Source organism: Bifidobacteriaceae bacterium (genome assembly GCA_031281585.1).
Classification (GTDB): domain Bacteria; phylum Actinomycetota; class Actinomycetes; order Actinomycetales; family WQXJ01; genus JAIRTF01.
Genome location: JAITFE010000083.1, coordinates 1 through 52,729, shown reverse-complemented (window position 1 = coordinate 52,729; position 52,729 = coordinate 1). Strand labels below are relative to the sequence as shown.

Annotated in this window: 49 protein-coding genes, 2 tRNA genes, 1 rRNA gene and 1 pseudogene; 30 read left to right on the top strand and 23 right to left on the bottom strand. The window is 68.6% G+C overall.

Going from position 1 to position 52,729, the window contains the following annotated elements:
• From LBC97_09800 to LBC97_09785, 4 genes are all read left to right on the top strand, one after another.
• Window positions 1–2,240, top strand: a 2,240-nt coding sequence (locus tag LBC97_09800) for a hypothetical protein (protein MDR2566324.1), incomplete at its 5' end; no start/stop codon positions are given.
• Window positions 2,241–2,259: 19 nt separating this feature from the next.
• Window positions 2,260–2,652 (top strand): ribosome silencing factor, encoded by a 393-nt coding sequence (gene rsfS / locus LBC97_09795; GenBank protein MDR2566323.1) that lies wholly within the window; start codon window positions 2,260–2,262, stop codon window positions 2,650–2,652.
• Window positions 2,649–3,296 (top strand): histidine phosphatase family protein, encoded by a 648-nt coding sequence (locus tag LBC97_09790; GenBank protein ID MDR2566322.1) that lies wholly within the window; start codon window positions 2,649–2,651, stop codon window positions 3,294–3,296. Before rsfS ends, LBC97_09790 begins: the two co-directional genes overlap by 4 nt.
• Window positions 3,297–3,487: 191 nt before the next feature.
• Window positions 3,488–3,563 (top strand) — tRNA-Ala (locus LBC97_09785).
• A gap of 122 nt (window positions 3,564–3,685) precedes the next feature.
• On the opposite strand, the pseudogene LBC97_09780 reads toward LBC97_09785, so the two are convergent.
• From LBC97_09780 to LBC97_09755, 6 genes and pseudogenes are all read right to left on the bottom strand, one after another.
• Window positions 3,686–4,690 (bottom strand): annotated as a pseudogene (locus tag LBC97_09780) (DUF4238 domain-containing protein).
• A gap of 125 nt (window positions 4,691–4,815) precedes the next feature.
• Complete coding sequence (locus LBC97_09775) at window positions 4,816–5,136, bottom strand: XRE family transcriptional regulator (GenBank protein MDR2566321.1); 321 nt, start codon at window positions 5,134–5,136, stop codon at window positions 4,816–4,818.
• A 1-nt stretch (window position 5,137) separates the two neighbouring features.
• Window positions 5,138–5,350 carry a type II toxin-antitoxin system RelE/ParE family toxin gene (locus LBC97_09770; protein MDR2566320.1) on the bottom strand — a complete coding sequence of 71 codons (213 nt, stop codon included), beginning with the start codon at window positions 5,348–5,350 and terminating at the stop codon, window positions 5,138–5,140.
• Entirely contained in the window at window positions 5,323–5,478 is a 156-nt protein-coding gene (locus LBC97_09765; protein MDR2566319.1) for a hypothetical protein, read from the bottom strand. The genes LBC97_09770 and LBC97_09765 overlap by 28 nt, the downstream gene beginning before the upstream one ends.
• 815 nt (window positions 5,479–6,293) lie before the next feature.
• Entirely contained in the window at window positions 6,294–6,605 is a 312-nt protein-coding gene (locus tag LBC97_09760) for a type II toxin-antitoxin system PemK/MazF family toxin (protein MDR2566318.1), read from the bottom strand.
• Window positions 6,605–6,898, bottom strand: a complete 294-nt coding sequence (locus LBC97_09755; GenBank protein ID MDR2566317.1) for a hypothetical protein — start codon at window positions 6,896–6,898, stop codon at window positions 6,605–6,607. Before LBC97_09755 ends, LBC97_09760 begins: the two co-directional genes overlap by 1 nt.
• 547 nt (window positions 6,899–7,445) lie before the next feature.
• Between LBC97_09755 and LBC97_09750 the strand changes: the two genes are divergently transcribed.
• Window positions 7,446–8,087 (top strand): nucleotidyltransferase domain-containing protein, encoded by a 642-nt coding sequence (locus LBC97_09750; GenBank protein MDR2566316.1) that lies wholly within the window; start codon window positions 7,446–7,448, stop codon window positions 8,085–8,087.
• Window positions 8,084–8,485 (top strand): hypothetical protein, encoded by a 402-nt coding sequence (locus LBC97_09745; protein MDR2566315.1) that lies wholly within the window; start codon window positions 8,084–8,086, stop codon window positions 8,483–8,485. Before LBC97_09750 ends, LBC97_09745 begins: the two co-directional genes overlap by 4 nt.
• Before the next feature lie 193 nt (window positions 8,486–8,678).
• On the opposite strand, the gene LBC97_09740 is transcribed toward LBC97_09745, so the two are convergent.
• A complete protein-coding gene (locus LBC97_09740; GenBank protein MDR2566314.1) occupies window positions 8,679–8,822 on the bottom strand; it encodes a hypothetical protein in 144 nt (47 codons plus the stop codon).
• 107 nt (window positions 8,823–8,929) lie between these two features.
• Between LBC97_09740 and LBC97_09735 the strand changes: the two genes are divergently transcribed.
• From LBC97_09735 to LBC97_09725, 3 genes are all read left to right on the top strand, one after another.
• A complete protein-coding gene (locus LBC97_09735; GenBank protein ID MDR2566313.1) occupies window positions 8,930–9,493 on the top strand; it encodes a hypothetical protein in 564 nt (187 codons plus the stop codon).
• Window positions 9,481–10,182, top strand: coding sequence for a hypothetical protein (locus tag LBC97_09730; protein ID MDR2566312.1), 702 nt, complete (start codon window positions 9,481–9,483; stop codon window positions 10,180–10,182). Before LBC97_09735 ends, LBC97_09730 begins: the two co-directional genes overlap by 13 nt.
• Window positions 10,183–10,638: 456 nt before the next feature.
• Window positions 10,639–12,036 carry a WD40 repeat domain-containing protein gene (locus tag LBC97_09725; GenBank protein MDR2566311.1) on the top strand — a complete coding sequence of 466 codons (1,398 nt, stop codon included), beginning with the start codon at window positions 10,639–10,641 and terminating at the stop codon, window positions 12,034–12,036.
• A gap of 88 nt (window positions 12,037–12,124) precedes the next feature.
• Here the strand turns inward: LBC97_09725 and LBC97_09720 are convergent, their stop codons facing one another.
• Window positions 12,125–12,514, bottom strand: a complete 390-nt coding sequence (locus tag LBC97_09720; protein ID MDR2566310.1) for a DUF4177 domain-containing protein — start codon at window positions 12,512–12,514, stop codon at window positions 12,125–12,127.
• A gap of 149 nt (window positions 12,515–12,663) precedes the next feature.
• Here LBC97_09720 and LBC97_09715 point away from each other — a divergent pair, with 149 nt between their 5' ends.
• Entirely contained in the window at window positions 12,664–13,248 is a 585-nt protein-coding gene (locus LBC97_09715; protein ID MDR2566309.1) for a hypothetical protein, read from the top strand.
• A gap of 180 nt (window positions 13,249–13,428) precedes the next feature.
• Window positions 13,429–13,788 carry a DUF1801 domain-containing protein gene (locus LBC97_09710; GenBank protein ID MDR2566308.1) on the top strand — a complete coding sequence of 120 codons (360 nt, stop codon included), beginning with the start codon at window positions 13,429–13,431 and terminating at the stop codon, window positions 13,786–13,788.
• 148 nt (window positions 13,789–13,936) lie between these two features.
• On the opposite strand, the gene LBC97_09705 is transcribed toward LBC97_09710, so the two are convergent.
• From LBC97_09705 to LBC97_09660, 10 genes are all read right to left on the bottom strand, one after another.
• The gene (locus tag LBC97_09705) at window positions 13,937–15,499 is read right to left on the bottom strand and encodes an ABC transporter substrate-binding protein (GenBank protein MDR2566307.1); all 1,563 of its coding nucleotides are present in this window, start codon (window positions 15,497–15,499) and stop codon (window positions 13,937–13,939) included.
• Window positions 15,500–15,543: 44 nt separating this feature from the next.
• Window positions 15,544–16,413 carry an ATP-binding cassette domain-containing protein gene (locus LBC97_09700; protein ID MDR2566306.1) on the bottom strand — a complete coding sequence of 290 codons (870 nt, stop codon included), beginning with the start codon at window positions 16,411–16,413 and terminating at the stop codon, window positions 15,544–15,546.
• Window positions 16,413–17,249 (bottom strand): ABC transporter ATP-binding protein, encoded by an 837-nt coding sequence (locus LBC97_09695; GenBank protein MDR2566305.1) that lies wholly within the window; start codon window positions 17,247–17,249, stop codon window positions 16,413–16,415. The genes LBC97_09700 and LBC97_09695 overlap by 1 nt, the downstream gene beginning before the upstream one ends.
• Entirely contained in the window at window positions 17,246–18,187 is a 942-nt protein-coding gene (locus tag LBC97_09690) for an ABC transporter permease (protein ID MDR2566304.1), read from the bottom strand. The genes LBC97_09695 and LBC97_09690 overlap by 4 nt, the downstream gene beginning before the upstream one ends.
• Window positions 18,184–19,233, bottom strand: coding sequence for an ABC transporter permease (locus LBC97_09685; protein ID MDR2566303.1), 1,050 nt, complete (start codon window positions 19,231–19,233; stop codon window positions 18,184–18,186). The genes LBC97_09690 and LBC97_09685 overlap by 4 nt, the downstream gene beginning before the upstream one ends.
• A 154-nt stretch (window positions 19,234–19,387) precedes the next feature.
• Window positions 19,388–20,542 carry an adenylosuccinate synthetase gene (locus tag LBC97_09680; protein ID MDR2566302.1) on the bottom strand — a complete coding sequence of 385 codons (1,155 nt, stop codon included), beginning with the start codon at window positions 20,540–20,542 and terminating at the stop codon, window positions 19,388–19,390.
• Window positions 20,543–20,589: 47 nt separating this feature from the next.
• A complete protein-coding gene (locus LBC97_09675) occupies window positions 20,590–21,522 on the bottom strand; it encodes a hypothetical protein (protein MDR2566301.1) in 933 nt (310 codons plus the stop codon).
• Between the two features lie 138 nt (window positions 21,523–21,660).
• Complete coding sequence (locus LBC97_09670) at window positions 21,661–22,677, bottom strand: hypothetical protein (GenBank protein ID MDR2566300.1); 1,017 nt, start codon at window positions 22,675–22,677, stop codon at window positions 21,661–21,663.
• On the bottom strand, window positions 22,674–23,402 hold the full coding sequence (locus tag LBC97_09665) for an NUDIX hydrolase (GenBank protein ID MDR2566299.1): 729 nt from the start codon (window positions 23,400–23,402) through the stop codon (window positions 22,674–22,676). The genes LBC97_09670 and LBC97_09665 overlap by 4 nt, the downstream gene beginning before the upstream one ends.
• 36 nt (window positions 23,403–23,438) lie before the next feature.
• Window positions 23,439–24,101 (bottom strand): TetR family transcriptional regulator, encoded by a 663-nt coding sequence (locus tag LBC97_09660; protein MDR2566298.1) that lies wholly within the window; start codon window positions 24,099–24,101, stop codon window positions 23,439–23,441.
• 127 nt (window positions 24,102–24,228) lie between these two features.
• On the opposite strand from LBC97_09660, the gene LBC97_09655 reads away from it, so the two are divergent.
• Together LBC97_09655 and LBC97_09650 are read left to right on the top strand one after the other, a co-directional pair.
• Window positions 24,229–25,428: an ABC transporter permease gene (locus LBC97_09655; GenBank protein MDR2566297.1), complete on the top strand. Its 1,200-nt coding sequence runs from the start codon at window positions 24,229–24,231 to the stop codon at window positions 25,426–25,428.
• Window positions 25,428–27,050 (top strand): ATP-binding cassette domain-containing protein, encoded by a 1,623-nt coding sequence (locus LBC97_09650; protein ID MDR2566296.1) that lies wholly within the window; start codon window positions 25,428–25,430, stop codon window positions 27,048–27,050. The genes LBC97_09655 and LBC97_09650 overlap by 1 nt, the downstream gene beginning before the upstream one ends.
• 610 nt (window positions 27,051–27,660) lie before the next feature.
• Here LBC97_09650 and LBC97_09645 read toward each other — a convergent pair.
• Window positions 27,661–28,197 carry a DUF4352 domain-containing protein gene (locus LBC97_09645; GenBank protein ID MDR2566295.1) on the bottom strand — a complete coding sequence of 179 codons (537 nt, stop codon included), beginning with the start codon at window positions 28,195–28,197 and terminating at the stop codon, window positions 27,661–27,663.
• 378 nt (window positions 28,198–28,575) lie between these two features.
• The gene (locus LBC97_09640) at window positions 28,576–28,989 is read right to left on the bottom strand and encodes a hypothetical protein (protein MDR2566294.1); all 414 of its coding nucleotides are present in this window, start codon (window positions 28,987–28,989) and stop codon (window positions 28,576–28,578) included.
• A 131-nt stretch (window positions 28,990–29,120) separates the two neighbouring features.
• On the opposite strand from LBC97_09640, the gene LBC97_09635 reads away from it, so the two are divergent.
• Complete coding sequence (locus tag LBC97_09635) at window positions 29,121–29,351, top strand: hypothetical protein (protein MDR2566293.1); 231 nt, start codon at window positions 29,121–29,123, stop codon at window positions 29,349–29,351.
• 336 nt (window positions 29,352–29,687) lie between these two features.
• On the opposite strand, the gene LBC97_09630 is transcribed toward LBC97_09635, so the two are convergent.
• Together LBC97_09630 and LBC97_09625 are read right to left on the bottom strand one after the other, a co-directional pair.
• Window positions 29,688–29,763: transfer RNA gene (locus LBC97_09630), tRNA-Arg, on the bottom strand.
• A gap of 621 nt (window positions 29,764–30,384) precedes the next feature.
• Window positions 30,385–31,059, bottom strand: coding sequence for a FadR family transcriptional regulator (locus LBC97_09625; protein ID MDR2566292.1), 675 nt, complete (start codon window positions 31,057–31,059; stop codon window positions 30,385–30,387).
• Between the two features lie 56 nt (window positions 31,060–31,115).
• Between LBC97_09625 and argS the strand changes: the two genes are divergently transcribed.
• From argS to LBC97_09600, 5 genes are all read left to right on the top strand, one after another.
• On the top strand, window positions 31,116–32,777 hold the full coding sequence (argS, locus tag LBC97_09620) for an arginine--tRNA ligase (protein ID MDR2566291.1): 1,662 nt from the start codon (window positions 31,116–31,118) through the stop codon (window positions 32,775–32,777).
• A gap of 2 nt (window positions 32,778–32,779) precedes the next feature.
• Window positions 32,780–34,195: a diaminopimelate decarboxylase gene (gene lysA / locus LBC97_09615; protein ID MDR2566290.1), complete on the top strand. Its 1,416-nt coding sequence runs from the start codon at window positions 32,780–32,782 to the stop codon at window positions 34,193–34,195.
• 99 nt (window positions 34,196–34,294) lie between these two features.
• Window positions 34,295–35,602, top strand: coding sequence for a homoserine dehydrogenase (locus tag LBC97_09610; GenBank protein MDR2566289.1), 1,308 nt, complete (start codon window positions 34,295–34,297; stop codon window positions 35,600–35,602).
• A 5-nt stretch (window positions 35,603–35,607) separates the two neighbouring features.
• A complete protein-coding gene (gene thrB, locus LBC97_09605; protein MDR2566288.1) occupies window positions 35,608–36,498 on the top strand; it encodes a homoserine kinase in 891 nt (296 codons plus the stop codon).
• Between the two features lie 34 nt (window positions 36,499–36,532).
• On the top strand, window positions 36,533–37,264 hold the full coding sequence (locus tag LBC97_09600) for an HAD-IA family hydrolase (protein MDR2566287.1): 732 nt from the start codon (window positions 36,533–36,535) through the stop codon (window positions 37,262–37,264).
• Between the two features lie 9 nt (window positions 37,265–37,273).
• On the opposite strand, the gene LBC97_09595 is transcribed toward LBC97_09600, so the two are convergent.
• Window positions 37,274–39,970, bottom strand: coding sequence for a transglutaminase-like domain-containing protein (locus LBC97_09595; GenBank protein MDR2566286.1), 2,697 nt, complete (start codon window positions 39,968–39,970; stop codon window positions 37,274–37,276).
• 248 nt (window positions 39,971–40,218) lie between these two features.
• Between LBC97_09595 and rho the strand changes: the two genes are divergently transcribed.
• From rho to LBC97_09540, 11 genes are all read left to right on the top strand, one after another.
• Window positions 40,219–42,066, top strand: a complete 1,848-nt coding sequence (gene rho / locus LBC97_09590) for a transcription termination factor Rho (GenBank protein MDR2566285.1) — start codon at window positions 40,219–40,221, stop codon at window positions 42,064–42,066.
• 153 nt (window positions 42,067–42,219) lie between these two features.
• Complete coding sequence (gene rpmE / locus LBC97_09585) at window positions 42,220–42,444, top strand: 50S ribosomal protein L31 (GenBank protein MDR2566284.1); 225 nt, start codon at window positions 42,220–42,222, stop codon at window positions 42,442–42,444.
• Between the two features lie 16 nt (window positions 42,445–42,460).
• Complete coding sequence (gene prfA / locus LBC97_09580) at window positions 42,461–43,552, top strand: peptide chain release factor 1 (protein ID MDR2566283.1); 1,092 nt, start codon at window positions 42,461–42,463, stop codon at window positions 43,550–43,552.
• Window positions 43,553–43,760: 208 nt separating this feature from the next.
• A complete protein-coding gene (gene argH, locus LBC97_09575; GenBank protein ID MDR2566282.1) occupies window positions 43,761–45,179 on the top strand; it encodes an argininosuccinate lyase in 1,419 nt (472 codons plus the stop codon).
• The gene (locus LBC97_09570; protein ID MDR2566281.1) at window positions 45,161–45,670 is read left to right on the top strand and encodes a hypothetical protein; all 510 of its coding nucleotides are present in this window, start codon (window positions 45,161–45,163) and stop codon (window positions 45,668–45,670) included. The genes argH and LBC97_09570 overlap by 19 nt, the downstream gene beginning before the upstream one ends.
• Window positions 45,671–45,722: 52 nt before the next feature.
• A complete protein-coding gene (locus LBC97_09565; protein MDR2566280.1) occupies window positions 45,723–46,523 on the top strand; it encodes a sulfite exporter TauE/SafE family protein in 801 nt (266 codons plus the stop codon).
• A gap of 60 nt (window positions 46,524–46,583) precedes the next feature.
• On the top strand, window positions 46,584–47,858 hold the full coding sequence (tyrS, locus tag LBC97_09560; GenBank protein ID MDR2566279.1) for a tyrosine--tRNA ligase: 1,275 nt from the start codon (window positions 46,584–46,586) through the stop codon (window positions 47,856–47,858).
• 70 nt (window positions 47,859–47,928) lie between these two features.
• Window positions 47,929–49,104, top strand: a complete 1,176-nt coding sequence (gene gcvT / locus LBC97_09555) for a glycine cleavage system aminomethyltransferase GcvT (GenBank protein ID MDR2566278.1) — start codon at window positions 47,929–47,931, stop codon at window positions 49,102–49,104.
• Window positions 49,101–49,484, top strand: coding sequence for a glycine cleavage system protein GcvH (gene gcvH / locus LBC97_09550; GenBank protein ID MDR2566277.1), 384 nt, complete (start codon window positions 49,101–49,103; stop codon window positions 49,482–49,484). The genes gcvT and gcvH overlap by 4 nt, the downstream gene beginning before the upstream one ends.
• On the top strand, window positions 49,484–52,339 hold the full coding sequence (gene gcvP, locus LBC97_09545; protein ID MDR2566276.1) for an aminomethyl-transferring glycine dehydrogenase: 2,856 nt from the start codon (window positions 49,484–49,486) through the stop codon (window positions 52,337–52,339). Before gcvH ends, gcvP begins: the two co-directional genes overlap by 1 nt.
• Window positions 52,340–52,658: 319 nt before the next feature.
• A 16S ribosomal RNA gene (locus tag LBC97_09540) occupies window positions 52,659–52,729 on the top strand; the annotation flags it as partial.

Sequence of the window (52,729 nt, the reverse complement as noted above, 5' to 3'; positions counted from 1 at the left end):
AGGCGGCCCCGCCCGTGCGGCGGTCGATTCAGGGGCAGGGCGCGGCTGGCGCGGCCCCGGCGGCGGACGCGCCCGTGGCAGAGGCGCCACCCGATCCTCGGGCCGCCTTCGCGAGCGGTCCTGACCAGGCGCCGTCCGGTGGTCCGACCGTCGCCACCAGTGGGTCTGTCCAGCCGCCGCCCGGCGCGGCCGCAGGGGTCGTAGGCGCGGCGGGCCTTGGGGCGCCAGGCGTCCAGGCCGGCCCGCCGGTTGGCGTGAGCGGTCCTGACCAGGTGCCGCCCGGTGTTCCGGCCGTTGCCAGCAGTGGTTCTGTCCAGCCGCCGCCCGGCGTGTCGGATGTGGCGAGCGGGGCGGGCCAGGCGGCCACGGGCGTCCAGGGTGTCCCGCCGGTTGGCGTGAGCGGTCCTGACCAGGTGCCGTCCGGTGTTCCGGCCGTTGCCACCAGCGGTTCTGTCCAGCCGCCGCCCGGCGCCCAAGGCGGTCCGCCGAGCGCCGCAGGCGGATCCGTCCAAGCGCCGGAAGGGCTCCCTGCCGCTGCCGCGCCTCGGGTGCCAGCCGCCGAGCCGCCTCCGGCCGTGCACATCGGCCGCGTTCCCGTGTATTCCGACACGCCCGCTGCGACCGCCCCGACCTTCGCAGGCCACGGCGCGGCCCAGGGGGATGAGGACTACTTCTGGGATGAGAACGGGGATTCCTTCCTCGACTTGACTTCCCGGCGCGAGCCGGCCGAAACCGAGGAAGAACTTGACGAGGAGGGCTTCTTCCGGGTCCTTCCGCAAGCGGGGGTTTCGAACGCCTCGTTCGCGGGCCTGGCGCCGTTGGTTCACGGTCGGCTCCAACCGGCCGCAGGCCCACCCGGTACTCAGGCGCCTCCGGCCAGTTCGGCCCCCCCGCCAAAGCCTCCGCCCGCAGAGCCGGCCACGGCTCGGGCGAGGTCTGAGGCCGCGCGGGCCGTTCCCATTGTGTTCGGGACTGGGACCGAGGCCGAGCCCGCCCCGTCTCCATGGGTTCCGGAAGCTGGAGCCCGGCGGGACACTCCCGCACTTGGCGACCCGGCGGCCGCCCAGTTGGCGGATGTCGGCCCTGTGGAGGTTGGCCCGCCAGGGGCGGCGGCCGGACCCGGCGGCGCCACGTTTGTCGAGCCGTACCCGGCTGGCGGCGGGCGGCCGACTGAGCCGGCCGCAGAGCCGGTCCGACAGGAGCCCGCCGACTCGCAGCCCGACCAGGCCCTGCCTCAGGCGCCCGCCGACCATTCAGCGGCGCCGTCTGCAATCGCGCCCTCCGGGCGTTTGCCGGCCGAGGCCCCGTTCGAACCGCCGACAGCGGCGGTGTATCCGCCGGCGGCGTCTCCAATCGCACCGCCCGGGCGCTTGTCGGCCGAGGCCCCAGTCGATCCGCCCGCAGCGGCGGCGTATCCGCCAGCGGCGCCTCCAATCGACGCGCTTGACGTGGCTCCCGCCAGGCCGACTGGGCTGCCCAGGCACGCCGCCGACCCGTCCATGGCGGTGCCGCCGACAGCAGGCGACATGTTCGTTGATCCTGAACTGTCCCCCCCTGTCGCCGGACCAGCGTTTGCGGCCCCGACTGAGGCACCACCGGACGCAGCAGCCTATTCGCCTGCTCCCGCGCAGTGGGACCTGGGCGAATGGCCTCCGCCGGCGGCAGGCTCGCCGGCCGGTGGCGCTCCTGTGCCACAGCCGGAGTCGGCTTCCGGGCGGGAAGCCTCCGCGCCGAGAGGCGCAGCGCCGGACTCGGAACTGGACGACTACTGGAACATGCCCGTTGAAGTGCCCCCGCCCGACGTGTTCGGCGGGGACGACCCGTTCGGGCCGATCGAATTCGGTCCGGTGTCGTTCGGGCCGCCGGCGCCCGAGCCGGGAGTGCCCGACTGGTCTGCAATGCCGTCGGCGGGTGCGCTGGGAGCGGACTGGACGGCATCGTCGGGAGGGCGAATCGGGGACGCTGCGGAGGCGGAGCCACCGGTCGCCGACCTGGCCGCCCCGGTGCCCGCCGAGGCCGCCGCCTACGCGGCCGAGGTGACCGCCGACGAGGACGAGGACATGGGCTGGGAGGGGCCGCCGGAGATCGGCCCCGACGGCCGGGGACCATGGCTCGACGGCCCGGACGCGCCGTGGGGGACGGCGCCCGCGCAATCCGGGCGGCGCGCGCTGGTGGCGGGGGCCTGGGGCGTGGGACTTGGCGTGGTGTTCACACTTGTGAGATTGTTCCTACTGAACTAATCGCGAAGGAGATTATTGAGTGGCTGATGCCCGAGCGCTGCAACTAGCCGAGGAAGCGGCCCGCGCGGCCGATTCGATCAAAGCAACCGACATTGTGGCGCTGGACGTCAGTTCCCGCCTGCCGCTGACGGACGTGTTCGTCATGGCCACCGGCGCCACCGAACGGCAGGTCGACGCGATTGTCGATGCCGTCGAGGAGCGACTGGCGGCTTTGGGCGCGAAACCGAAGCGCCGGGAAGGGCGTTCGGGGGCGCGCTGGGTCCTGCTTGACTTCGAGGACATCGTGGTCCACGTCATGCACGCCGAAGACCGGGAGTTCTACGCGCTCGAAAAGCTTTGGAAGGACTGCCCGGCCGTGGAGTTGGACGGACTGGTCGAGGCGGCGCCGCCTTTGGCGGCGGCGGTGGCGTGACCGCCAAGCGGGTGGTGATCTGGCGGCACGGCCAGACCGCTTACAACCTTGAGGGGCGGATTCAGGGGGCATCGGACATTCCGCTGGACGAGGTGGGGCTGGCGCAGGCGCGGGTCGCCGCCCCGCAGTTGGCTGCGTTGGAGCCGACGGCGATCTGGTCTTCGGACTTGGCGCGGGCCCGCCAGACAGCTGACGCCCTGGCGGCGCTGACGGGCCTGCCGGTGGTCACGGACCAGCGTCTGCGGGAGCGCGAGTTCGGAACCTGGGAGGGCCTGGCCATCAAGGACATCGGAGCGCGCTGGCCTGACCTGTACGAACGCTGGCGGGCGGGGGAGGACCTGCCTCAGATCGGGATGGAGACGCGGGACCACGCGGCCGCGCGGATCGTCGCCTGCGTGCTGGAGGCTGTTGACGGCGCGCCGGACGGCTCCACCATTGTGGTAACCAGCCACGGCGGCGCGTCGGTGTGCGGGATCACCGGGCTCTTGGAACTTGACCCCGCCGACTGGCTGGGGCTGCGGGTGATGCGCAACGCGCACTGGTCGGTGCTGGAGGGCGGCGGGCGGCGGGCGCCCGCCTGGCGGCTGGTCGGCTACGACCTGGGGGACGTGGACGGGCGGCCGGGACTGACGCCCTGGGCCTGACGGTTGTGGGCCGGACGGTTGCGGGCCGGGCCTGCGAGGCGGGTTTGCGGAACCGGGCAGGTTTGGGGGACTTGCGGCGACGGCATCGGCGGTGGGCATGCGCCAGCGGGCCGGTTTGGCGCCTGACCTGCCGGTCCCCTAAAGTAGTCCGAGCCGCCGGGCTGCCTGTTTGGTAAGATGGCGGGGCTCGCGGGGCATTGGCGCAGTTGGTAGCGCGCTTCCATGGCATGGAAGAGGTCAAGGGTTCGAATCCCTTATGCTCCACCAGAGTTCGCTTACTCGAAACACTGACCTGTTCATTGAGTCTGGCTCGGGTGCATCCTCGTCCAGGATCGCTGGGCGGCGTTGCTTGGTGGGCAACCAGCCGTCAGCCTGGAGACCCACTTCGTTTAGATGTGTCGGAGCACTTCTGGCGCCGGTCGATGCAGCCCTTGAGCGCACAGAACGATGTCGGGCACATCAGAGAAACAGTATCCCAGCTCAAAGCAGCACCCCGGCGGTGGGATGCGATCGCCTCGTGGATTGTGGTCCGAGCAACGCAGTCGAATCTGCGTGCGGCGTCTGAACTTCTCGCCGGACGGCAGTCGGTCCTTCTGTTCCTCGCTGGCGAAGATCATGCGCTCGCGGCACTGCTCAACGCCGTGGTTCACGATGCCCACGTGTTTTCCTTTGGCCGCCACAAGAGTCGCCTTCTCGCCGCTCGGCTCGTTGACCAGCGCAATCGTTCGCTGTGGACTGATGGGCCAAACTATGTGGGTGGCATCGTTGAGTGCTGGTCTTACGTTTCTGCGAAGTGGCAGGAAGACGGGGACGTCGCAGGTGAGGAACCGCGATCGGTCGTCGTGCCACACTTCGATGTGTCGCGTCGTCAGAATGTCCGCAGCGTCCCACATTGAGCGGAATACCATCTCGGTGTGGAAGGTCGCCTCCCGGAACGGGCCACTGGCGGTGTTCTGCAGGCTTGCCCAATCGGTCGGATTTTAGGCCGCAGGCCACGCGTTGTACTGCAGCATCAGGCGGCGTTCCTGAAGCGTCCTCATGCGTTGAACCGCCATCGCTAGGCCCAGACCCATGAGGTCGTCGAACTGCAGTGTGCTGGGATCGTCCAAACCATCGAACAACCGCTGGACGCGGATCAGTTCCTCTTCCGCGATGGTGAACATCTCCTCTACGCGATTGTGAGGTTGTCCATCACCTCCAACTACACGGTGAAAGTTCTCGGCCACGCACAAGTCGTTTAGCCCGAGCGGTCTGGCCGCGCCGGTCGCGGTGTCAAGCGCCCAAACGCGACGATTGTCGAATGACCATGCTCGCAGGTACGCCCGGGGCACATAGTGGTGCCGCTTCTTGCTCTTGGGATCCGGCGCAGCCGCAGTTTCCGCAAGCCGCGCCATATAGTCCTTAGCATTCGGGGTGAGGGACAGGCCGCCGCCAGTGAGTGGTACGCGGCCCCATAGGTTCCTTACCCTCTTGACGACCTGCCATTCACCGGAGTTGAAGGGCGGCACCGCAGGGCCGACTAGGCGTGGCGTGACAGCACCAACTTGCGGTCGCCGAAAGTCGCGGTCACCTCGATGGTGCCGCCAAGGGCCTCGACGTATGACTTCAGGGTGGCCAGCCCGGAACGGTCCAGGTCGCCGGCTTCCAAGGCGGAGATGGTCGGCTGGGTGAGGTTCATCCGCTCAGCGAGTTCCTTCTGAGTCATGCCCAACTCCTCGCGGATCTCGCGCAACCGGTACGCGCGCTCCTCTGCCTCCATCCGCGAGACGTGGGAGGCCACAACCGCCTTATCCACGGGGCGCTTGGCGCGCACCTCCTGCCAGGTGACAGTCTTGCTCATCTCACTCCTCCTCGCCTTCCAGCCACTCATCGAACCTGTCGTCCGCCAAAGGGATGCTCCGGTCATACCACTGCTCCCACCGGCCAGCCTTGTCACCTGCGACCAACAGCACCGCCCGCCGCCTGGGATCGAACGCGAACAGGATTCTGACTTTCCCACGTCCCGCCGAACCGGGCCTGAGTTCCTTCATGTTGTGATGACGAGAGCCTCTGATCCGATCTGCTGTTGGCCTGCCGAGCGCGGGTCCCTCGGCCTCGACCGGGTGATCGCGGCGGCGACCACGTTGTAGGTTTCGTCATCCAGCCCCAAGATCCACGACTCCACGTCCTCCCAGAGCCGCACATCCCAACACATCCTCCCAGCATGGTATAGATTCGGATCAATACTGACCCAATCGAACGGCATGCCCTAGCGCTTCAACTTCGAGCTTCTCGGCTTGTATGCGGAGGGATGCGCGTTCTTCTTGGTGACACCATTCCCGGCCCGTCGGGCACGGTGATCGGCGGCTGATCCTGAGCAACCACCCCATGGCGCCGCAGAATGATTCCGACGGTCTGCCGGTCGATGCCAAGAATCGGGGCCAACTCGTACACCGTCTTGCCGTTCCGATACTGCTCGGCCATGTCCTCGACCTGCGACTCCGTGAGCCGCCGAAACTGCCTCCGTCTCACACTTTGAGATTTTCCGGGAGGGGGCAGCCTCCCCGCCTCGTACTCCTTCCGCACTCTGACAAGGGCTTTCAGCGAAGTGGACAGGGTTGGAACTTTGCCTCCTATGCTCCACCAGCGTTCGCTTACCGAACCACTGACCCGTTCATTGGGGGGTCGGGCCTTCCGTTTGGCTCCCCTGACGACTGCGCGGGCCTTGACCAGTGTGCGATCGTTTCCCCCCGGCCCAGCGCCTGCTTGAGGCCGGGTGCATGGATTTGTCCGGCCGGAGTATCCGGGTCTTGACGTGTGATCGAGTCGGCCTAGAGTCGGATCCGGCTGCGAGGCTCCAGGGCTTCCGAGATGATGCGTCATCGCGCAAGCCCACGAGTCGCCGTCCCTCGAATCCGCCGAGCGTCTGCACGTCGACTCGGCGTGACGGGCCAGTTGGGCGCGCGCCTCAAGGCTCGGGTGTGGGCCCGCGTTTCCGGGCGTTGCTGAGCGATCTCGTCAAATCGGCAGCGCGACTCCGAGTGCGGCGTTTACCCGCAGCATCGTTTCCGGGGAGAGCGCCCCGACGGGCTCGACTTGGTCGTCGGCGTAGAGAACCGTGGTGTCGTCGCACAGGACGCTGCCCGCCAAAGGTTCGGATGGGCCGAGGGTCACCATCGTGTCCAGATCGGGCTTCCTCATGGTGGCGACGCGGACCACCAGCGCGGTGCCGAGTTGCCGGTGACGCGCGTTGTTGGAGACGACCAGGTAGGGCTTGCGGCCGGTGCCGATGTCGGCCCAATAGACCTGGCCCCTGGAGAAGAGGTACATCAGTCGTCAAGCCGTCCCCGGCGGGCGCGGATGGCCCGCGCGTGTGCTTCCTCCTCCTTGCCGGAAGCGGAAGCCAGCGCCGCGTAGCCCTGTTCGAGCCGAATCTCCCGCAGGGCGCTTAGGGCCACTTCGATCAGTTCGCTCAATGCCCGAGCCTCGGACAGCGTCCCAACCAGCGGCCCGGCGACGCGCTCAACGGCTACCCGCTCGGGCGTGCCCGGCTCGCGGACGCGCTCGACAAGCGCCACTTGGGCTGGAGTCAGCGGCACGCTTTTGGGGACCGTCCCAATCACGCGCCGAGTGCGTCAAAGCTTGCAGCATTTGATGCTGCAAGTACCTATCGCCCGCTATGAGCGAAGAAGCCATTGACCTCGACCAGCTCGACTGTGTTACACCACCGGCCGGTCTGTCGTGGGCGATCGTCGTCCTGACCATCTCGCGCCGTTCTGGCCCTTTCCCAAACAAGCCGGAGATAGCTGACACCCGCCGCTGACGGGCGGAAATGGTCGTGGGAAGGCGGGTTGCCCAAGATCAGGCCAACGGCGTCGGCTACGAGGGATTCGGCTGGGTCCGCCATTGCTTCCGTGGACTCAGGTGGCCACCCGAACATAAGGGTGATGCCTTCGCCCCGTGTGCTGGGGTGAATCCAGATGTTCGGGTTCGCCACCAACACGTCCGCCATATGTTCGAAGTCATGCGCGTTGTCGGCGCAATCTGGGGGTGGGGCAGTTAGGCCGGACGCGTCGGTCAGTTGGAGTTCGGCGACGCCGCATGGGGGATTACCGGAAGATCGTGGAGTCGACTAATGCAACTCTAATAGCGTTACGCTAGCCTACTAGCATGGACATGGTGAGCCCGCTCGCGACTATCGCGCCGGGACTCGAGAGTGCGGCCCTTACGGTGCTCGCCGACGTCGACACTGCCCTGTCCGCAACTCGGATTCGGAGCGTGGCCGGAAGGGGATCTCGGTACGGCCTGGTGCTCGCGCTTGAGCGTCTTGTCCGGCACGGCATCGTCAATGCCATCCCAGCCGCGCGCGGCAATCTGTACCAACTGAATCGGAGCCATGTGCTCGCCCCGGTTGTCGTCGCCGGCGTCAGGGCCCGCGCTGAAGCCGACAGCAGGATCGCCGATGCCGTCAGCGACCTGGCCCCCCAACCGATCAGCGCCGCACTTTACGGTTCCGTCGCTCGTGGCGAGGCCACAGCCGACAGTGACATCGACCTGCTGATCATCGCCGCTGACGGCCTTGACCCGGACGCCGAAACATGGACCGGGCAGGTCGACGGCCTCGAACGGCGCGTGCGAAGTTGGACGGGCAACCCGCTCCAGGCCGTGACGGTGACTCGGGCGCAGCTCGCCCTCATGGCAGCGGGCGGGGCCGGAATCGTGGATGAATGGGAACGCGATGTCCGCACCATTACCGGCGAAGACGCTCGCAGCTTGATCCGCGCGGCCCGAAAGGACGCCGAAAACTCATGAGCCCCAAAGAATTCCGCACCAGCGCTGGCGGGTCGGCACAAGGGCGTCGCCGTCTCAGCATCGCCGAACAGTATCTGGCCCTCGCGGAGATGCTGGAGGACGACCCGTCGGACGGCGCGGTCAACGCGTGCATCGGCAACTGCGTGCTGGCTGGAATCGCGGCGGCAGACGCGATCTGCTATGCACGCCTCGGCGAACGCTACAGCGGCCCGGACCACGACCAGGCGGCCGATTTCCTTGATCGTGTCGACAAAGAGCTGGGCGGCAAGCTGCGTGTGCTGGGCAGACTCAAGACCAGGTCGCAGTACGGCGACGAGTGGCTCACCGACTCCACCAGGAAGTCGGCTCTTCGGGGTGCCCGCGCGCTCGTGACAGAAGCCAAGACCTCGCTCCGCTGAATCATTTGAATAGGCCGTGGTGACAGCGGCGGAGACCGCCCTGGGTCGCCACCTCTCCTTGGACCCCAAGCACCAGGTACGAGCACGGATCTGCCGGACCCGACAGCGTCAGACGATTCAACACCGGCCGTTGGATCACGCGGCCGTGTTGGCCGGGCGAAACGTTGCTGCCCAGCGACTCCAAAGGCACAGATCAGGTGCCGTGCGGACGCAAGGGCTCGGTGATCGATCCGGCCGCGTGCTGCTGGCCGCGATGGACTTGGATGAACCGGGTGCTGGCGAAGGAGCGAACTAGGGCGGCGAGCGCCATCGCCCTGATCCAGTCCTCGGCAGTCATCAGCGCCTAGACAGCCATCGGCACGCGCTCACACACGGGCTTCCCAGTCCGCCTCGGGTTAAGCTTGGGCTGTGTGTCAGATCACGTTTTGGGAGGAGCGCTGACGAGTGGAAGACGCTGAAATGGCCGAACTGCTGCTGAAGCTTCACGAGGTTCTCAGGGAGGCAGGCCTTGACGCGCTGGTCGAACAAGAACAAGCGACGGCTCGAGTGGGTCAGGTGCAGGAGTTCGCGGCGGATGACCGGACGCACCGAGGCAATGAACCCGCAGCGCGCAAGGGGGAGTTCCGAGTGCAGGCAATAGGTATGAAGCAGCGGTGGGCAAACGTGCTTGATCTCATCGAAGCAGCGGTAGCAGGAGCTCACATCACCGAGCAGGCTGTGCTGGCCGCTCCCAGGCGCCTCACCAATGGCGGATTTCACACCGATGTGACGTTCGCCGACCCGAGCGATGATTTGGGCGGGTACGTGCAACCTGACACGATTGGTGATGCTGCCGAAGGCGAGAGGTCCTGGACCCTTGGGGAAAGGCACGATGACGAGAGATCAAAGGCCATTCGCGAAGTGGTTCACGCAGTGCAGGGGCTTCGCGAGCACTTTGGGGTTGTACGCGGAGCGTGGCTGCGCCCCGTTCAAGAGTTCGATCAGGTGGGCCTTTCATGGCCGGCGTGACACCAACGCCGCAGACACCAAGCGCGCTGCTGGCCAGTTTGCAGCGCAACCTGCCAATCGCGACGCGGACCAGCATGAGCGGCGCAACGCCGGGGAATGACCTTTACGAGGCCTACATCTTCGGCCTTGTGCTGGCCGCCGCCGATAACCAAGGCTATTCAGTCCAGATTCGCGACTATGAAGGACAAGGCGCTTCGGTGCTTCACCTCCGACGGTCGCCGGGAAGACTGTGCAACGGAGTGTCCCAGTTAGGCGCACTGTTCACGCATGCTGTGCTTTCTGTGGCCAACCGCCCCGACCTCGAAGTGCATACCGGAGTGTATGTTGTTGGAAAGTCTAGGGTCACGCATGAAGCAGACGTCTTGGTTCTGCCTGCAACCGTGGCGAGGCGGTGCCGAGAAGCTCGTCTCGATCCGCCGAGCAGCGCCGCATGGCTGCTCGTGGAAGCCAAGTATTACACCGTTCCTGTGACGTTGGGGGTTGGGCGGCAGTTCTTGGGCCTCCGGCATGACACCTCGGCGAAGAACACCGTGTTCGTGTGCACAACGGCCGGTTCGTCGGCATCCGCCCTTCTCGCTGGGAGCCCTAATGTCGAGGCGGACGACGGCGTCCTCCCCAGGTTGTCCGGCGAATCGAGCCTGCGTAGTCTGCTGGTTCGCCTGTTCAGGACGTACAGGCTTCGACGGTGAGTGTGGGCGGACGGGATGCCGCAATCTCCTCGGATCCGGGAGCGAGTTCGCCAGCCGTTTGCGGCCTTGCCCAGACCCAATTGGGGGAACCCTTGCCGACGGGATGCTAATGCGGACCGCTCATTGTTCCGGCCCGGCCGGGTCCGCCGGGCTGGACAGACAACGCGCCAACCACCGCCAAAGCGACGGCGTCCTTCTTCTCGGTCACGGCAGAGTTCGGCTGGCAGCAGCAAACAGACTGTCAGATCGCCTATACGACAATTGAGCTGGGCGCGCATCCTGGCCCTGCTCCCAATCGAGCCCGGAGAAGCCCGACGGCTTTGCGAACGCACGAGTCTGCAACGATGTGATCCGCGCCCGGGGGAGGCGCCATGATGGCCGTACCTGATTGAGCCGGCCGGGGCGGCGGCCACGGCCGGGCTTGGGAAAGCCGCAGCAAGAACAAGGAGGCGGGCAATGGAGTCGACGGAACCGGGACCCTGCGGCGGCGAGTGGGCGTGGAAGGGCGAAGACGGCCAGGGGCTGATCTGTTCTGCGGCCTGGTCGGCGGACGGGACTGTCGTGGCCCAGGGTCTGCGGGACGGGCGGGTGGCGCTGCGGGACGCCCGCAGCGGGAAGGTGCTGGGCCTCGGGGAGGGCCACCGAGGCTGGGTCGAATCGGTCGCCTGGTCGCCCGACGGAATGGCTGTTGCCAGCGCGTCTGCAGATTCCGCCGTCAGGGTGTGGGACGCGGAGAACGGCCGCTGCCGGGCAGTGCTGGAGGGGGCCGGCGGCCCGCTGGCGGCGGTGGCGTGGTCGCCGGACGGGTCGGCCATCGCGAGCGGGTCGGCAGACCGGACCGCCGTCATCTGGGACGCCGCCACCGGCGAGGCGCTGCGGCGGCTGGAGGGCCATCAGGGGCCGGTGACCGCGTTGGAATGGGCGCCGGATGGGCGCTCCTTGGCGACTGGATCGAGCGACCAGACGGTCCGGCTGTGGGATCCGCTCACCGGCCAATGCCGTCATGTCCTGCCCACGAGCGGCGGCCCGGGTATGAACGAACGGGAAGGCCCGGTGCGGGCGCTGGCGTGGACGCCGGACGGGCGGGTGCTGAGCGCTGGTTCGGAAACCCGGGAGATCCGGTTTTGGGACCTGGCCGGGGGCGCCCTCGAGCTGAACACGCGACCCGACCCGGACACAGGCGTCGCCTGGAAGGTGCTGTACCTGCCCGGAGACGCCCTCTGGCCGTTGGCGTGGTCGCCGGACGGGCGCTGGCTGGCCTCGGGCGGCATGGTCTGGCTGCGCGAGCACAGGCCCGAAGCCCAGGTGTGGACGCTGATAGACGGCCACCCGGAGGCCGTCGGGCTGCGCTGGCTGAGCTACCGCAGGCTGGCCGTCGCGCTGGCGAACGGGCGGGTCCGGCACTGGATCGCCCCGCCGCTGGACAAAGCCAGTTCCCCATGGTGGAAGCGCGCGGAGTCCAACTGGGCGGCCCCCGACTCGCGCGACGCCATCGAGGAGACCCTAATGGACATGCTCGGGGCGATCGCCGACGTGCGGACCAAGACCATCAAGCTGGAAACCGCCAGCCCCACCTCGGCCGCATCCGCTACGCCTGCCCAGCGGGCCGAGTCCCGCCGGTTGTCCAGGTTGTACGACTCGGTTGACCGCACCTTGGCCACGGCCGCCAAACTGGAGGACGCCGCCGCGCGATCCGCTTTCACCGCCCAGGCCCGCGCCGTTTTCGAGGTCGGGGAGCTGGCGGCGGCCGAGTCCCGCAGCGAGCAGTTGGCGATCAACGTGACGCACGCTGCCTACCTCGAAGCCGAAGCCCGCCGATGCCGCCGGGCCGCCCAGGAGCACCCCAACCGATAGCGCACATCGCGTCGCCCGCCGCTGCCTGATTGACCTCAAACGGGGTTCGGGGGCGGTTTCAGGCCAATCCGGCACCCTCCCTCCGGCGTCAGGTGAGGCGTTCGAAGACCATGGTCGCCTGGATGCGGTCGCCTCCGCCTATGCCTTTGCTGCCGGAGGCCGCCGTGGTGATGGTGTGCAGCCGGTAGCCGAGCGAGGCCTGGGCGTTGATCACCTTCTCCAACTCGGTTAGGTTCCCAGAGCCGGTGCCCCAGAACTTCTCTTTCAGTATGACCTGGAGGACCACGTAGCTCGCCCCGGCAGGGGCCGGCCGGGGCGCGGCTCCGGCGGTGGCGTCCGCCCTGATTTGGTCGACCAGCCCCTGAGGGCCGCCGGCCGAGGCGGGTGGCGGCTGGACCTGGTCGGTCCAGCTTCGGCCGTCCCACCACCGGTTGGTTCCTGTTCCGTCGTTGTACCAGCCTGCCGTGCTGTCAGTCATCGGGGGTCTCGCTTCCTGTCGCAATGGAATAGGCAGTGCTCAGGTCACGTTAGCAAGCTGGGGGTGTCCAGGCACGAAGGCGCGCGCCGAACGCGCCGCCGCCGGCCAGCGGGCAGTCGACGGCGTTGAAGCTGCCAGACTTGAGCCTTGTGGACAGAGCCCAGTTCCTCCAACGCTTCTGGCGCCCGCCCCGCTTGGACCGGGTGACGGTGACGCGGCGCCAGGTGCGGCCAGACGCCTACTGCGATCTGGAACTGGAGGCCCAGCCCTGCCGGTTCCTGACCGGGGACGAGGTCTGGGTCGAGGACACGCGGGAACGAACCTCATTGGCGCTGGTGCGGGAGTGGTCGCCAACTGCCGCCGCAGTGTTTGTCGGCAGAGAGTATCGGGACTCGTTGGTCGGCTCGATTGGCGTCGGGTTGCGCTTTTCGCCCGCCACTCACATCGAAGGGGTGGGGCCGCTGCTGGAACGGGACGGCGGCCTGCCCAACGTGGCCGATTCCCCGGTGGAGCGGTTCGCCTGTTCTAAGGACCAACTGGCGCTGGGCGTGGACGGCCTCGAGTTCTCCATCCAAGGCCCGGACGTGGTCTTCGGGGCGGGACTGGCCAGCGCGGACACTTTGCTCGCCCTGGACTTCGCCATGTTCGGCGAGCGGATCGCGGTCCTGGTCGAGGCGTGCGACCACCCTGGCCTGGGCGTGCTGTGCAGGCGGGTCAAGGCTCGAATCGTCTGAGCCGGGGCGGTTCCTCGATTCCGTGGACCGTGCGCCGGCGGAGCGGCAAGTCGTCGGTGTCCCGGTTGCAGAAAAACCGAAGGAAGCCTCCATTCAGCACGCCGGCCTCCAGCCTCCAAAGCGCTGCGAGTTCCTGCACTTCCGCTCAGAACTGGGGGATGAAGACGTAGGATCGGGGGCATGAACGCCCCCGCATCCGTGGATGAGTACCTGGCCGCCTTCAGCGGCGAGCGCCGCGCAATTCTGGAGCGCGTGCGCCTAACGGTGGCGCGGGCGGCCCCCGACGCGGTGGAGGCGATCTCCTACGGCATGCCCACTTTCAAGCAGGGCCGAGCCGTCATGCACTTCGCCGCGATGAAAAACCACTTGGGCGTTTATCCGATGCCGTCTGCCGTCGCCGCGTTCGCCGGGAGGCTTTCCGAGTACAAGACATCCAAGGGCGCCGTTCAGTTTCCCTGGGACAAACCCATCCCGTTCGAGCTGATAGCCGAAATGACCCGCTTCAACGTGGAGCGTTTGGCCGCCGGGTCGGGCCCGTGACGCCGCGGCTGCGAGGACGGGCCCGCCGCCCGCCGGTAAGGCCGGGCCGGGCCGTCGCCAGCTCCCTCCCGCCCCCCGGCCACCGGCCCCCTCCCGCCGGGCCGCATGGGCGGCGCGGCGGGAAGGGGCTTCCGGCTGGGGTCGGGGTTTACGACTTGGGCTTTAGCATGCCCACGTCGACGGTCCACATGCCGTTGTAGACAATCCCGTCCACGTCCGCCGCGTGGCCTATGTTGATGGCCGGCTGGAACAGCGGCACGTACGCGGACTCCTGGTTGGACAGTTCGCCCCACTTGGCGAAGGCGGCGGCGCGGGCGGTCGGCTCGACCACTGTGTAGCACTCGCCGATCGTCTCGGTGAACTCCGCGCTGGCCTCGGTCCAGTTGGCGTAGGTGTCGCCGAACACGTTCTCCTCGGCCCACTGGTTCTTGGGCGCGAAGACCAGGTAGCCGGCCGGGTCCAGGTATTCGGGCAGCCAGTAGGCCAGGCCCACCTCGATCGTCCCGGCCATGTAGTCGGCCCAGAAGACCGAGCCGGGGGTGGGCTTGAGCTCCACCTTGAAACCGGCCTCTTGCAACTGCGCCTGAAGCTTCTCCGCCAGGGAGGTGAACTGCAGGCCGTAGATCGTGGCGTCGGAGAGGTAGGACACGTGGATCGTCTCCGTGAACGCGCTGGCGATCGGCTCGGCCACGGCCAGGTCGCGCTTGAGGCGGGCCGATTCGGGCGCCGCGCCGGCGAACTGGAACGGGATGATCGAGTTGAGTTGCTGGGCGCCCGCGCCTGCCTGCTCCACCAGGGCGTCGTAGTCGATCGCGGCGCGCAGGCCTTTGAGGCCCTCCAACCCGAAGAACTTGAAGTTAGTCAGCAGGTAGATGCTGGACAGGGACGGCGTGGAGAGCACCATGCTCGGATCGAGCGTGGCGGCCTCGGCCGGCGAGATGTCCAGGACCATCTGAGCGTCCCCGGCCTCCAGGGCCATCTTCTGCGTGGACGCGTCGGCCTTGCGCAGGATGACGCGGTCGTAGCCGGCCGGCTTGTCGCCGTTGTAGTTCGGGTTGCGCTTCAACACCAGTTCGGCGGAGAAGTCGGCCCGGTCAATGGTGTACGGGCCGGTCCCGGCCGTGGCCGTGTTGAACCACTTGTCGGCCGTGTCGCCCTCGCCCATGGTGCCGCCGTTCTCCTCGACGACCTTCTTTTCCACAATTCCGGCCCAGCTTGACCCAAGAATGCCGGGCAGTTCGGGGCGGGGGGTTTCCGAGGTGATCGTGAGGGTCTCGTCGTCGGTCTTCGTGAACTCCAGGTTCGCCAGATACGGGGAGTTCAGCGTGTTGAGGCTGCGGGCGCGTTCAAGGGTGTAGATGGCGTCTTCCACGGTGACGGTGGCGCCGGAGACGAACTTGCGTTTCGTGTCGAGCTTGAACGTGAACTCGGTGTACTCGTCGTTCACGGCCATGGTGGCCAGGCCCGGCACCGTCTTTGACAGGTCGCCGCCGTCGAACGTGATCAGGGACTCGTACATGGCCTTGACGGTGAGGGCGCCCATGGAGGAGCGCTCGCGGGCCGGGTCGGTGGTGTCGAACGCGTCGAACGTGGCGTCGATCACCAGGGTGGCTTCCTTTTTCGCGGGGGTTTCGTCGTCGCCGGCGCAACCGCCGAGGGCGAGGGCGCCCGCCGCGAGCAGCGCGGCGCCGACGAGTAGGGGCTTCTTCATGTTTCTCTCCTGGTTGGGGTTGTGTCGGTTCTTAGTGGTTGCGGTTAGCCGCCTGGGAGGATTCCCAGGCCGTCGGGTTTCGGGATGGAGGCGAGGAGCCGCCGGGTGTACGGGTGCTCCGGGGCGTCCCAGATTCGGTCTGTGGGGCCCTCTTCAACGATTTGGCCGTCAACCATCACCAACAGGCGGTCTGCGATCAGGCGCACAATCGACAGGTCGTGGGAGATGAAGAGCAGGGCCACATCCTCCTCGGCGGCCAGTTGGCACATGATTCCGGCCACGCGCGCCTGCGTGGAGGCGTCCAGCGAGGAGATCGGCTCGTCGGCGATCAGCAGGCTCGGCTCCGCGGCCAAGGCCCGGGCGATCGCTATGCGCTGGCGTTGTCCGCCGGAGAAGGAACGGGGGAAACGGGACGCGTCGGCCGCCTCCAGGCCGACGCGTTCCAGCCATTCGGCGGGCGTCAAAGCAGAGCGTCCCGTTCCGGCCGCCGTGACGGCCTGGACGGCATCGTCGGCCGGGTGGCGGTCCAAGCCGGGCGCCTTGACGGCATCGTCGGCGTGGCGGCGGGCGGCGGTGGCGAGCCCGTCGGCGACCTGACGGCCCACCCGGCGGCGCGGGTTGAGGGAACTGGCCGGGTCTTGGAAGACCATCTGGACGCCGGTGTGGCCAATGGGCCGTCGGCGCATGGTGAGCGGTTTGACCAGGTTGCCGCCGAATTCGACGATGCCGTGCGAGGGCTTGAGCAGGCCGCTGACCGCGCGGGCGACGGTCGACTTGCCGCAGCCGGACTCGCCGACAAGGCCCAGGACCTCGCCCGGGTAAAGGTCGAAGGAGATGCCCCGGACGGCTTTGACCGGAGGCGGGCCGGGGTAGGTGACGCGCAGGTCGCGGACTTTCAGCAGCGGCTCGGCCATCACAAGTCCTTTTTCAGGTCGATCCGATAAAGGTCCTCGCGCGACGCGAGCCCTCCCTTGGCGCCTGGCAGCGACGCCAGCAAAGCTTTGGTGTAGGCGTGTTCGGGCTCGGTGAAAACCTGGAGCCTGGGGCCGGCCTCCACGATGGCGCCGCGTTGCATCACGGCCACGTCGTCCGCCAGCGCGGAGATCACGCCCAGGTCGTGGCTGATGAAGAGGACCGCCAGGCCGAGTTCCTCGGCCAGGCCCCGGATCAGGCGCAGAATCCCGGCTTGGACGGTCACGTCAAGGGCGGTTGTGACCTCGTCGGCTATCAGGAGCTTCGGGGAGCACATGAGGGCGGAGGCGATGGCGATGCGTTGGCGCTGGCCGCCGGAGAACTCGTGGGGGTAGCGCTTGAGCGAGCCGGCGCGGTCAATCCCGACCCGCCGGAGCAGTTCGGCGGCGCGGTCGCGGGCGGCGGCCCGGTCCAAGCCCAGGTGGAGGCGCGCGTGGTCGGTCAATTGCGACTCGATCGTCAGCATGGGGTGGAGAGACGTGGTCGGGTCCTGGAACACCATCGCCATGTGCGAGCCGCGCAACTCCGCCAGCCGCCGTTTCCGGTCCGGCCCCGTGATGACGGCGCCGTCAACCGTGATCGCGCCGGTCAACGTGGAGTTCTTCGGCTCCAGCCCCATGACGCTCAGCCCGGTCATGGTCTTGCCGGAGCCCGATTCGCCGGCCAGGCCCAAAATCTGGCCCTGCTGGATGGCGAGGCTCACGCCTTCGAGGATGGGGATGTCGCGGCCTTCGGAGTGGATCACCAGCCCCAGACTCCTGATCTCGAGGACGGTCACAGTTTGGCCACCTCCGGGTCCAGTTGGTCGCGCAGCAGGTCGCCGATTATGTTGAAGGCCACCACCACGGTGAAGATGGCCAGCCCCGGGAACAGCCCCAGCCACCACTTGTCGAAGCTGTGGATGGCGAAGCTCACCATTGAGCCCCACTCGGGCGTGGGCGGTTTGGCCCCCAGGCCCAGGAAGGACAGCCCGGACAGGAGGAGGGTGGCGGTCCCGAGGTCCAAGGTGCCCATGATGAGCGTGGGGCTGACAATGTTGGGCAGGACGTCGCGGCTCATGACGCGGCCGGGGGACTGGCCCAGGAGGCGGGCGGCGGAGACGTAGTCGGCCTGGCGCAGGTTGAGGACCAGCGAGCGCGTCAAACGCGCGTACAGCGGCCAGGAGACCACCACCGCCGCGAGCACGGAGTTGAAAAGCGACGGGCCCAGCGCGGCGGCCGTGATCATGGCCAGGATGACCGTGGGGAAGCTCATGAAAAGGTCGGCGAACCGCATGATGACCTCGTCCAGCCAACGGCCGAAGAACCCCGCCACTATCCCGAAGAAGGAGCCGACCGCGATCGAGATGGCCACCAGGAGGAAGGTCAGGGAAATCGAGATGCGCGAGCCCGCGATCACGCGCGAGAAGTAGTCCCGGCCCGTCTCGTCGGTGCCGAACCAGTGCTCGCCGCTGGGCGGCAGGAAGGGGGCGAAGTCTTGCGCGACCGGGTCGTGGGGGGCCAGCCAGGGGGCGAGGATCGCGGTCAGGATCCAGGCGGCCGCAATCACGACCGCCAGGACGCCGAGGGGCGTGCGGAAGGCCTGGGGGATGCGGCGGCGCCCTGCGACCCGGCGGGCGAACCTGGCGCCCGCGCGGCCGTTTTGGCGCCCCGGCGCCTTGGCGGGCGATGGGGCGGGTGCCGCGCCGGGGGCCGGGGCCGCCTTCGGGCCGCTCATCGCTGGCCCACCCGCACGCGCGGGTCGATCAGGCCGTAGGCCAGGTCGACCAGGAAATTGGTCATGATGAAGATCAGGCCGATCACCAGGCCGGTGCCCATGACCGCCACCAGGTCCAGGCTCATGGCGGCCCTGAAAGCGTAGGAGCCGAGTCCCGGGCGGGAGAAGATCGACTCGATCAGGACCGTGCCGGACAGCAGGCCGCCGAACACCACGCCGATGATCGTGAGGATGGGGATCATGGCGCCCCGGAGCACGTACTTGAACAAGACCGTGCGCAGCGGCAGGCCCTTGGCCGTCGCGGCGTGGACGTAGTCCTTGTCCAGGACTTCGAGGACGGTGGTGCGGGTGAAGCGGGTGAGCAGGCCCACGGCGTAGAGGGTGAGGACGAACACCGGCAGGATCAGGTGCCCCGCGGCGTCCACGAAGGTTTCGAAGTCGCCGGTCACCAGGGCGTCCACGGTGTACAGGCCGGTGATGCGCTTGGGCGGGGGAGCGCCCGGGGAGAGCCGGCCGGAGCCGGGGGTCCAGCGCAGGCGGAAGTAGAAGAGGTACAAAGAGAGGATCGCGAGCCAGAAGCTGGGCACCGAGATGCCGACCAGCGACACGACCCGCAGCACCTGGTCGGAGGCCTTGCCCTTGCGGTAGGCCGCCAGGACGCCGAAGAACAGGCCAATGACGGCGGCGCTGACAATGGTGAAAAGCGCCAATTCAAGCGTGGCCGGGAAGTTGGTGGAAAGGTCCTCGGCCACGGCGTGCCGCGTTATGTAACTGGTGCCCAGGTCGCCGTGCAGCAAGTTCGTCAGGTAGATCCAGTACTGCACGTAAAGGGGCTTGTCCAGGCCGTATTGGGCGCGGAACGCGGCGACCAGATCCGGTTTTGAGGCGGCCACCTCGCCAAGCGCGGCGACCACCGGGTCGTTCGGCACAAGGTTGGCCAGCAGAAAGGTGATAATCGTGATGCCGAACGCGAGCAAAACGGCAATTCCGAGCCGGCGAATGATGTAGTTGAGCAGTCCGCGGTGCCGGAGGTACCACTTGACCATGCGCTCGCCCTGTTCTCGGAAGGGCCGCCTCCGGAAACGGAGCCAGCTTGTTGCCACTGGTGTTGTGTGGAAGCCGCCCTGGGTGCGTGGCGACTGTGCATGATGATAGTGGGCCAATACCCGCGTTTCAATGGCGCGGGGCGCGCGTGGCCGCTCAGATCCCGGTGAACTGGCGGTCCGCCCGGTCGGGTCCGGCGGCCCGCACCAACACCGGACCGAACGAATCCAGCGGCATGGGCCCGCTGGTGGTGGCGAAATGGTCGTAAACGTCAAGGTGGTTGACCGCGAGGACGTCGACCATCGTCTGGTCGATCGCCGCCCGGAGGTACGCCGGGTCGTGGGGCGCGACCCGGAAGACGCCGGCGAAGGCGGCGTCGCCGTTGTGGGGCTCCGGCGGGCGGTAGGTCCGCGCGCCCGGATCGTCTGAGGGGACGCGGCCGGGCGGCATGGCGCCCTCGGCGGGCAGCGGGCCGGCGCCGTGCCGGGTCGCGTACGTGCGGACGCAGCCGATCGCGGTCACGTCCCCGATCCCGGCCTGGCGGCAGAGCCGGCGGGCGGGCGCGGGCGTGGTGGTGGACCACGTGGTGTGGGGCTGGAAGCCGAAGTTCTGGTCGAGCCAGAACCCCTGGGCGCCCTCGAAGATGGTGCGGCCGGCGCCGATCTCCTCCAGCAGTCGGTCGGCGCTGACCAGCCGCAGGCCCGCCGCCGCGTCGGCGCACTGCCGCTCCAGGGCGGCCCGGAGTTCCGCCCGGTCGAACCCTTCCGGGTCCAACACGCCCTGCTCGCCGTAGTGCGCCAGCAGGCGCTCGCCTTTCGCGAGGAAGGCGGCCGGCTCGGCCAGGTCGCGGGCACGGGGCGCCCATTCGGGCTGGTCCAGCCCGTAGGCGATCGTCTCGCCGAAGCCGCGTCCGGTCGAGCCGTGCCGCCCGGCTCCCCGCGCCGCCTCGCGAGCGCGGTTCGCCGCGACGTGAAGCGCCGTCGTGACCAGGCAGTCCTCGACCACGAACAGGTCGGGGTCCACGCCCAGGCTCCGCAAAGCCAGCCGTTCCGCCCAGGCGGCGCTCGGCTCGACCGTGCAGTCGCCCGCCACCCAAGTCGGGACCCCCGACAGCCCCGCCGAACCGAAGTTGGCGAACGTGTGGTGGACCTTGCCCGCCACCACGTTGTGCGCGGCCTGCTGGCCGCCGTTGAAGCGGACCACCCGGTCCGCCGGGTGGCGGGCGGCGAGGGCGTCCACCGTCGCGCCCTTGCCCTCGTCGCCCCACCCCAGCCCGACCACAATCAAGGCGCTCGGGGTCTGGCCGTTCATCTCGCGTCCCTCCTGTCGGCGGTTTCCTTATAGACGATGCCGTCCGGTCACCTCAGCCCGGCCCCCACCGGCCGGCGCAGGGCCTGGCCAACCCGCAGCGCCACCTCTTTGCCGGCGGCGGCCGTGAGGTCGGCCGTGATCGCGGCGGCGTCGCGTCCCTCCTCGAAGCCGATGATCGCGGCGATGGTCTCCGCGATCGCGTCCGGGTCTTGCACCAAGACCACGTTGTCGCGGCCGAAGAGCGCCCCGTAGAACGCCTGCGACCCTTGCGTGAACGCGGCCGCGTTGTTGATCAGCAGGATTCTGATTTCCCAGGTCTTCGCGACGTCGGCGGCGATCCCCTCAAAGCTGAGGTCGCCCAGGGGCTGGCCGTCGCCGATGAATTCGCGCACGTGTCCGGGGGCGATCGGGATTTGCTTCTCGTCCGCGATCAGGAAGACGTAGCCTTTCTTGCCCCGCTTGCGCCAAGCGTCGGTCTCGGTGTGGTGGGCCAGGTAGTAGAGCAGCAATTGGCTGGTCTCGCCGTCGTTGCCGCCGCCGCCGCCCTCCAGGTAGAGCCGGTCCAGGTTTTCGTCAATGCGGTTGTCGGATTCGAACTGGCTGATCTGCAGCGGAACGTAGTCGCAGGTCGCGTCACCGTAGGTGGCGATGGCTATTTGCGGGTCGGTGGCGTATCCCTTGTCGATCAACAGGGCGAACAGGGTGGCGAGTTTGTGCTGGACCACGCGCGGCACCGAGCCCATCGAGCCGGTCGAGTCGAAGCCGACCACGATCGGCAGAGAGGTCGGGTGGTCGGGGTTGTCGAACGCCTCGCGGACGTTCTTGCCCGCGGCGTTCAGTTTGGTGGGGTCCAGCGCCTCGTGCGCCTTGGCGACCCCGGTCGCCCGCGCGTGGCGGTCGTAGCCGAAGGCCGTTCCGGAGGCGACCCGGACCCCGGTCGCGGCGGCGTAGGTCGCGTGGCTCCATGATCCGCTTCCCATGATGATCCTCCTTGGTAGAAATGTGATGACTCTTTATTGAGTCACTATGACTATATCAGTGCCGCGCGGATTGTCAACTGCGGTCCGACCGCCCGTTCATTCGTGGCAATCGCGGGCCCGGTTTTTCCCTGTGGGGCTTCAGATGGGCGGCGTGGCCGGGCGGGCCAGCGGGTGCCAGCGGTCCGCGCCGACTTGGCGGCGCGAGCAGTCCAGCACCTCCTCGAAGAACCGCTCCGGCGTTTCGGGCCGCAGGGCGTTCCGCGCGAACAGATCGCGCAAGTCCCCGGTCGCGCCTCCGCCGGCCAGCATGGCGGCGGCTTGCGCCACGGCGAGCAGCGGGTCTGCGGGGGCGCCCCCCAGGTAGCGCGGCGGGGTGGGAGCGGCCGGGCGAACCGTGAGGCGTTCGCCAATCGGCCGGCCGAGCCACCAGCCGTCAAGACGCAGGCCGTGCTGGGCGGGTTCGATCACCACAGTCATCGGATTGACGTCGGTGTGGGCCCATCCCACTTGGGCGGCTTGGATGATCGCGGCGGCCAGGCGCCTGGCCACCCAGATCGAAGTGCGAGTGTCCAACGGCCCGAACTCGGCCAAGAACCACCATTGCTCGGCGGCGCCTCGCCCGCCGTCAGTTGGATGGGGCCGGGACGAGTCGCCGGGGCGGCCGGGCGACCCGACTCCGGGCGTGCCGGCGCCTGACGGCCGGGCGGGCGGGACGGCATCGTGCGCTGGGGCGGTCCGGTATTCGATGACGCGGGCGTCCCCACCGCCTTCCCCGACCACGCGGCGCGTGAAGAAGCGGCGCTCGCGGGCGTGTTCCAGGGCGGCGTGGGCCTGGTCGGCGGCCAAGGCCAAATCCCCGAAGCCGGGCCTGAGGGTCCACCGGAGGCGGCCGGGCTCCTCGCGGGCGCCGTCGGCGACCCGCAGGCGGAACTCGGGTTGCTGGTAGAGGTCGCGCAGGCGCGCGAAGGCTGCTCCCGCGGACGGGTCGGCGCACAGGTCGGGATGGACGTGGCGCTGGGCGCGCCGCAACGCCGAGGGGTCGTGGGGCAGACCGAGATCGCGCCATTCGGCCGCGGCCAGAATCTCCGCCACCGCTGGGACCCTCTCCGGGGCCGTCCTCGCGGCGTGGGCGGGGCTGCCCGCCACCCCGGTCACGGCCGTTTCCGGGGCTCCGGTGCGCGTGCGCGCGAGAACGGAGGGTCGATCGCGGTGGCCGGGCCGGCCTTGTATAGGCGCGCCGGGGGGCCGGGCACGCCGGTGCGGACCTGGCCGACGGGCTCGATGAAGCCCGGCACGGAGAGCACCTTGCGGCGGAAATTCTGAAGCTCAACGGCTTCGCCCCAAACGGCCTGGTAGACGGCCCGCAACTGGCCGATCGCGAACTGACGGGGGAGGAACCTGGTGGCGATCGTGGTGTACTCGAGTTTGGCGCGGACCCGCTCCACGGCATCGTCCAGGATCTGGCCGTGGTCGAACGCCAAGTGGGCGGCTTGGGCCTCCGCCAAGTCGACCCAGCGGGCGGCGCGCGCGTCGGCGGCGGCGACCGGGTCCGGCAGGTCGGGCGCGAACGCCACGTAGGCGACGGTGACCACCCGCATCCGGGGGTCGCGGGCGACGCCCGAATAGGTGCGGAGCTGTTCCAAGTGATACGGGGAGCCAAGCGCCAGGCCGGTCTCCTCCGTGAGTTCCCGGCGGGCGGCCTGCCCGGCGTCCTCGTCGGGCCGCAAGAATCCGCCTGGGAGCGCCAACCGGCCGAGGAACGGCTCCTCGCCGCGCTCAATGAGCAGCACGTGCAGACGGCCGCTGCGCAGGGTGAAAACGGCCAGGTCCACGGTGACGGCGAAGGGTGGAAACTGGCTGGGGTCGTAGGCTTCGGTCATTTTCGCCTCCGCGTTGATAGCTTCGCTCTGACTATATCAGGGGCGGGGCGGCGCGGGAGGGCTCAGCGGCAAGTCGGCGGCGAACAGGTAGCGGTCCAGGGCCGGACCGGCCGCCTCCGCGATCTGGCTAACGGACAGGCTGGTCAGAGGCTCAACCCTGAGCACGTACCGCGCCATCACAATTCCCAGCACATGGGAGCCCGCCAAGGCGATCCGGGCTTCGGAGTCCGGGCCGGCCAGGCGCGGCGCGATCGCGCCGATGATCTGGTTGGCCACGAACCGGACCAAGACGCGGCGCGACTCCTCGTGGGTGCCAAGGTTCCGGACCAGTCCAAGGAAGGCCGGGCCCAGGCGCTCGTCTTCCAGCGCGGTCAGGATCGCCCTGACCGAGCGGGCGCCCACGCCCGCGTCTGGGGCGCCTTCGGCGCGGGAGGCCAGGTGCTCCAGAATGGGGGTTTGCCCGCGCTCGCGGATCGCCTGCGTGATCGCGGCGTCGAAAAGCTCCTCCTTGGCCCCAAAGTAGTAGTGGACCAGCTTCGGGTCCACCCCGGCGGCGCGCGCTATCCCGCGCACGGTGGCGGCCTGGTAGCCGCGCTCGCCGAACTGGGCCCGCGCGGCCTGGAGAATCCGCTCGGACCAGGCGGTTTCGGTGGGGCGTGGCCCCCGGCGGCCAGCCCCGCGGCCATCGCTGCCGTTCATGGTGGGCGCCTCCAATCTCATGCGGCCTTGCCCCGTCGATCCTAACCCGCCGTGATTTCCGCCGGTGGGGAAACAGCGGCGCCGGGCGGGGTTTCGTCAAGTGATGAAACAATGGTAGGTTACACAAATGCGCGCGTTGATCGTCAAGGAGTTCCGCGAACTGGCGCGGGACAAACGCACTTTCGCCATGCTGGTGGTGTTGCCGATTGTGATGCTGACCGTTTTCGGCTACGCGGCCAACTTCTCCGTCAAGCGGGTCTCCGTCGTTGTGACCGGCCCGGCGGCGGCGGCCCTCGCCGAGGACATCGAGGCGTATCAGACCGCGCGCGAGGCGATCGACGTGGTGGCGGTGGAGCCTTCGGGGGCGCAGGCCACCCAGGCCTCATTGGAACTGGCCGCCCGTGACATGCTGCGGGACCAGCGGGCCGCCGTGGTGATCGTGGCCCTGCCGGAGGCCGACCCGGCGGCGCCACTGACGGACCGCATGCGGGCCTACGCGGACGGCTCGGCCCTGTTCAGCGCACAGGCGGCCCAGGCGACGTTTGCCCGCCTGGCGGCGGAGGACTCGCGCGACCGCATGACGGCGGCCCAAGAACAACTGGTCCAAGCGCTGTCCCAAAGGGGCGCCTTGGCCTCTTTCGACCCGGCCCAATTCGCCCCGCCGGACCTCGACGCGGACCGGCTGGTGGCGGTGTTGTTCAACCCCGACCTCAAGACCTCCTGGGTGATAGTGCCGGGGCTGACTGGCATGGTGTTGATGTTCATCGGCACGTTGATCACCAGCATCGGCCTGGTCCGCGAACGCGAGACGGGCACCCTTGAGCAACTGGCGGTCATGCCGCTGCGGCCCAGCGTCATCATCCTGGGAAAGATCGTGCCGTATTTCGTCTTGGCTCTCGCGGACATGGTGGTGGTGACGTGCATCGGGGTCGGCCTGTTCGGCGTGCCGTTCACCGGCAGCCTGTGGCTTTACGGCGCCACAGCCGTGGTGTTCTGCTTCGCGGCGTTGGGCGTTGGCGTGCTGATCTCCTCGGTGTCGCAAAACGCCGCCCAGGCCATCCAAATGGCCATCATGCTCTTGGTTCCACAGGTGTTGCTGTCGGGGCTGATCTTCCCGCTGGATCTGATGCCGCTGGGCGTGCGCTGGATCGGCTACGTGTTGCCGTTGACCTGGTTCCGCGAGATCGCCGTGGGCGTCATGCTGCGGGACGCGACCCTCGGCTCGCTTTGGCCGCCCGCCGTGATCCTGGTCGGCATGGCTGTGGTCGTGTTCGGCGCAGCCACCGCCCGGATGCGGTTCGCGTTGACCCACGGGGGCGCCCGCTGATGATCACGCTGGCCGGGGCCTCGGTCCGGTTCGGAGCCACTGTGGCGGTGGACGGCCTCAGCGGGTCGTTCCCGCCCGGACGCATAACGGCGCTGGTCGGCGGCGACGGCGGCGGCAAATCGTCGCTGCTGCGCGCGCTGGCCGGCCTGGCGCCTTTCTCGCCCGCTTTGCCGCCCCCGGCCGACCGCCGCGAGATCGGCTACCAAAGCGCGGACGGCGGCGTCTGGCTAAACCTCTCGGTCCGGGAGAACGTCGAGTTTGTCAGCCGGGTTCACGGTTTGCCGGGCGCCCAGGCGCGCGCCCGCGCTGACGAATTGTTGGAACGCGCCGGGCTGGAGGACGCCCGTGACCGCGTCGCCGCGCGCTTGTCCGGCGGCATGCGGCGCAAGTTGGGCTTCGCGCTGGCCACCCTGCACAGGCCCGGCTTGGTGCTGTTGGACGAGCCCACCACCGGGGTCGACCAAGCCAGCCGCGGCGAGCTTTGGGAGATGATCGCCCAGGCGGCGGCCGAGGGCGCGACCGTCATCTTGGCGACCACCTACCTCGACGAGGCCGAGCGCGCCGACCAGGTCTTCCTCCTTGACGCCGGCAAGACCCTGGCCGTCGGCACGCCGAGCCAGGTGACCGCGCAAATGCCCGGCCGCTTGTGGCGTTCGGCGCCAACCGGCGCCCCGTGCGGTGACCAGCCTGCCGACACGGATGCGGGCGAGGGCGCCGGGGCTTCGGCGCTCGCGCCGAAGGGCGGCGAAACAGGCTCTGCGGCCGGGCCGTGGTCATGGCGGCGCGGCCGGGCGACGTACCTGTGGGCGCCGGGTCCCCTGAGCGACCAGCCGACCGGTTTCATCCCCGTCGCGCCAGACCTGGAAAACGCGAGTGTCGCCTTGCTGCTTGCCGCAGAGCGCGCCTCTGGGCGCCGGGCGCCCGCCGCCCTCAGCGCTTCGGCGGCCGCCGTGCGTGCGGGCCCGCGTGCCGCCGGGACCGCACCGGCCGAGGCGGCCCCGGCGCGCCCCGAACCCGCAATCCGCGCGGACAACGTCACCCGCGTCTACGGGAGCGTGACGGCGCTGAGCGGCGTCTCTTTGAGCGTCGGCCGGGGCGAAGTCGTTGGGCTGGTGGGCGGCAACGGCGCGGGCAAGACCACGCTGATGCGCATAATTCTGGGGATCGAGGTCCCGACCAGCGGGTCCTGCGAGCTGTTCGGGGCCAAGCCGACGCTCGAATCGCGGCGGCGACTCGGCTACGTCGCCCAAGGCCTGGGCCTTTACCCGTCACTCTCTGCCCGCGACAATCTCCTCTTCGCCGCCCGCGTTCACGGCGCGGCGGTGAGCCCGGCCGCCGCCGAATTCGCGGCCGAGTTGGGCGCGACACCCGTGGGACGCCTGCCGCTCGGGGTGCGGCGGCTGCTGGCCTACCTGGCGGCGTCTCAGCACGTCCCGGAGCTGCTCATCCTGGACGAGCCGAGTTCCGGCATGGACCCGTTGGCGCGGGCGCGGCTGTGGAAAGCCCTGCGGGCCAACGCCGAAGACGGCGCGGGTGTCCTGGTCACCACTCATTACCCTCAAGAGGCCGCGCAATGCGACCGCCGGGTGATGCTCGCGGCCGGCCGGACCGTAGCCGCCTAACAAACTCACAGGCGATTCTCAGCCGACGCGCACCCAAGTATCAGGTTGGCCCGGGTTGGACAACCAGTGCGAAACGCCCCCGGACTGGCCGGCGCCAAGAAGCGGGTGGGCGTGTTGACCACCGTGTTGGGGGGCGTTGGTGGCCATACTGGCTTTTGGGGGAGGGTTTTGGGCTGAGCGGGGAACCGCGCCTGAGAGGGCTCAAGCCGGGCCGGGGGGGGGGCGGTCGGGCGAATTGGGGTTCCGGCGGCGGGGCGCCGGAGTTCGATCAAGACGCCTCCCCGTGTCCGGGCATGGGCCAAGGCGGTCCGGAGGACTCGGACGAATTCGAGGCGCAGTCAATCCAACGCGGCGGTTTCGCCGGCCACCAGCGCGCCGCGAACTGAGGGAGGGGCACCCAAAACGGGGACGGTACCTATTCCTGGCGACTTGACCGGCTACCTCTCGCCAGGCTGCAGCCGCGGCTCGCGCGGCGCCAGACGGCCGCCCCGGCGACACGGATAGTCTCGGCCGAACTGGCGCACGTGGGATCATCGTCTATCGGCTAGCTGGCTGGTGCGGGCTCACCGCGACACTTCACGCTGGGGCGGTCGCCGACCAGCGCCGGCGATCACCGGGTCGGCACTGAAATGCCGTCCGACAGGGCGGTCTTCTTGAGCACCACGGTCTCGACAGAATCATCGACGGCGATGTCGAATACCACGTCGCCCGTGAGGGTCTGCCCGTTGCTGATGTAATCTGCGTTAAGGGTCCCCTCGTACATCATCGCGCCGATGGCCGGTTCGATCTCACCGCTGACCTGCGCCGTTGTGATGGTGATGTCGCCCAGGTACATGCCGATGTTTGTCAGCGCCGTGACCGACACGTTGACTTTGCAGAACTGGCCGTTTGGTTCGAGCGGCGCCCAGGTGTCGTCGGTCATAGGCTCGGTGCTGCAGGCCACCGAGTTGACAACGAACTGGAGGCCGTCGTCAACGACTGGCACGCCTATGGCGGGCGCGGCCGACTCTTGCTTTCCGCTGCCCTGCGCGGGTGTGCTGCGGCTGGCAGCGGAATTCCCGTCAGGGCTGGGGTCCGTGGCGAAGGAGTATCCCGCCGCCACGACCACCACGCCAACAATGGCCCAAAACCACCAGCGCCTTAGCACCGTGCGCCTTGGCGGGGGAGGAAGGGGCGGGCCTGGAGGGGCGAACCCTGGTTGGGCGGGGAATTGACCGGGCGATTGCGGGAACGGCTGCTGGGGGAACGGCTGTTGGGGGAACGGCTGTTGCGGGTAAGGCTGTTGGGGGAACGGCTGGTTCAGAGGTTGGCCGAATTGGCTAAATCCAGCGGGGGGGGGGGCATCTGCGGATGCGATCCGGAGAACGGCCCGGGGTTGAGAGTCATGAAGCACGATGATAGTGCGGGCAGAACCCAAATAGTCGAATCCCGGAACAAAAGAGCCACCGTGTTGGGGGGCGTTGGTGACCATGCTGGCGTTTGGGGGAGGCTTTTGGGCTGGGCGGGGGACCGCGCCTGAGAGGGCTCAAGCCGGGGGGTGTCGGGCGAATTGGGGTTCCGACGGCGGGGCGCTGGTCGGCGGTGCCGAACTTGCGCAATCCGGGTCATCCAGCGCGCGAGGAGGCTCGAACCCTTGGTACGCGAACAGCGAGGCCTTGCCGTCAACCAGGTTGTGTGAGGCCCCTTCGCCAAGTTCAGACTGGTTCGTGAGGTCGGGGCGGCATTCCGGGAAAGCGACAAAGTCGTTGTCCGCGGTCCGGCGGCCAGCCGAAACTGTGACTTGGAACAGCGGGGCGTGCTCGTCGGCCCCGAGCCAGGAGCCTAGGCCGTTGACGCGCGACCACGTCAGGTAGATGTGTCCGGCGCGGTTGTCGACCGAGCCGTCGTTCACAAAATCGTCGCCGCTCGGTCGGTTGGCTGTGATCCAAGTAGGCGTCATACACTCCGCCGAACCTGACCGTTCCCCGGTTGACGACTTGGCCGGTGTTACGGATGCCCGTTTCGCGCAGGGTCAGGGTCCCGGCGGGGCCGACTTCGATCAGTCCGAGGTTTTCCAATTGGTTCCCGGTCTTGACCAGGTTGGCGCCGTCGCCGACCGCCAAGGTTCCCTCGTTGTCCAAGTCTTGGGCCAAGTCGAAGTCGCCTTGGACAACGATGGCGCCCTGGTTGACTATCCCGGCACCGCCGGTGATCTGGGCGCCCGGTTCCAACGTCAACGTCGCTCCGGGGCTCACCTCCAAGGTGGCGTCCGCCGACAGTTCGAGCGGCTCGGCCAAAGTCTGGTCGGACACAACGGTGTAGACGGGTTCGGGGCATTCGGCGTCGGCATCGCAGGCCGACGGTTACACGATCTCGGCGCTGGCGGCCGGGGCGGCGAGCATCGGCCCGGCTAAGGCGAGCGGCAGCGCGGCGACCCCGGCAAGACTCCGGCGCAAAGAACAGTTGGCGGACCTGTCTGCGAACATCTGAGGCCCCTATTTTGTTTGGCTGGGCGGCCCGGCTGTGGACCAATGCCGTCACGCTATCCAACCCACTGCCCGCGCGCGCCAAAACCTGGGCACTACTACCCACCCGTCTGCAGTGAATAGGGGCGGGCCGCGCCATGACTGCCTCGCGCCGGCGTCCGAAGCGCCGACCTGGTGCCCTCGACAGGATTCGAACCTGCGACCTTCCGCTCCGGAGGCGGACGCTCTATCCCCTGAGCTACGAGGGCGCGGCCAGCTTGGGCCGGCCACCTACTGTACCAGCGCCCCGTCCGGTCCACATCGGCAAGCCTGGGGCAGGTCATTCATGCGCCGATGAGTAAAGCCCGGCGATCAGGTGAGTTGACGCCCCAAGACCGCGACCGGATAAGCCCGGGGGAAAGGCAGCGAAGAAGTTCTTGGCGGTTGTCGGCGCGGCCGCCGTTTCGGCAGCGGGGCGGCCATCGCGGGGAGTGGCCCCCGCCAGACAGGAACTCACATTCGGCGGCCTGGATCAGATAGGGAACGACATTCGGCGGCGAATGTAGGATTCCATCTGGCCTGGGGCGCCGAGTGTACGTCCTTATCTGGACCCAGCGCGTGAATGTAGGATTTCATCTGTCTCGAACCGAGCTCCAATCCCGCGACCAGGGAATACGGGAATTGCTCAAAGACAAGAACCTACTCTCGGCGCCCCGCGCCAGACAGGAACTTACATTCGGCGGCGCGGACCAGATAAAAAACGACATTCGGCGCCGAACGTAGGATTCCATCTGGCACGGGCCGCCGAATGTAAGATTCCGTCGGCCCCGAAGCATAGAGCGTAATTCTCTATCCGGGTCCCGCCGCCAGCGCAGTCCGCCAACCACAAATCAGTCCGAATCCGGCTCCGCCATCTGCGCCAAGTACGCCTCGATCTCCCGGCCGGCCCGCGCCGGGTCGCCGGAGGCGATGGCCTCCACCAGGCCCAAGTGGGAGTCGCCGCGCGACCCCAGGCGCTCGAAGTTGTAGCGCACGTTGTCCGCGACCGCCCCCAACACCGTGGCGTAAAGCTCCGCCAACACGGGGTTCCCCGCGATCTCCGCGATGAACCGGTGCAGGCGCATGTCCGTCTCCACCATCAAATCCAGGTCGTGCTCAGCCACCGCCGCAGAACGGGCGCGAAGCAACGAGCGCAAGTTTTCGACCTGTTCAGGCGTCCGCCGCCGCGCCGCCAGCGAGGCCGCCACGATCTCCAGGGCCTGGCGCACCTCCAGCACGTCCCTTTGGGACGCGCACGCGAATTGCCGCTCCATCACGGTTGGCAGCTCCGAGGCGGAGATCACGTACGTCCCGGACCCCTGGCGGCGTTCCAGCAACCCGGCGTGGACCAGCGCCTGCACCGCCTCGCGCACGGTGTTGCGCCCGGTCCCGGCCAGCGCGGCCAACTCCGGCTCGGTGGGTATGCGGGTGCCGACCGGCCAGGCCCCGGACACGATCTGTTCGCGCATGTCCTCGGCGACCTGGTCGATCAGTCCGATCCGGCGTTCCGGCGGCTGCTCCGACACCCTCCAATCCAAACACACCAATCCAGGCACGCCGGCGGCCCTAGTAGCATTGCCCGGTGACTCCCGCAGAGCTTTCCCAGGCCCTGGGCCTGGCCTTGAGGCAAGCCGTGGCCCAGGCCGCGTTGCCGCTGGACCCCGCCGCGCTACCCGACCAGGTCAGGGTCGAGCGCCCCCGCCAGCGCGAACACGGCGACTGGTCGACCAATGTGGCGTTGCAGCTGGCCAAGCGCGCGGGCCTGCCCCCCAGGGAGTTCGCCGCCGTTTTGGCGAAATACATTTCCGCGCACGATGCCGTCGCCTCAGTCGACGTGGCCGGCCCCGGTTTCATAAACATCACCTTGGCGAAAGCCGCCGCCGGCGCGCTGGCCAAAGAGATCGTGGAGGCGGGGAGCGAGTACGGCCGGGCGGCGGCCCTGAAGGGTGAAACCGTCAACCTGGAGTTCGTCTCCGCCAATCCGACCGGCCCCCTGCATTTGGCGGGCGCCCGCTGGGCGGCGGTGGGGGATTCGATCGCGAGGGTCATGGAGGCCCAGGGCGCCAAGGTTGTCCGCGAGTACTACTTCAACGACCACGGCGCGCAGATCGACCGGTTCGCGCGTTCCCTGATGGCGGCGGCCCACGGCGAGCCGACACCCGAGGACGGGTATGGCGGCCAGTACATCGAGGACATCGCCCAGGCGATTGTGAAACACGAACCGGACATCACGCGCAGGCCAAGCGAGGAGCAGTTGGAGGGCTTCCGCGCGGACGGCGTCGAGGCCATGTTCGAAGAGATCAAGCGGACCTTGCACGGTTTCGGCGTGGACTTCGACGTCTACTTCCACGAACAGTCGCTGCATGACTCGGGTGAGGTCGCGGACGTGATCGGGCAACTCAAACAGAACGGCCGGCTTTACGAAAGCGACGGCGCGTGGTGGCTGGCGTCCAGCGACTACGGCGACGACAAGGACCGGGTGGTCATCAAATCGGACGGCCAGGCGGCCTACATAGCGGGCGACATCGCCTATTTCAAGAACAAGCGGGGCCGCGGGGCGGACCGGGCGGTCTACCTGTTGGGGGCGGACCACCACGGCTACATCGCCAGGCTGAAAGCGGCGGCGGCGGCCTTGGGGGACGACCCGGACCGGGTCGAGGTGTTGATCGGCCAACTGGTCTTCCTGGTCAAGGACGGCCAGCCGGTCAAGATGTCGAAGCGGGCGGGCACGGTGGTGACCCTTGAGGACTTGACGGACGCGGTGGGGGTGGACGCGGCGCGTTACGCGCTGGTGCGCTCGTCGATCGACTCGTCGTTGGAGATCGACTTGGGCCTGTGGGCGTCGCAATCCAATGAGAACCCCGTCTACTACGTCCAATACGCCCACGCGCGGACCTGTTCGGTTGGCCGCAACGCGGCCCAGGCGGGGGTCGCCAGGGCGGACGGCTTCGCCCCGGAAACCCTGGACCACGAATCGGAGGCGGTCCTGCTGGGCCAGTTGGCCCAGTTCCCGGAGGTCGTGGCGCAGGCCGCCCAGTTGCGCGAGCCGCACCGTGTGGCTCGCTACCTGGAGGCGCTCGCCAGCGCGTATCACAAGTGGTACGACCAGCGCCGGGTCATCCCGTTCGCGGATGAGCCGATCACGGACGTCCACCGCACAAGGCTGTGGCTGAATGACGCGACCGGCCAGGTCTTGGCCAGCGGCCTGGGGCTGCTGGGCGTGACCGCCCCGGAGAGGATGTGACCATGTCGACGCATGAAGCCGGCTCGCTGCACGCCCAGGGGCGGGCGCCGGCCTGGTTGGAGGTGCCCCAGGACGTCAACGCCCTCTTGCAGCCGATCTGGCCGGGAAACGCCCTCAAAGACAAGGACGGCGTGCTCCGAATCGGCGGCCTGACGGTCCAGGAGATCGCCGCCCAGGTCGGCACCCCCGCCTACGTGATCGACGAGGAGGATTTCCGCGCCCGCGCCAAGGGCTTCGCCGACGCGTTCGGCCAGGCCTTCGCCCCCCTCGCCGGCGCGCGCGTCCATTACGCCGCGAAGGCGCTGATCACAGTGGGAATAGCCCGCTGGCTGGCCGAGGACGGGCTAGCGGTGGACGTGTGCTCCGGGGGCGAGTTGGACATCGTCCTGCGCGGCGGCATAGCCCCCCAGCAGGTCACCTTCCACGGCTCGAACAAATCGGACGCGGAACTGGAATTCGCCATGGGGGTGGGGGTCGACCTGATCGTGATCGACTCTTTGGCGGAGATCGACCAGGTGGCCCGCCTGGCGGCGGCCCAGGGACACGAACCAGACGTGATGCTGCGGTGCTCCATCGGGATCGAGGCCCACACGCATGAGTACATCGCCACCTCCCACGAGGACCAGAAGTTCGGCTTGTCGGTGGCGGACGGCTCGGCGGAGGAGGGCGCGGCAAGGCTGGCCGCCCAGCCGAACCTGAACTTCAGGGGCTTCCACACCCACATCGGGTCGCAGATCTTCGACACGGAGGCGTTCCAGTTGACCATGGGCCGGATGGCCCGCCTGACCGCGCGCGTCGAACGGGAGCACGGCCTGACCCTCCCCGAATTGGGTTTGGGCGGCGGGTTCGGCGTGGCCTACACCACCGGCCACGACCCGCTGGACCCGGCGACCATCGCCGCCAACATGGCTGCCCACCTGGAACGCGAGTGCCGCGCCGAGGGCGTGGCCACCCCGCACGTGACGGTGGAGCCGGGCCGGGCCATCGCGGCGCCCGCCGGCGTCACGCTGTACACGGTCGGCACCGTCAAACCCGTCTTGCTTGACGGCGGTTTCACCAGGCTTTACGTGTCGGTCGACGGGGGGATGAGCGACAACATCCGCACCGCCCTGTACGGCGCGGACTATTCCGCCACGCTGGCCTCCCGCTATTCGACGGCGTCCCCGCGCCTGGCGAGGGTGGTCGGGAAGCACTGCGAGTCGGGGGACATAGTGGTCAAGGACGAATACCTGCCGGCCGACATCGCCGCCGGCGACCTGTTGGCGGTCCCGGTCACGGGCGCCTACTGCCACTCGATGTCCTCCAATTACAACGCGATCCCGCGCCCGCCCATCGCCGCCGTGCGGGACGGCCTGTTGACCGTGTTGGTCCGCCGCGAGTCAATGGAGGACCTGTTGGCCCGCGACCTCTACGCCTAGGCCGCGCCGGGCGGCGCCCGCGCAGGTAATAAGCTCGCATTAGCACCAAACAATCCCATCGGTCCAAACACCGTTCACCCGCACCGGCAAGGAGTCCCAGTGAGCCAAGCTTTCCGTCCCATCAAGATCGCCGTGCTCGGCTGCGGCACCGTTGGCAGCGAAGTGGTTCGGCTGCTCCTCGGTTCGGCCCCCGACCTGCGCTCGCGCGTGGGCGCGCCGCTGGAGTTGGTCGGCGTGGCGGTCAAGGAGAAGGCCGTGCCGCTGCCCCCGGGGGCGGCCGGTCTGGACCCGGCGCTGCTGACCGAGGACCCGGTCGCCCTGGCCCGCCAGGCCGACGTGGTGGTCGAGTTGCTGGGCGGGATCGAACCCGCCCGCTCCGCCATTTTGGCGGCTTTCGAGTCGGGCGCCTCGGTGGTGACGGCGAACAAGGCCCTGTTGGCCTCGCACGGCCCCGAGCTTTACGATGCCGCCGAACAAGCCGGCGTGGACCTCTACTTCGAGGCCGCGGTGGGCGGCGCCATCCCGATCTTGCGGCCGATCCGCGAGTCGCTGGCGGGCGACACGATCACCCGGATCCTGGGCATTGTCAACGGGACCACCAACTACGTCTTGGACCGGATGACCACGGAGGGTCTGGACTTGGCCGACGTGGTCCGCCAGGCCCAGGAATTGGGTTACGCCGAAGCCGACCCGACCGCAGACGTCGAGGGGTACGATGCCGCCTCGAAAGCCGCCATTTTGGCCTCCTTGGCGTTCCACACCCGTATTTCCGCCGATGACGTCTACCGGGAGGGCATCGCCCGCGTCACCGCCGCCGACGTCGCCGCAGCGGCCGCCACCGGCCATGTCATCAAGCTGTTGGCCATTGTCGAGCGGCGCGGGTCGCAAGGGGTGATCGCGCGGGTGCATCCCGCGCTGGTGCCCGCCTCGCACCCGCTGGCGTCGGTGCGGGGCGCTTTCAACGCCATCTACGTGGAGGCCGAGGCTGCGGGCGAGTTGATGTTCTACGGGCGGGGGGCTGGGGGCCGCCCCACGGCATCGGCGGTGGTGGGCGACTTGGTGACCGTGGCGCGCCACAAGGTGGCGGGCACGCGCGGGCCGGGCGAGTCGACCTATCTCCGCCTGCCCGCTTTGCCGGTCTCGGAGGCCCTGACCAGGTTCCAAATCCGGTTGGTGGTCAAGGACCAACCGGGGGTGCTTGCGGCCGTTTCCAAGGTGATCGCGGGCGAGGACGTCTCGATCGAGGCGGTCCGGCAGACGCCCGGCTCGCACGGCAGGGGGCTGGCGGACCTGACGGTGGTCACCCACCAGGCCCGTGAGGGGGCGCTGCAGAAAACGGTGGCGGCGGTGGCGGGACTCGACGCCGTGGAGCAGGTGGCGGGTGTGCTGCGGGTCGAAGGGGAATAGCGGCGATGCGTTTCGCGGCCGATCACGTGGTGGTGAAAGTGCCCGCCACCAGCGCAAATCTGGGATCGGGGTTCGATTCGCTGGGGCTGGCCCTGGAGTTGTGGGACCAGATTGAGGCGCGCGCCGGCGCGGGCCCGTCACATGTGACGGTGCACGGGGAAGGCGCCGGCGTGTTGCCGGAGGACGAGTCGCATTTGGTGTTGCGCTCCGCGCACCGCGCGCTGGAGGCGGTGGGCGCGCCGCCCGTCAATCTGGAGCTGAACTGCTTCAACCGCATTCCGCAGGGCAAGGGGTTGGGCTCGTCGGCGGCGGCGGTCGCGGCGGGGGCGCTGATCGCGCGCGGGCTGATCGCCAACCCGTCCGTTTTGAACGCCGGGCGAGTGTTCCAGTTCACCGCCGGCTATGAGGGCCACCCGGACAACGCCGCGCCGGCGGTCTTCGGGGGCGCCACGGTCGCGTGGATGGCGGGGAAGCAGCCAAAAGCGGCACCCTTGCAGATTGATCCGGCCATTTCGGCGGTCGCGCTGATCCCGGACGGCGTGGTGGCGACGGCGGTGGCGCGCTCCGCGCTGCCGGTGCGGGTGCCGCATGTGGACGCGGCGTTTAACGTCTCCCGCGCCGCCCTGCTGGTGCACGCGCTGGCGTCCGACCCGTCGCTGCTGTTCGACGCGACTGAGGACCGGTTGCATGAGCCGTACCGGGCGGAGGTCATGCCCGCGACCACCCACCTGGTGGCGGACTTGCGCCGGGAGGGCTTCGCGGCGGTCATCTCCGGCGCGGGGCCGGCGGTGTTGGTGTTGACGACCGACCCGGACCAGGTGCCGGAGCCGAGCGGTTGGCGCTTCCAGCGTTTGGCGATCGCCGCCCAAGGCGGCAGCGTGGCTCGCGTCGACTGAAGTCTGGCTTAACAAGTTGAGGGGAAATGTGCGCATGCGCGAATTGTGGCCTGGGATTGACGCGTTCTTGTTCGACCTGGACGGCGTGCTGACTCCGACCGCGGATCTGCACCGCCGGGCGTGGGCGGCCACGATCGGCCCGTTCCTAGAAGACCCCAAAAACGGGGACGGTACCGTTTTCGCCCCGTACTCGGATGACGACTATTTCCGGTACATCGACGGCAAGCCGCGCTTCGAGGGCGTCGCCTCCGTGCTGGAGTCGCGGGGCGTCCGTTTGCCGTTCGGCTCGATTTCCGATCCGCCGGGAGACGGCTCGGTCGGCGCGCTCGGCAACCGCAAGAACGCCGAATTCGCGCGCCTGCTGGCCGAGGGCGGCGTGGACCCGTATCCGGGCACCGTGGAAGTGCTGGACGCGCTCGCGGCGGCGGGCAAACGGCTTGCGGTCGTGTCTTCTTCGAAGAACGCGGTTCCGGTGCTTCAGGCGGCCGGGCTGGCCGGCCGTTTCGGCCTGATCGTCGACGGCGTTCTGGCGGCCCGCCGGCATCTGGCGGGCAAGCCCTCCCCGGAGACTTTCTTGTACGCGGCGCGTCACTTTGGCGTCCCGGCCGGCGCCGCCGCCGTGGTGGAGGACGCCATTTCCGGCGTCGAGGCGGGCCGGGCGGGCACCTTCGGCCTGGTGGTGGGCGTGGACCGAGGGGTCGGCGCCCAAGCGCTGCGCGCGGCCGGGGCCACTGTAGTGATCGACGACCTGCGCGCCCTGTTGTAGGCGCCGGCGCTAGACGGCGGCGTGCTCCGCGATCTTCGAGTCGACCAGCCAGTCGTTGTCGAGCGTCCGTCCCAAGGAATCGTCGGTGACCCCGAAGTACTTGCTCAGCTCCTCGCCTGAGTCGTTCGGGTCGTCATTCCAGGTCGGGTCCACCGCTTGCCACTTGCCGTCCATGAAGACCTTGTTCCAAGCGTGACGGCTGCCGCTGTCCAAGACCACGCCCGTGACCACCACCGCTTGAAGGCCGGCGGCGTCGGCGAGCGCCTTGTAGCCTTGCGCGTAGCTGGCGCAGACCCCCTTGCCCTCCACCAGCACCCCATAGGCGTTTTGGTTGTTGGGGTAGTCGACGAACAACGCCAAGCTCGCGACTAGGTCATCCGTCTCCTCGATGAGCGCCAGCGCGTCGTAGTCGTATTTGGCATGGCCCGCCAACCATTTGTTCAGGGCCATGGCCTTGTCCCGGTCCGACATGCCGTCCGTGATGACCTCGTCGATCGCCTCCGCGACCTGGTCGGCGATCGCCTGTTGCTTTTCCTGGCGCATTTCGGCGTCCGGGTCGTGCTCAACGTAGGCGTATCCAAGCGTCCGGTTCCCCTCTTTGACCACCCGGCCGTCGCCCCGGTTCCCAATGATGTAGGGATTCTGGGCGACGGCCTCCTCGACCACGTCTTGGAAGGTCGGCGTGCCCACGCGGCCGTCGTCAAACTTGGTGATGTCTAGCACAAAGTTGCCCGCCATCAGATTGGCGGCCACGAATTTGACGTAGTCGGAGGAGCCGGAGACCGGATAAGGCACGTCCGGCAACTCGGAAGAGGGTTCTTTCGCGTTCTTCAGAAGCTCTTCCCAATCCGTTTCGGCGTAGGAGAAGCTCGCGGCGAGCCCGGCTGGCGGGCCTGCGCGGGCCGCGAGCGCGGCGGCTTCCTGAAGTTGCCGTTCCCAGTCGGCGGGCGGGTCCCTGAAACTGACCTCGTCCGTGATCACGCCCTGGGCCAGTTTTACCTCGACCCTCAACGCGTCGAAGTTGATTTTGACGCTGTCGACTATTGCGCCCGAGGGTTCCACCCTGGCGGTGTCCACAGCGAACCTGGCGGGCGCCATGGCGGTGTGGCCGTCTGCCATGGTCACGGGCAGAGTGGAAAAGCACACCGCCTGCTCCGAAAACGTCGGCAGATCCTTGCAGGCCTGGCGGTGTTCCTGCCACGCCTGCCAGGTGAGCGCCATCGGCAGTTGGCTCCACAGCGCGTCCAGTCGCTGCCACCGGGGGACGCTGAGCACCGAGTCGCCTTTGCCGTAGGCGACAATGCCGACCATCTGCTTCGCGTTGTAAGCCAGGTCGAAGTCGTCTGTGTAGTCGACCATCCCCGCGTATTCGCCGTCAACCATCGAGCGGTTCTGGGCGATGTCGTCTTCGCTGATCGGGGCGATCCAAAAGACCTCGTTTTGGTCCAGGCCGAAAGCGGAGAGCGCGCTGTCCTCCGTGGCGTCGTCCACGGTGTTGGCGTGGGTGGTCGTGGACAGTGCGGCGACGGTGTACATGGGCTCCGGATTGGGTTCGCCCATCTTGTCGTCCCGCACCGTGCGGACGCCGTCTTTTCGGACCATCACCAGGTAGCCGTCTGCGCCTTCGACCGGGGCCCAGGAGAAATCGATCCCGCCGTTGGCGGCCAGGCTGTAGTTGAAGGATTCGACCGGGCTCGCCATGGGAAGGCCTTCGCGGTCCACTATCAACGGGGTGACTCGCGGCCTGTCTAGCTCCGCTCCTGCCTTGTCGTAATACTGGGCGACCCACAGCACGTCGGACTCCTGCCACGTCGGCTCTTCGGACACCTGGAAGCTGTCGCCCAACGCGGTGCTCGCCTGGTAGGCGATCACCGGCAGCGGTGACAGGCTGAGGGTGTCTCCATACAGTCCGCCGAAGAAGTCGGCCCGCGCGACGGTGGTCAGTTGCGGGTCGAGGTAGATCTCGACCAAGCCCCGGTAATCCATGGGCCCACGCGAATCCAGCAACGGGTCGCCCTCGACCCGGAACTTCTCCTCGAAGATCTGATCGGCCAAGGTGTCCACGTCCACGTCCTTGTCGAACTTGATTTCGAACTCGTCGGTGGGCTTGATGACCTTGGGCTCGTCGAAGTCGTACGGCAGACCCTCCAGGTAGGCGGGGTCGATTAGCTGGTCCTCGGCGCCTGCGGGCGAAGCGGACGGGCCGGCGGTTGGGTTTGGCCGCCAGACCTTGAGGTAGACAATCCCTCCGGTCGCGAGCACCGCCGCCACCCCGGCGGCAATCAGAACCTTTGGCCAGGCTCGCTTGCGGCCGGGCCTTTTGCTCCCGGACTTGGGCTTCCCCGCAGGCGGCCCCGGCGGATATCCCTGCGGCTGAGCTTGCGAATAACTGGGCGGGTACCCCTGCGGGGGGCCTTGCGGCCGGCCGGCCGGATAACCCTGCGGCGGGGCTGGCGGATACCCGGCCGGGTAGCTCTGCGGCCCAGGCGGCGGATAGCCCTGCGGCTGGGCTGGCGGATAGCCCGGCGGGTAGCCCTGCGGCTGGCCTGCCGGGTAGCCCTGCGGCTGGCCGGTCGGATAAGCCGGCGGATACGTCTGCTGGTCTGGGAAGGGCGGATAGGCTCCGGCGCCGTACGGGCCGTTCGCGCTTGGGGGATTGGTGCCGGTCGGGAAGTTTTCTGGGAGTTCGGGGGTGCTCTCTACCACGCGGATCAAGCTATCACGGAGCCGAATCTGTGGCTCCGCCCCGCGGGCGCCCGGCGCGGCTGGCTCGCTTCGCGGTCCAATGGCAGCGTGTCATCCGACCTTGCCAGCGAATGGTGCTAACATATTTTGCGAGCGTGCAGGCCGCCGTCGATGAATTGAACGGCGCGGGCCGCTTAATCCTGGGTCCGAACTGGCAGCGCAGTTGTGCGTGCCCGCGGATCCGCTATCCAATAGACAAAGGTTCATTAGTGACAACCACAACCGACAAGCCCCTTGGCTCGCTCAGATTGGCCGAGTTGCAGTCCTTAGCCGGATCGATGGGTATCAAAGGTACCTCTCGGATGCGCAAGGCCGATCTGATCGCCGCCATCGGAGGCTCTAAAGCCACACAATCAGCCCCGGCCGCTCGAACGCCGCGCGCGGGGACCAAACCATCGACTGGGGGAGCGCCCGCTGCCGCGGCGCCGCCATCTGCGGCGCCGAACCGGCCTGAAACCGCCCCGGCGCCGCCGGAGCAGGACCCCGGCCAGGGCCGGAAAGCTCCGCCCGACCAGTCGCGTGACGACAGGGCCGCCCGCGCGGCGGAGGCTGTCAACCTGGTCAAAGCAGACCTTGAGGCGACTGGCCGCCGCCGGGGCCGCCGCGCGGGCGCGCCGGCAGGCGCGCCGACCGGAGGGTCTCCGAACGCCCCGGCTGAAGCCAAGGCCGCCGGGTCGGAACGGGACCGCAGGTCCGAATCGGCTCCGGCCAATCATGAGCGCGGAGACCGCCAGGGCAACAACGACCGCCAGGGCAACAACGATCGCCAGGGCGGCGACCGTCAGAACCAGCAGCGCAGCTACGCCGAAGACGACGACCGGTCCGGCCGCCGCCGCGGCCGCCGGGACCGCTACCGGGACCGCAAGCAACGCCAGCGCGACGTCGCCTCGCTCGAAGAGGTGGAACTCCGCGATGACGACGTGCTCATTCCGGTGGCCGGGATCTTGGACGTCATGGACAACTACGCCTTTGTGCGCACCTCCGGCTACCTGCCGGGCAACAACGACGTCTACGTTTCGCTGGGCCAGGTCCGCAAGGCGGCTCTGCGCGAGGGCGACGCGATTGTGGGCGCGGTGCGTCAGCCCCGCGACGGCGAGTCGCAAGGCCGTCAACAGAAGTTCAAGGCGTTGGTCCGGCTCGACTCGGTCAACGGCATGAGCCCGGACGAGGCCCGCAAACGGCCCGAGTTCGCCAGCCTGACGCCCCTGTACCCGCAGGAGCGCTTGAAGCTGGAGACCCAGCCGGAGAACTTGACCACCCGCGTGATCGATTTGATCAGCCCCATCGGCAAGGGCCAGCGCGGCTTGATCGTGTCGCCCCCCAAGGCGGGCAAGACCATGATCATGCAGGCCATCGCCAACGCGATCGCGGTCAACAACCCGGAGGTCCACCTGATGGTGGTCCTGGTGGACGAACGGCCGGAGGAAGTGACCGATTTCGAGCGCTCCGTCAAGGGCGAGGTCATCTCCTCGACTTTCGACCGCCCGCCATCGGATCACACCATCGTGGCGGAGCTCGCCATCGAACGGGCCAAGCGCCTGGTCGAACTGGGCCACGACGTGGTCATCTTGCTGGACGGCATCACCCGCCTGGGCCGCGCCTACAACCTGGCGGCGCCGGCCTCCGGCCGCATCCTGTCCGGCGGCGTCGACTCGTCCGCGCTCTACCCGCCGAAGAAGTTCTTCGGCGCGGCCCGCAACATTGAGGGCGGCGGCTCGCTGACCATTCTGGCGACCGCGCTGGTGGAGACCGGCTCCAAGATGGACGAGGTCATCTTCGAGGAGTTCAAGGGCACCGGCAACATGGAGTTGCGCCTGTCCCGCGGGCTGTCGGAGAAGCGCATCTTCCCGGCCATCGACGCCAATTCCTCCGGCACCCGCCGCGAGGAGTGGCTGATGGGCTCGGAGGAGTTGAAGATCAACTGGAAGCTGCGCCGGGTCCTGGGCGCGCTGGACCAGCAGCAAGGCATTGAACTGCTGCTGGAGCGGATGCGCAAGACCCAGTCCAACGCGGAGTTCTTGCTGCAGGTCAACAAGACCACGCCGGATCTCCACTGACCGGGCCACCAAGCGCGCGGCGCCGGACGGCATCGCGCGCCAAACCGGAATAACCACGCCGGACGGAACGTTCTGGCAGAATACTTTGGGCGTGCCGGTTCACGCCGCCCCAACAGGGGGTGGCGACCCGGCGCTTGCGTTAGGAGACAACCCATGAAGAAGGACATTCACCCGCAGTACGTGGAGACCACGGTGACCTGCACCTGCGGCAACACTTTCACAACCCGTTCGACCAAGAAGTCCGGCGTCATCAACGCCGACGTCTGCTCGGCCTGCCACCCGTTCTACACCGGCAAGCAGAAGATTCTGGACACCGGTGGCCGGGTCGCCCGCTTCGAGGCGCGCTACGGCAAGCGGAAGGCCGGAGCCTCGAAGTAGTTGGGCGGGTGGGCCAATGGCTGACCTGAGTGGGGCTGTCGCTCCGCTGATCGCGGAGTTTGAGGACTTGACGGCCCAATTGTCGGACCCGGCTTTGCACGCTTCGGCGGGCCGGGCCCGGTCCGTTGGTCGGCGTTACGCCCACGTGTCGCAGATCGTCAGGGCTTTCCGCGAGTTGGAGGCGGCGGACGCGGACTTGGCGGCCGCCCGCGAGTTGTCCGATGCCGACCAGGCCTTCGCCGAGGAGCTCCCCGTTTTGGCGGGGGCTCGTCAGGCGGCGGCCGAACGCTTGTCGGAGCTGCTCGCGCCACGCGACCCGGACGACGCCCGCGACGTGATCATGGAGATCAAGGCCGGGGCGGGCGGCGAGGAGTCGGCGCTGTTCGCCGGCGACTTGTTCAGGATGTATCAGCGTTACGCGGAGCGTCAGGGTTGGACGGTCGAGGTGCTGGATCTCAACGGGACGGAACTCGGCGGCGTCAAGGACATGTCCCTGGCGATCAAGGCGCGGGGCAACCCGGAGCCGCAGGACGGCGTTTGGGCGCACTTGAAATACGAGGGCGGCGTGCACCGGGTTCAGCGCGTCCCGGTGACGGAGTCGCAGGGCCGCATCCACACTTCGGCCGCGGGCGTGCTGGTCATGCCGGAGGCGGACGATCCGGCGGAGGTGGAGATCGACCCGAACGAATTGCGGGTGGACGTGTTCCGGTCCTCCGGTCCGGGCGGTCAGTCCGTCAACACGACGGACAGCGCGGTGCGCATCACCCACCTGCCCACCGGCGTGGTGGTTAGCTGCCAAAACGAAAAGTCGCAGCTGCAAAACAAGGAGCAGGCCCTCAGGATTCTGCGGGCGCGCCTGTTGGCCATGCGGGCGGAGGAGGCGGCGGCGGCAGCGGCGGACGCGCGGCGCTCTCAGGTCCGCACCGTGGACCGCTCGGAGCGCATCCGCACCTACAACTTCCCGGAGAACCGGATCGCCGACCACCGGACCGGCTTTAAGGCCTACAACCTGGACCAGGTGCTGGACGGGGACCTCGAGCCGGTGATCGAGTCGGCTATCGCGGCCGACTCGGCGGCGCGCCTGACGGCGGACCGCCCCGACAATTGAGACTGTCTTGTGCGGATACTCCCAGGCGCCTGGTGGGCCTGGTCGACGTCAACCCGTGCCGGGTGGCGGTTTTCTCGTAGACCCGCCAGGGAATCATGGCAGAGCCGTCGAAGAATCAGGTCCACGGCAATGTTGTATACACATCCCTGGTCATGAGAGCCGGACTGCGTTGGACTAGCGAGGTGGTGGCGGCGGGTATCGTGGCCGCGTGACCAAAGACCAACCCGCTGGGCTTTGGGGCGGCCGGTTCGCGGCCGGGCCCTCGCCCGAACTCGTGGCCCTTTCCCGTTCGACCCACTTCGACTGGCGTTTGGCCGAGGTGGACATCGCCGGGTCGGCGGCCCACGCCGAAGCCCTTAGGCAGGCCGGATTGCTGACCGATTCGGAACTCCACGACATGAAGGTGGCGCTGGACGAACTCGCGGAGGAGGTGCGCCTGGGCTCCTTCGCGCCCGCCGCCGAGGACGAGGACGTCCATTCCGCCCTGGAACGGCGCCTGGTGGAGTTGGCGGGCCCGGAATTGGGCGGCAAACTGCGGGCCGGGCGTTCGCGGAACGACCAAATCGCCACGCTGATCCGGATGTGGCTGCGGGAGCAGGCGCGCGGCATCGTCGGCGGTTTGCTTGACGTGGTGGACGCGCTGGCGGGTCAGGCCGCCGCCCATCCGGGCGCGGCCATGCCGGGGCGCACCCACATGCAGCACGCCCAGCCGGTGCTTTTGGCGCACCACCTTTTGGCGCACGTCTGGCCGCTGCTGCGGGACGCCGAACGGCTGCGGGAATGGGACCGCCGGGCCAGGCGCTCGCCGTACGGGGCCGGCGCGCTGGCCGGTTCGACCTTGGGCCTTGACCCCGCGCTGGTGGCCCGCCACCTCGGCCTGGGAGAGCCGACCGAGAACTCGATCGACGCGACCGCCTCGCGCGACGTGGTGGCCGAGTTCTCCTTCATCGCGGCGCTGATCGGCGTCAACTTGTCGCGCCTGGCCGAGGAGATCGTGATCTGGTCCACGGCCGAGTTCGGGTACGTCACCCTGCATGACTCGTTCGCCACCGGGTCCAGCATCATGCCGCAGAAGAAGAACCCGGACATCGCGGAGTTGGCCAGGGGCAAGGCCGGACGCCTGATTGGGGACTTGACCGGGCTGCTGGCCACTTTGAAGGGGCTGCCGCTCGCCTACAACCGGGATCTGCAAGAGGACAAAGAGCCGGTGTTCGATGCCGCCGACACCCTTTCGCTCCTCCTCCCGGCCATGTCGGGGCTGGTCGGGACGCTGGAGTTCAACGTGGACCGCCTGGCGGAGCTAGCGCCGCGCGGCCACGCGTTGGCGACCGACCTGGCCGAATGGATGGTCAAGCGCGGCACGCCGTTCCGGGAGGCGCACACCGTGGCGGGGCGCGCCGTCAAGGTGGCCGAATCCGAGGGCAAGGAGCTCTGGGAGTTGACGGTCGACCAGTTGGAGGGGATCGACCCCAGGCTGACGCCGGACGTGCGCGAGGTCTTGACGGTCGAAGGCTCGCTGGCGGCCCGCAACGGCCTGGGGGGCACGGCCCCCGAATCCGTGCGGGAACAGTTGAACGCCGCCCTGGCGGCGGCCGAGGGGTTGCGCCGGTGGGCGGACGCCGCCTGATCCTGGTGGACGGCCCCGCCGGGGCCGGCAAGACCACATTCGCCGAAGGCCTGGCGGCGGGCCTGGCCGCGCCGCTGGTCCACTTGGACGACCTCTATCTGGGCTGGTCCGGCCTGGACACGGGATTCGAGCGCCTGGAGCGACTGGTTCTGCACCCGTGGCTGGCCGGCCGGCCGGCCCAGTTCAACGCCTACGATTGGGCGGCCGGCGCGCCGACCGGCGCGCTGCTGACCGTCCCGGCGGGCCCATGCCTGGTCGTGGAGGGCTGCGGCTGCGCGCCGCGGGCCGCCGACCGCCACGAGCCGGTCGTCATCTGGATGGACGCGCCCTTGGCCGCCCGCCACGCCCGCGTCCTCGCGCGCGACGGCGGCTGGGAGGCCGCGCTGCTTGATGATTGGGAGCGGGCGACGGCCGCCCACTTCGCCCGTGAGCAAACCGCCGCCCGCGCCGATCTCCGCCTGAGCTGGGCGGGGTCCACCCCATCCCGGTGATCCTGCGGCCCAGGGGCGGCCTTGGGCCCGGCCTGTTCCGTAGAATCGGCGGGTGACCAGCCGCACCTCCGGAACAGACGAGCCGCCGCCCGCGCCGGTTTGGCGGTTCGGGGCGGCCGGGGCAATCGGGGGATTGCTCAGCGGCATGTTCGGACTGGGCGGCGGGATCGTGATGGTGCCGTTGCTGATCTGGCTGGGCCGGTTGGACCAACGCCGCGCCTCGGCCACTTCGTTGGCGGCGATCATCCCGACCGCGATTGTCGGCGCGGCCACGTATGGCGTGAGAGGCCATCTTGAGCTCATCCCCGCCGCGGTGGTCGCGGCGGGCGGCATGGCGGGGGCGTGGGCTGGGGCCAGGTTCCTCAGGGTCGTCAAGTTGGCGGCGCTGAACTGGGCGTTCGTCGCCTTGATCGCCGCCACCGCCGTCGCCATGGTGTTCTTCCAACCCCAGCGTGCCCAGGCCGGCGCCATGGGCGCGGCGGCTTGGCTGGGGCTGGCCACGCTGGGGCTGGTGATGGGGCTCGCGGCGGGCCTGTTCGGCATCGGCGGCGGGGTGATCGCGGTCCCCGCGCTGATGGCGGTCTTCGGATTCGGCGACCTGGCGGCGCGCGGCACGTCGCTGGCGGTGATGATCCCCTCGGCGATCTCCGGTTCGGCCACCAACCGCAAAAGCGGCCTGGTCGCCTGGCGCCCCGCCCTGGCCACCGGTTTGACGGCGGCCGCGACCTCGTTCGGCGGGAGCGCCCTGGCCTTCCTCGTCCCGCCGCGCGCGGGCAACCTGATGTTCGCGGCCCTCCTGGTGGTGACCGCCGTCCAATTGTCGCTGCGCGCCGCGAGGGCCCAGCGCCGCTGACCGGCGGCCCTCGGATCGGCCTGACCGGGGCCGGCGGCGCCATGGGGGACAATAGTGCGCGTGTCTGAATCCCTCTTCGATGCCCTGGCCTGGCGCGGGCTGATTTCCCAGTCGACCGATCAAGCGGCCCTCAAACGTCACTTTGAGGCGGGCCCGGTCACCTATTACTGCGGTTTTGACCCGTCGGCGCCGTCGCTGCACATCGGCAACCTGGTCCAGATTCTGACGCTGGCGCGCATACAGCAGGCCGGGCACTACCCGTTGGCGCTGGTCGGCGGCGCGACGGGCCTGATCGGCGACCCGAAGATGACTGGCGAGCGCACGCTCAACGACCCCGATTTGGTGGCGGGATGGGTTGAGCGCATCCGGCGCCAGATCGCTCCGCTGTTGGACTTCGATGGGGCGTTCAAAGCCCGCATGGTCAACAACCTGGACTGGACCGCCGGCCTCGGCGCGATCGACTTCCTGCGCGGCGTGGGCCAGCATTTCCGCCTCTCCACCATGCTGGCGAAGGAGACGGTCGCCCGCCGCCTGGCCTCCGAACAGGGCATCTCCTTCACGGAGTTCTCCTACCAGGTGCTGCAGGGCATGGACTTCTTGGAGCTCAGCCGCCGCTACGGTTGCACGCTGCAGACCGGCGGCAACGACCAGTGGGGCAACCTGCTGGGCGGGGTCGAACTGATCCACAAGGCGGACGGGAAAACCGTCCACGCTTTCACCACGCCCCTGATCACCAAGGCGGACGGCACCAAGTTCGGCAAAACGGAGTCCGGCACGGTTTGGCTGGACCCGGCCATGACCACGCCCTACGCGTTCCACCAATTCTGGCTGGGCCAGGCGGACGCGGACGCGCCCGGCTACCTCAAGGTCTTCACGTTCCGCTCGCCGGAGGAGATCGACGAGTTGGCGGCTGCGACGGCCGAACGCCCGCAGGACCGTGCCGCCCAAAAGGCCCTGGCCTGGGACGTCACGGTTCTGGTGCACGGGGAGCACGCGGCCCGCCAAGCCGACCATGCCGCCCGGGCGCTTTTCGGCGCCGGCTCGCTTCAGGACCTTGACGCGGACACGTTGGCGAGCGCCGTGGCCGAGCTTCCGACCGCCAAGGTGACCCCGGCGGATGGCGAGGTGACGGTGGTGGACGCGTTGGCGGCATCGGGCGTGGAAAAGTCGAAGGGCGCGGCCCGGCGGACCCTGGCGTCCGGCGGCGTCTACGTCAACAACGCCAAGGTGACGGACCCGGACGCGGTGCTGACACCGGAGGACTTCCTCCACGGCCGCTACGCCCTGCTGCGGCGGGGCCGCAAGACCCTGGCGGTGGCCGAACGAGTCGCCTGACCGCCGCCCGGCGGCGAGTCCGGAGCGGGGCGGCGCCGGGAAGGCCGCGCGGCGTTGATACCTTTGTCAGGTGTCAAGCGAACCGAGAAAGTCACCGCTAGATCCGGAGCACCGCGCGGCCGGCGCCAAGTTCACCGAGTTCGGGGGTTGGGAGCTGCCGCTCCGCTTCGGCTCGGAGTTGGCGGAACACCAGGCCGTCCGCCAGGCCGCGGGGCTGTTCGACCTGTCGCACATGGCCCAGCTGGAGGTGGCCGGGCCGCAGGCGGGCGAGGCGCTTGACTACGCCCTGATGGGCGGCCATTCCCAAATGCCGCTGGGCCGGGCCTCGTACTCAATGATCTTGGCCCAGGACGGCGGCGTGATCGACGATTTGATCGTTTATCGGCTGGCCGGCGGCCGGTTCTTCGTGGTCGCCAACGCCTCCAACCGCGAGCCGGTGGTGGACGCGCTGGCGGCCAGGCTGCGCGGTTTTGAAGCCACGCTGACCGACTTCACCCTGGACAGGGCCCTGATCGCCGTGCAGGGGCCCAAGGCCCTTGAAATCCTCAGGGCGGCGGGCTTCGAAGCGGCAAACGATTTGGGTTATTACCGGGCGGCCGAGACCACTTTCAACGGCCACGAGGTCGTGCTGGCCCGCACCGGTTACACCGGCGAGAACGGCTTCGAAATCTCTATCAGCCAGGGCGCGGCCCGCCAACTGTGGGACGAACTGCTCCGGGCGGGCGAACCGTTCGGCCTGGTCAGAGCGGGCCTGGCGGCCCGTGACACGTTGCGCCTGGAGGCGGGCATGCCTTTGTACGGCCACGAACTGGACCGCCAGACCACGCCGATTGAGGGCGGCCAGGGGGCGTTCGTGCGGGACAAACAGGGCGACTACGTCGGCAAAGCGGCCCTTCGCCAAAGGCAGGCCACCAAGCATCTGGTCGGTTTGGCGGGCGAGGGCCGCCGCGCGGCCAGGGCCGGCTACCAAGTCCTGATCGACGGCCAGGTCCGGGGACGGGTCACGTCGGGGGCGTTGTCGCCCACCCTTGGCCGCCCAATCGCGCTAGCCTTCATCGAGGGAGCGGAGCCGGCTCCCGGCACGCCGGTCCAGATCGACGTCCGGGGCCAGCTCGCGCCTTACGAGGTGACGAGCCTCCCGTTCTATACCAGAAACGCGGCAGGGGTTGGTGGCGGCAGCGCCGCCACGGGTCCCAAGCGCGCAAACCCACCGACTACCCGCAGCACACCAAGGAGCCAACCATGACGATCCCCGCCGACCTGTTTTTCACCGCCGACCACGAATGGGTCCGCGACCCCGGCGGCCCCACGGCCCGCGTGGGCGTGACCGAATTCGCCGCCCAGTCGCTGGGTGACGTGGTGTTCCTGAGCCTGCCCGCAGTGGGCGATCCGGTTTCGGCGGGCGCGGAATGCGGCGAGATCGAGTCGACCAAGTCCGTCTCGCCGCTGTTCGCCCCGGTGTCCGGCCAGGTCACAGCCGTCAACGAGGCCGTCCTGAGCGCCCCCGAGCTGGTGAACGAGGACCCCTACGGCGAAGGTTGGCTGTTCGAAGTCGCCCCGACCGCCCAGGGCGACCTTCTGGACTGCGACGCCTACGCCCCGTTGACGGTTGAGGACGCCCACTAGTGGCGGAGGAGTTCGCTCAGCGCCACCTTGGCTTCGCCCCGGCTGACGCCGCCATTGCCGCCGATGCCGTCGCCACCGCCGCAGGCGCCGCCATCCGCCGCGCTTTGGGTTTGGACCCCGCCGAGCGCATCATGGACCGGGCGCTGCCCGGCGACCTCAGGGCCGATCCGCCGGACTTGCCGGCGCCCAAGTCGGAGGCCGAGGTCCTCGAGCGGTTGGCGGAGTTGGCCGCCCTGAACAACCCCGGCCGTTCGATGATCGGGCTGGGCTATTACCGCACGGTCACGCCTTCGGTGATCCGCCGCTTGATCATGGAGAACCCGTCCTGGTACACGGCTTACACTCCGTACCAGCCGGAGATCTCGCAGGGTCGGTTAGAGGCGCTCTTCGTCTTTCAGACCATGATCGCGGAGCTGACGGGTTTGCCGGTGGCGAACGCCTCCCTGTTGGACGAGGCCACGGCCGCGGCCGAGGCGATGACCCTCTGCCACCGGGCGGCGCGCGGGGCAAAGCGTCGCTTCGCGGTGGACGTGGATGTGTTTCCCCAGGTCCGGGCCGTCCTTGAGACCAGGGCGGAGCCGCTTGGGATCGAACTGGTTGACTTCGACCCGGAGGCGCCCGACGCGGCGGCGCTGGAAGGCGCCGCCGGACTGTACGTCCAGTACCAGGGCGCCTCCGGCCGCCTGATCGACCTGGCGGGGCCGGCGGCCTTGGCCCACGAGGCGGGGGCGCTGCTCGCGGTGGGAGCCGACCCGTTGATGCTGGCCCTGGTCCAACCGCCGGGCGAGGCGGGCGCGGACATCGCCGTCGGCTCGACCCAGCGTTTCGGCGTGCCCATGGGCTTCGGCGGCCCGCACGCCGCCTACCTGTCCGTCCGCGAGGACTTGGTCCGCCAACTGCCGGGCCGTCTGGTCGGGCTGACGCGCGACTCCCACGGCGACCCGGCCCTGCGCCTCGCCCTGGTCACCCGCGAACAGCACATCCGCCGCGACAAAGCCACGTCCAATGTCTGCACCGCGCAGGTGCTCCTCGCGGTGATGGCCGCCGCGTACGCGGTCTGGCACGGCCCGGACGGGCTGCGCCGAATCGCGAGCCGGGTGAACGCCCAGGCGAGGGCGCTGCGCGAGCGGCTGGACGGCATCGTCGGCGTGGAAGTGCGGTCCGGCCCCTTGTTCGACACGCTGGCGGTTGTGGTTCCGGGCCGCGCCCGGCAGGTTGTCCAGGCGGCCGACAAGGCGGGCCTGAAGCTGTGGCTTCACGACGCGGACACGGTTTATCTTTCGACCGACGAGGCCACCACGCCTCAGGATTTGGACTGTGTCGTCGAGGCGTTCGGGGGAGATCCCTCCGCCGTGGGGCCTGGCGGCGGGGATGCCGGGGCGCCGCCCGATTTCGGCGGACTGGACCGGCGCGGAGAGTTCATGACGCAGGAGGTCTTTCACGGGCACCGCACCGAACTGGGGCTGACGCGGTACCTGAAGTCGCTGGCGGACAAGGATTACGCGATGGACCGGGGGATGATCCCGCTCGGGTCCTGCACCATGAAACTCAACGCCGCGACCGAGTTGGCGGGACTGACCTGGCCCGAGTTCGCGGACCTGCATCCCTTCCAGCCTTTGGGGGACGCGGCCGGGTCGGTCCAGCTAATGGCCGAGTTGGGCGCGGCGCTGCTCGAACTCACGGGCTATGAGGCGCTGTCGCTCCAACCCAATGCGGGCTCGCAAGGCGAACTGGCCGGCCTCTTGGCGATCCGGCGCTACCACCTGGACCGGGGCGACCCGGAGCGGACGGTCTGCCTGATCCCCACCAGCGCCCACGGCACCAACGCCGCGTCGGCGGCGCTGGCCGGCTACCAGGTGGTGCCGGTGGGCGTGGACCCCGGCGGGAACGTGTCGCTGGCGGACTTGCGCGCCAAACTGGCGGAGCATGCGGGCAAGGTCGGCGCTTTGATGCTGACCTACCCGTCCACGCACGGGGTCTACGAGGCGGGGGTGCGGGACTTGTGCGCGGCGGCGCATGAGGCGGGCGCGCAGGTCTACATTGACGGCGCCAATTTCAACGCACTGGTGGGCTGGGCGAAGGCGGGGCATTTCGGCGGGGACGTGTCCCATCTAAACCTCCACAAGACGTTCGCCATCCCGCACGGCGGCGGCGGGCCGGGCGTGGGGCCGGTGGCGGCGCGGCGGCACTTGGCCCCCTACCTGCCGGGCCACCCGTTCGGCGGTCTACCCTCGAAAAGCGGTGCCGTCTCGGCCGCGCCTTTCGGTTCGGCCCTGGTGCTCTCCATTTCTTGGGCGTACATCCAGTTGATGGGCGCGCGCGGGCTGGTGGCGGCCACCGACGGCGCGGTCCTGGCGGCCAACTATGTGGCCCAACGCCTTGAGGGGGCCTTCCCGGTGCTGTATCGCGGCCCCGGCGGGTATGTGGCGCACGAATGCCTGCTCGATCTGCGCGAGTTCACCCGCCGCACGGGTGCGACGGTGGATGACGTGGCGAAGCGGCTGATGGATTTCGGCTTCCACGCCCCCACCATGTCCTTCCCGGTGGCGGGCACGCTGATGGTGGAGCCCACCGAATCGGAGACGCTGGCGGAGTTGGACCGCTTCTGCGACGCGATGGCGGCTATCGCGGCGGAGGCCGGCCGAATTGCGGACGGGGAATGGCCGGCGGAGCGCTCGCCCCTGCGGAACGCCCCGCACACCGCCTCGGCTTTGCTGGACGAGGCCTGGGCCGAGCCATACCCCAGGTCCCTGGGCGCCTATCCGGCGGGAACTGCGGGCGGAAAATACTGGCCCCCGGTCGGCCGGGTGGACGCCTCCTACGGAGACCGCCACCTGGTGTTGAAGCTGCCCTGAGCCGGGGTCCCTCGCGGTCGGGTCTGAAGGCGGGTCGCGAGGCCCGCCAGAGGGCCTGTGACCTGCGGTTTCGCGTCTGGTGGGCGGACCGCAAGCCTGATTTGACCGCCTCGGGAGGAGTGTGTAATGTAGTCCAGGTTCGCCGCCTGTCGGCGGGCCAAATCTGACTCCAACAGCGGCTAGAGCTGTCTGCCGCGAAGGTCGGGGCGGGTTTGTTGTTTGTTATCTCAATAGCGTGTTTGTGGATTGTGTTGACGCCGGTTTGTTTTTGGGACCGGTTGGACATTTTTTGTTTGGTCGGGGTTTTGTTTTCTGTTTTTTGATGGAGAGTTTGATCCTGGCTCAGGACGAACGCTGGCGGCGTGCTTAACACATGCAAGTCGAACGATG

What these genes read in the sequence shown, in the direction of transcription:
- LBC97_09775 (MDR2566321.1), bottom strand. Translation starts at nt 5,136, where the DNA reads ATGAGCAAGACTGTCACCTGGCAGGAGGTGCGCGCCAAGCGCCCCGTG.
- LBC97_09760 (MDR2566318.1), bottom strand. Translation starts at nt 6,605, where the DNA reads ATGTACCTCTTCTCCAGGGGCCAGGTCTATTGGGCCGACATCGGCACC.
- LBC97_09750 (MDR2566316.1), top strand. Translation starts at nt 7,446, where the DNA reads ATGGACATGGTGAGCCCGCTCGCGACTATCGCGCCGGGACTCGAGAGT.
- LBC97_09745 (MDR2566315.1), top strand. Translation starts at nt 8,084, where the DNA reads ATGAGCCCCAAAGAATTCCGCACCAGCGCTGGCGGGTCGGCACAAGGG.
- LBC97_09740 (MDR2566314.1), bottom strand. Translation starts at nt 8,822, where the DNA reads ATGACTGCCGAGGACTGGATCAGGGCGATGGCGCTCGCCGCCCTAGTT.
- LBC97_09730 (MDR2566312.1), top strand. Translation starts at nt 9,481, where the DNA reads ATGGCCGGCGTGACACCAACGCCGCAGACACCAAGCGCGCTGCTGGCC.
- LBC97_09725 (MDR2566311.1), top strand. Translation starts at nt 10,639, where the DNA reads ATGGAGTCGACGGAACCGGGACCCTGCGGCGGCGAGTGGGCGTGGAAG.
- LBC97_09720 (MDR2566310.1), bottom strand. Translation starts at nt 12,514, where the DNA reads ATGACTGACAGCACGGCAGGCTGGTACAACGACGGAACAGGAACCAAC.
- LBC97_09710 (MDR2566308.1), top strand. Translation starts at nt 13,429, where the DNA reads ATGAACGCCCCCGCATCCGTGGATGAGTACCTGGCCGCCTTCAGCGGC.
- LBC97_09705 (MDR2566307.1), bottom strand. Translation starts at nt 15,499, where the DNA reads ATGAAGAAGCCCCTACTCGTCGGCGCCGCGCTGCTCGCGGCGGGCGCC.
- LBC97_09700 (MDR2566306.1), bottom strand. Translation starts at nt 16,413, where the DNA reads ATGGCCGAGCCGCTGCTGAAAGTCCGCGACCTGCGCGTCACCTACCCC.
- LBC97_09690 (MDR2566304.1), bottom strand. Translation starts at nt 18,187, where the DNA reads ATGAGCGGCCCGAAGGCGGCCCCGGCCCCCGGCGCGGCACCCGCCCCA.
- LBC97_09685 (MDR2566303.1), bottom strand. Translation starts at nt 19,233, where the DNA reads ATGGTCAAGTGGTACCTCCGGCACCGCGGACTGCTCAACTACATCATT.
- LBC97_09680 (MDR2566302.1), bottom strand. Translation starts at nt 20,542, where the DNA reads ATGAACGGCCAGACCCCGAGCGCCTTGATTGTGGTCGGGCTGGGGTGG.
- LBC97_09675 (MDR2566301.1), bottom strand. Translation starts at nt 21,522, where the DNA reads ATGGGAAGCGGATCATGGAGCCACGCGACCTACGCCGCCGCGACCGGG.
- LBC97_09665 (MDR2566299.1), bottom strand. Translation starts at nt 23,402, where the DNA reads ATGACCGAAGCCTACGACCCCAGCCAGTTTCCACCCTTCGCCGTCACC.
- LBC97_09660 (MDR2566298.1), bottom strand. Translation starts at nt 24,101, where the DNA reads ATGAACGGCAGCGATGGCCGCGGGGCTGGCCGCCGGGGGCCACGCCCC.
- LBC97_09655 (MDR2566297.1), top strand. Translation starts at nt 24,229, where the DNA reads ATGCGCGCGTTGATCGTCAAGGAGTTCCGCGAACTGGCGCGGGACAAA.
- LBC97_09650 (MDR2566296.1), top strand. Translation starts at nt 25,428, where the DNA reads ATGATCACGCTGGCCGGGGCCTCGGTCCGGTTCGGAGCCACTGTGGCG.
- LBC97_09640 (MDR2566294.1), bottom strand. Translation starts at nt 28,989, where the DNA reads ATGACGCCTACTTGGATCACAGCCAACCGACCGAGCGGCGACGATTTT.
- lysA (MDR2566290.1), top strand. Translation starts at nt 32,780, where the DNA reads ATGTCGACGCATGAAGCCGGCTCGCTGCACGCCCAGGGGCGGGCGCCG.
- thrB (MDR2566288.1), top strand. Translation starts at nt 35,608, where the DNA reads ATGCGTTTCGCGGCCGATCACGTGGTGGTGAAAGTGCCCGCCACCAGC.
- LBC97_09600 (MDR2566287.1), top strand. Translation starts at nt 36,533, where the DNA reads ATGCGCGAATTGTGGCCTGGGATTGACGCGTTCTTGTTCGACCTGGAC.
- rpmE (MDR2566284.1), top strand. Translation starts at nt 42,220, where the DNA reads ATGAAGAAGGACATTCACCCGCAGTACGTGGAGACCACGGTGACCTGC.
- prfA (MDR2566283.1), top strand. Translation starts at nt 42,461, where the DNA reads ATGGCTGACCTGAGTGGGGCTGTCGCTCCGCTGATCGCGGAGTTTGAG.
- gcvH (MDR2566277.1), top strand. Translation starts at nt 49,101, where the DNA reads ATGACGATCCCCGCCGACCTGTTTTTCACCGCCGACCACGAATGGGTC.